General features: G+C 37.1%; 37 protein-coding genes, 1 pseudogene and 3 riboswitches. Of the genes and pseudogenes, 26 read left to right on the top strand and 12 right to left on the bottom strand.

What is annotated here, in order from left to right; genetic code table 11:
* The 4 genes from ABH966_RS24320 to ABH966_RS24305 all read right to left on the bottom strand — a co-directional run.
* The coding region (locus tag ABH966_RS24320; protein WP_370082991.1) for a hypothetical protein at positions 1-1,108 on the bottom strand (1,108 nt) is incomplete at its 3' end.
* Between the two features lie 214 nt (positions 1,109-1,322).
* Positions 1,323-1,544: a hypothetical protein gene (locus tag ABH966_RS24315; RefSeq protein ID WP_370082989.1), complete on the bottom strand. Its 222-nt coding sequence runs from the start codon at positions 1,542-1,544 to the stop codon at positions 1,323-1,325.
* Positions 1,545-2,262: 718 nt separating this feature from the next.
* A complete protein-coding gene (locus ABH966_RS24310) occupies positions 2,263-2,550 on the bottom strand; it encodes a DUF2653 family protein (RefSeq protein ID WP_370082988.1) in 288 nt (95 codons plus the stop codon).
* Positions 2,538-3,002 carry a hypothetical protein gene (locus tag ABH966_RS24305; RefSeq protein WP_370082986.1) on the bottom strand — a complete coding sequence of 155 codons (465 nt, stop codon included), beginning with the start codon at positions 3,000-3,002 and terminating at the stop codon, positions 2,538-2,540. The genes ABH966_RS24310 and ABH966_RS24305 overlap by 13 nt, the downstream gene beginning before the upstream one ends.
* Positions 3,003-3,299: 297 nt before the next feature.
* Here ABH966_RS24305 and ABH966_RS24300 point away from each other — a divergent pair, with 297 nt between their 5' ends.
* From ABH966_RS24300 to ABH966_RS24250, 11 genes are all read left to right on the top strand, one after another.
* Entirely contained in the window at positions 3,300-4,313 is a 1,014-nt protein-coding gene (locus ABH966_RS24300) for a YdcF family protein (RefSeq protein WP_370082984.1), read from the top strand.
* Positions 4,314-4,372: 59 nt separating this feature from the next.
* Positions 4,373-5,659 carry an SEL1-like repeat protein gene (locus ABH966_RS24295; RefSeq protein ID WP_370082982.1) on the top strand — a complete coding sequence of 429 codons (1,287 nt, stop codon included), beginning with the start codon at positions 4,373-4,375 and terminating at the stop codon, positions 5,657-5,659.
* 556 nt (positions 5,660-6,215) lie between these two features.
* Positions 6,216-7,505: a protoglobin domain-containing protein gene (locus ABH966_RS24290; RefSeq protein WP_370082980.1), complete on the top strand. Its 1,290-nt coding sequence runs from the start codon at positions 6,216-6,218 to the stop codon at positions 7,503-7,505.
* A gap of 272 nt (positions 7,506-7,777) precedes the next feature.
* Entirely contained in the window at positions 7,778-9,166 is a 1,389-nt protein-coding gene (locus tag ABH966_RS24285; RefSeq protein WP_370082978.1) for a protoporphyrinogen oxidase, read from the top strand.
* A 125-nt stretch (positions 9,167-9,291) separates the two neighbouring features.
* Positions 9,292-9,390, top strand: a riboswitch (SAM riboswitch).
* A 92-nt stretch (positions 9,391-9,482) separates the two neighbouring features.
* Positions 9,483-11,330, top strand: a complete 1,848-nt coding sequence (locus tag ABH966_RS24280; protein ID WP_370082976.1) for a bifunctional homocysteine S-methyltransferase/methylenetetrahydrofolate reductase — start codon at positions 9,483-9,485, stop codon at positions 11,328-11,330.
* Entirely contained in the window at positions 11,323-14,754 is a 3,432-nt protein-coding gene (metH, locus tag ABH966_RS24275; RefSeq protein WP_370082974.1) for a methionine synthase, read from the top strand. The genes ABH966_RS24280 and metH overlap by 8 nt, the downstream gene beginning before the upstream one ends.
* A gap of 74 nt (positions 14,755-14,828) precedes the next feature.
* Entirely contained in the window at positions 14,829-15,329 is a 501-nt protein-coding gene (locus ABH966_RS24270) for a GNAT family N-acetyltransferase (RefSeq protein WP_370082997.1), read from the top strand.
* Between the two features lie 461 nt (positions 15,330-15,790).
* Positions 15,791-16,822, top strand: coding sequence for a Delta(5) desaturase DesA (gene desA, locus ABH966_RS24265; protein WP_370082972.1), 1,032 nt, complete (start codon positions 15,791-15,793; stop codon positions 16,820-16,822).
* 460 nt (positions 16,823-17,282) lie between these two features.
* Positions 17,283-18,428 (top strand): sensor histidine kinase, encoded by a 1,146-nt coding sequence (locus ABH966_RS24260; protein ID WP_427448457.1) that lies wholly within the window; start codon positions 17,283-17,285, stop codon positions 18,426-18,428.
* Between the two features lie 16 nt (positions 18,429-18,444).
* Entirely contained in the window at positions 18,445-19,056 is a 612-nt protein-coding gene (locus tag ABH966_RS24255) for a response regulator (protein WP_370082970.1), read from the top strand.
* 195 nt (positions 19,057-19,251) lie between these two features.
* Positions 19,252-19,806 carry a methyltransferase gene (locus tag ABH966_RS24250; RefSeq protein WP_370082968.1) on the top strand — a complete coding sequence of 185 codons (555 nt, stop codon included), beginning with the start codon at positions 19,252-19,254 and terminating at the stop codon, positions 19,804-19,806.
* Between the two features lie 128 nt (positions 19,807-19,934).
* On the opposite strand, the gene ABH966_RS24245 is transcribed toward ABH966_RS24250, so the two are convergent.
* From ABH966_RS24245 to ABH966_RS24235, 3 genes are all read right to left on the bottom strand, one after another.
* The gene (locus tag ABH966_RS24245) at positions 19,935-20,909 is read right to left on the bottom strand and encodes a proline dehydrogenase family protein (protein ID WP_370082966.1); all 975 of its coding nucleotides are present in this window, start codon (positions 20,907-20,909) and stop codon (positions 19,935-19,937) included.
* Between the two features lie 80 nt (positions 20,910-20,989).
* Entirely contained in the window at positions 20,990-21,742 is a 753-nt protein-coding gene (locus tag ABH966_RS24240) for an ABC transporter permease (protein ID WP_370082964.1), read from the bottom strand.
* Positions 21,739-22,470, bottom strand: coding sequence for an ABC transporter ATP-binding protein (locus tag ABH966_RS24235; protein WP_370082963.1), 732 nt, complete (start codon positions 22,468-22,470; stop codon positions 21,739-21,741). The genes ABH966_RS24240 and ABH966_RS24235 overlap by 4 nt, the downstream gene beginning before the upstream one ends.
* Positions 22,471-22,580: 110 nt before the next feature.
* Between ABH966_RS24235 and ABH966_RS24230 the strand changes: the two genes are divergently transcribed.
* On the top strand, positions 22,581-23,081 hold the full coding sequence (locus tag ABH966_RS24230) for a methylated-DNA--[protein]-cysteine S-methyltransferase (RefSeq protein WP_370082961.1): 501 nt from the start codon (positions 22,581-22,583) through the stop codon (positions 23,079-23,081).
* A 93-nt stretch (positions 23,082-23,174) separates the two neighbouring features.
* On the opposite strand, the gene ABH966_RS24225 is transcribed toward ABH966_RS24230, so the two are convergent.
* Positions 23,175-24,470, bottom strand: a complete 1,296-nt coding sequence (locus tag ABH966_RS24225; RefSeq protein WP_370082960.1) for an ammonium transporter — start codon at positions 24,468-24,470, stop codon at positions 23,175-23,177.
* Positions 24,471-24,483: 13 nt separating this feature from the next.
* Positions 24,484-24,825, bottom strand: coding sequence for a P-II family nitrogen regulator (locus ABH966_RS24220; protein WP_370082959.1), 342 nt, complete (start codon positions 24,823-24,825; stop codon positions 24,484-24,486).
* Positions 24,826-25,137: 312 nt separating this feature from the next.
* On the opposite strand from ABH966_RS24220, the gene ABH966_RS24215 reads away from it, so the two are divergent.
* The 12 genes from ABH966_RS24215 (at position 25,138) to guaA (ending at position 39,140) form a co-directional block, all read left to right on the top strand.
* Complete coding sequence (locus tag ABH966_RS24215) at positions 25,138-26,598, top strand: nicotinate phosphoribosyltransferase (RefSeq protein WP_370082958.1); 1,461 nt, start codon at positions 25,138-25,140, stop codon at positions 26,596-26,598.
* Positions 26,599-26,620: 22 nt separating this feature from the next.
* The gene (nadE, locus tag ABH966_RS24210) at positions 26,621-27,445 is read left to right on the top strand and encodes an ammonia-dependent NAD(+) synthetase (RefSeq protein ID WP_370082957.1); all 825 of its coding nucleotides are present in this window, start codon (positions 26,621-26,623) and stop codon (positions 27,443-27,445) included.
* A gap of 528 nt (positions 27,446-27,973) precedes the next feature.
* A complete protein-coding gene (locus ABH966_RS24205) occupies positions 27,974-28,294 on the top strand; it encodes an NAD synthetase (RefSeq protein ID WP_370082956.1) in 321 nt (106 codons plus the stop codon).
* 556 nt (positions 28,295-28,850) lie between these two features.
* A complete protein-coding gene (locus tag ABH966_RS24200) occupies positions 28,851-29,489 on the top strand; it encodes a nitrous oxide reductase accessory protein NosL (RefSeq protein ID WP_370082954.1) in 639 nt (212 codons plus the stop codon).
* A gap of 60 nt (positions 29,490-29,549) precedes the next feature.
* The gene (locus tag ABH966_RS24195; RefSeq protein WP_370082952.1) at positions 29,550-30,821 is read left to right on the top strand and encodes a right-handed parallel beta-helix repeat-containing protein; all 1,272 of its coding nucleotides are present in this window, start codon (positions 29,550-29,552) and stop codon (positions 30,819-30,821) included.
* Positions 30,818-31,270, top strand: coding sequence for a nitrous oxide reductase accessory protein NosL (locus tag ABH966_RS24190; RefSeq protein WP_370082950.1), 453 nt, complete (start codon positions 30,818-30,820; stop codon positions 31,268-31,270). The genes ABH966_RS24195 and ABH966_RS24190 overlap by 4 nt, the downstream gene beginning before the upstream one ends.
* Positions 31,270-32,079 carry an ABC transporter permease gene (locus ABH966_RS24185; RefSeq protein WP_370082993.1) on the top strand — a complete coding sequence of 270 codons (810 nt, stop codon included), beginning with the start codon at positions 31,270-31,272 and terminating at the stop codon, positions 32,077-32,079. The genes ABH966_RS24190 and ABH966_RS24185 overlap by 1 nt, the downstream gene beginning before the upstream one ends.
* Complete coding sequence (locus tag ABH966_RS24180; RefSeq protein WP_370082948.1) at positions 32,076-32,756, top strand: ABC transporter ATP-binding protein; 681 nt, start codon at positions 32,076-32,078, stop codon at positions 32,754-32,756. Before ABH966_RS24185 ends, ABH966_RS24180 begins: the two co-directional genes overlap by 4 nt.
* Positions 32,757-32,996: 240 nt before the next feature.
* Entirely contained in the window at positions 32,997-33,941 is a 945-nt protein-coding gene (locus tag ABH966_RS24175) for an AAA family ATPase (protein WP_370082946.1), read from the top strand.
* Entirely contained in the window at positions 33,938-35,119 is a 1,182-nt protein-coding gene (locus tag ABH966_RS24170) for a DUF58 domain-containing protein (RefSeq protein ID WP_370082944.1), read from the top strand. Before ABH966_RS24175 ends, ABH966_RS24170 begins: the two co-directional genes overlap by 4 nt.
* Positions 35,116-37,302, top strand: a complete 2,187-nt coding sequence (locus ABH966_RS24165) for a transglutaminase TgpA family protein (protein WP_370082942.1) — start codon at positions 35,116-35,118, stop codon at positions 37,300-37,302. Before ABH966_RS24170 ends, ABH966_RS24165 begins: the two co-directional genes overlap by 4 nt.
* A 35-nt stretch (positions 37,303-37,337) precedes the next feature.
* A riboswitch (purine riboswitch) is annotated at positions 37,338-37,439 on the top strand.
* 111 nt (positions 37,440-37,550) lie between these two features.
* Positions 37,551-39,140 (top strand): glutamine-hydrolyzing GMP synthase, encoded by a 1,590-nt coding sequence (guaA, locus tag ABH966_RS24160; RefSeq protein ID WP_370082940.1) that lies wholly within the window; start codon positions 37,551-37,553, stop codon positions 39,138-39,140.
* 47 nt (positions 39,141-39,187) lie between these two features.
* Here guaA and ABH966_RS24155 read toward each other — a convergent pair whose 3' ends face one another.
* From ABH966_RS24155 to ABH966_RS24145, 3 genes are read right to left on the bottom strand one after another with little or no spacing between them, the layout of a single operon-like run.
* A complete protein-coding gene (locus tag ABH966_RS24155) occupies positions 39,188-39,730 on the bottom strand; it encodes a DUF7010 family protein (protein ID WP_370082938.1) in 543 nt (180 codons plus the stop codon).
* 10 nt (positions 39,731-39,740) lie between these two features.
* Positions 39,741-40,157 (bottom strand): hypothetical protein, encoded by a 417-nt coding sequence (locus ABH966_RS24150; protein WP_370082936.1) that lies wholly within the window; start codon positions 40,155-40,157, stop codon positions 39,741-39,743.
* Entirely contained in the window at positions 40,154-40,594 is a 441-nt protein-coding gene (locus ABH966_RS24145) for a LytTR family DNA-binding domain-containing protein (RefSeq protein ID WP_370082934.1), read from the bottom strand. Before ABH966_RS24145 ends, ABH966_RS24150 begins: the two co-directional genes overlap by 4 nt.
* A 383-nt stretch (positions 40,595-40,977) precedes the next feature.
* On the opposite strand from ABH966_RS24145, the pseudogene ABH966_RS24140 reads away from it, so the two are divergent.
* Positions 40,978-41,645, top strand: a pseudogene (locus tag ABH966_RS24140) (MOSC domain-containing protein).
* Positions 41,646-42,075: 430 nt separating this feature from the next.
* A riboswitch (purine riboswitch) is annotated at positions 42,076-42,177 on the top strand.
* A 135-nt stretch (positions 42,178-42,312) separates the two neighbouring features.
* Positions 42,313-43,617 (top strand): NCS2 family permease, encoded by a 1,305-nt coding sequence (locus ABH966_RS24135; protein WP_370082932.1) that lies wholly within the window; start codon positions 42,313-42,315, stop codon positions 43,615-43,617.
* Positions 43,618-44,337 lie beyond the last annotated feature (720 nt).

The following is a 44,337-nucleotide window of genomic DNA, read 5'->3' as shown; positions in this document are numbered from 1 at the left end:
TGCCCTGTATATTTGTTTTGGTTTCTTTTGTACGTTTTGCCAATCCTTTAAAATGCATGGTTTCGATGTACACCTCATCGCCAAGAGACAAGATTTTATTTGCTAACGCACCATGTTTTTCTTTGATGTAGCAAGCTTTCTTTCTATATATTTCTTTTATTTGTTTTTTTGTTTTTTGATAGTTTTTACTATATGTCCAACGGAGTTTGACGGCATGTTTTATAGTACCATCCTTTTTGAAATTGTTAGGATTGGTACTTCTACGACTTCTATCTAACTTGCGTAATAAACGTCTTTTTTGTTTCTCCAATAAGAGTACTTCTGGAGCAAGTTGTTGCATGAAAACTGTTTCTTCTGAAACAACCGCAATGGTAGAAGGACCAATGTCAATACCTACTCGTTTTTGTTTTTGATAGGAATGCCGAAAGGCTCCTGTAGATGGAATTCTCTTTGCAGGAGGAATCCCATCCATCACTAGTTGTACGTAAAAAGTATGTTTTCCACGAATCACTTTTTTGACTAGACGACAATATTTAATGGTATGAAGAGCAAGGGATTCTTCTACAAATAAATCTTGTTTGCGAATACGAACAGGAAGGGTTAATCCATTCCAATAGACAATATTCTCTTTAAATCGAATGCCTGCTTTATTAGATTTCCCTTCTACAGAATGAAGCATTCCGTAACGTTTAAAGTGTGCTTTGCTCCCTTTAAATAGAACATCTTGAACCGCTCTCCAGACAGTAGAGGCGATTTTCTGAGAAGTATTGCTATCTATATGTTTTTTATAGTTATGTTGATGCTTTTTAATATACGCATGCAGTTGATATTCACTTAATCCAAAAGATTTACGAATGTTATCTAATTCTTTTGCAGTCTGCTTCAACTCTTTTGAATCATTCGATTTTTTCGCTTTTTGGTAGCAACGTAATTGTTTTCGATAGTGTTTTGATTCTTGCATTAAAGTATATTGTTTTACTGCATAAGACAAAGTTGTATTATAGAGTGTACGGGAAATTTCAAAACGTTTTAATAGAATATCCTTTTGCCATTTATCTATAAGTAACTTGAGTTCTATAATAAAACAATCTTTCTTCCCTTTCGTCATTACCCGTCACTCCTTTATTTTTTGATTATTCACAATATACAATATAAACATATGTTCTATAAAGAAAAAAGCACTTCATTCCTCCCACCTTTGAAGAAGTGGGCTTCCTGAAGCTCAATTCTGTGATAATTCCTCGCTTTTGGTACATGAATCAAATGTTTGTCTAATTTAAACTCTCATTGTATTTATAGGTAGTTGTTTAAACACGGGATAATCATTTCCTGGTAACTTTAATAGCTGTTGTTTCTCGTGCTGCCAAAAGATCTTCAATTGGTTTGTTTCTTCGATAGTGAATTCTGTTTCGGTCTTCTACCATCTTATTCGCGAGTTGTTCTGTTAAATCATTCAAGTCTTTAATGACAGGTGGCACACCCTCAGCTTGTTTAAAGAGCAGCTTTATGCCACTTAAAAAGCATTCCTGATTTTCAGATGGCATTGATACAATTGGCTTCAGACATTGCTAGAATCCTTTCATTCCTCCACTGTTGAAGATTCGACACCCTTACAGTAGAGGGACTTGGGGTGGCAGGCAAGTCTTTTTTTTGCATTAAAAAAGTGCGAGACTTTGTACAAATACGTTGCACAAGTCTGCACTTTTATTTTGCAATAAACAGGCTTTTTTTAAATCATCTTCAAAATTAACACATAACACAATCTAATTTATTTTTTGTTTATCTCTGCCTCTAATGATAATTTTAGATCGTTGTCCATCAATTTTACTTTGAATTTCCTCTGAACTCAGGAATTCATTGATAATCGGGGGTCCTACCAACAAAAAGCGAAAAACATACGCTAAGCAAATTTCGACATAAAGAAAGCAGATTTTTTATACACTGATTGAAGAGGGAGTTTACCAGCCATATACTCATCCATAAATTCATTTTTAAAGGCGTCAGTATAGGTATAGGTAATAGCTCTTTCGCTAACACGTTGTACATTAGGATTCTTTTGAAGTATTTTTATCTCTTTTGTTGAAAATGTTATCGTACTAATATTGTCAACTTATCCCTGTATCTTGAATTCCAAGTATATAAAAAATACCTGTAGATAAAACACTCTTTTTCAAGTGTCCTAACTACAGGTACCATATTAATTGAGCGCACTCAATTTGACTGTTTGAAGCTAGTTATGTCCCAGCCTCATTCTTTACTTATTTACGATAGTCTAGCAATAATACCTTCCTCATCGTCCAGAACGAGTTCGATGCCTGTTGAAAATGGATCACCATGTAGGACATCTTTAATCCATACACGTAGTGCGCCAATCATTGCTGCTGTATCGAATATCTCGATTTGACCATTAGTTTCAACTTCTGCACCGAAGCCTGTGTCATCATCGTATGTTAGTTCTACAAGTACATCCTCAGGGCGAATGTTTTTATAGTAGGCCTGAGATAAGCAAATTGCATTTATAATATCTTGCTCATTAATTATTTGTGCCATTGTGCTTCCTCTTTACGTTTTTTATCTTTAAACATATTAACGATTTTTACAACTAGCATTATGATAACCATGATGGCTGCAACGTTAATTAATAAGCCTAAAATATTACCAAGCATACCCATACCACTGAAAAGACTTCCGAATAATAAACCAGCTAAGCCACCAAGCATTAAGCCTTTCATAAGGCCGCCTGAGAAGAAGCCGCCTTTCTTAGCTGTTGAATCCGTTTTGTTTGTGCTTTTATTTGTTGTTGTATTATTTTGATCTTTAGATTTATCCTGAGATTTTTGGAAATTTGAGCTATTATTATTATTATTATTGTTTGAGAAGCCTTTTTTACCGGACTTATAGGATTTAGCTTCTGCAGTTGGTGTATCTGAGATGAACAATGTTGCACCTACAGATGCAAACATAAGTGTCGCTGCAAAAAGAGCGGCAAGGATTTTTTTCATTACTTGTATTCCTCCAATATAATTTTTAGTTTTGTCTAAACTAGTTCTTAATAGTAATTTTACATGAACTTTCTCGATAAATAAAATAAACGCTTCGATCAATTTAGGGATATCAACAAATTTGAACAAGAAGTGTCAGTGCTCATCACCAAATTTTAGACATGCACTACTTATAATGTATGCTGTATATTGTTGATTGCAGTGGAGGTTGGGCGCTGAGCCCAGTCGGAATGGAAACCAATACAGCGTTATAAGGATAGCATTAAAAATTGTATATAAAAAGAAAGGAGTGAGACGATGATTTCAACATTATTACTATTAATTTCGATTTTTTTACTATTATATATAACGGAAAAAAGACGTTTTCTCAATGCAGTAGTTCTTGGCCTTTTAGGAGTGTATATTTTAAGTACAATAATTAGTCATCCTATATTTCTCCCGAATGAGCAGGGGATTGTGTCGAAGATGGGTATAGTTATTATACTAGGAAGTTTCCCGAGTATGATGTTTATTTTATCGATCGCTACGTTTTTTAATAGTAAAGTTTTACTTGAAAAAGAAGGCCGTAAAGTCCGTAATCTATTGTTAGCTGTTTTTGGCTTGAGCTTTTTTATTATGATGATTTGGTATGTATTTGTAATTTTTATGAATATCGAACATGAAATTTGGCAAATTCTTTTCTTCTATGCGTTTTTGGTTTTTGGCTATACAATGTTTTTATATACAAGCATAATGGCCTACGCGACTCTATATCATTTTACGCCGATCCTGTATGAGCCTAACTATATTATTGCGCTAGGATCAGGACTAATTGGAGATAAAGTGCCACCACTTTTAGCTAGCCGTTTAGATGAGGCAGTAAAGCAATTTCAAAAATATGGAGAACGACCTACCATTATCGTCTCAGGTGGGCAGGGGCATGATGAAAAAGTATCAGAAGCATATGCCATGAAAAAATATATAGTTGACGAACATCAAATACCAGCTAAAAAAGTATTAATGGAAGATCAATCTATAAATACTGAACAAAATATGGCATTCTCTAAAAAAATTATGGATAAGCATGCTCAAGGAAAGAAATATCGATCCATATTCGTAACGAATAATTTTCATGTTTTTCGTGCAAGTATTTATGCAAAAAAGGCGAAGCTTGATGCACAAGGTGTTGGTTCGAAGACTGCCTTTTATTATGTACCTAATGCATTTACTCGCGAATTTATCGGATTATTAGAAATGTATAAATGGATGAATGTCACTGTATTTTTGTTTATTACATTGTTCATTGGATTAATCTTGAGAGCATATGTGTAACCAATTTAGAACTGTCTTCCATATAATAGTGGCAAGATAGCGTGCAAGGGGGGAAATGAATGTATGGGCAATTTTTAGCAAAAAAAAATAAAGAGCGAATTGTATCTCTGCAAAAGCTCACGCAAACACAAGATACATGGTTTGCGCAAAACATAAATTTAATAACAGTCGAACAAGTACAATTAGCAACCTTGCACAAAATACTATATCAAGTTGTGCAAGGACTGTTGAAAAAGAATCAACAACGACACTTACAAATTATACATCCAGAACAGACGAAGTCAGTACAGGAGAATGTGCTAACGCTTTTAGCTGAATATGATGATTTACTGCGTGATGCAATTCCACTCCCTATCTATATTTTTATTTGGCAAATTTCTTCACTGGAGAGGTTATCCAATTGCAACGAAGTTGTAGATGATGTACTTGATATATTGGAATGGTATTTTATTCACCAAAATGAACAGGTTGAGGCGTTTGAAGAAGAAGATCTAGATCATGAGGAAATCATTGACTTATACAAAGATGCCATTGAGGAACAGGATGCTGATGCACAATTTCAGCTTGGAGAATATTATAGTGCAGTTGACGGCGAATATTTCCGACCAGAAAAGTCAATAAAGTGGTTTGAGTTAGCAGCGTCACAAGGAAATGCCGATGCACAGTATGCACTTGGTAATTTTTATTTTGAAGGTCTAGGTGTTCAAGAAGACTATAATAGAGCTTTTATATTGTATGAGGCTGCAGCAAATCAAGGGCATCCAGATGCTGCGAATAATTTAGCAGATATGTATTTTAACGGTGAGGGAGTACCAGAAAATTTGGTACTTGCGAAGAAGTGGTTCGACTTCGCTGCACAACAAGGTGTGGCAGAGGCTATGTTTACCCTCGGAATTATTTACGAGCAGGGATTAGGAATCGACAAAAATGAGGAGCAAGCATGTAGCTACTATAGAGGATCTGCTGAAGCAGGCTATGTTGAAGCGCAATACAGGCTTGGAGGAATCTATTTAGAGGGACGGTTAGGGCAAACGAAAGATGTGAACCGTGGATTATATTGGTATGAAAAAGCTGCAGAGCAATATCATGTCGATACCTTTTATGATTTAGGCTTCATTTGGAGCCAAGGGTTAACAGGTATACGCAATATTGAAAAGGGTATTCATTGGTTTAAACAGGCTGCTCTTCAAGGAGATTCGGAAGCTAAATTACAATTAGGGCACATTTACAATAAAGGAGAAGGAATAGCTAGAAATATTAAAGAGGCTATAAAGTGGTATGGACTTGCAGCAGAAGCAGGAAGTGAGGAGGCTGCAATTTTACTGCAAGAATTGAAAGGAAAGTAAGTATTTTTATTAAAAAATAATAGGTATTTAGATTTGATTATCAACATTTTGTATACAGGTCTTAGGTTCTTATTTAAGGGTGTTTTGTAGGTGTATATCACTACAAATGGCTGATTGTAAAAATATTAATATAACAAATCGGTAATTATTTCAAACTAAAACAAGGAAAAAATAAGGATAAAAAAATAGAGATGATGTAAATTGGCTACCCAAAAGTATTGTGGTAGCTTTTTTACTGCTTTAGATAATAGGTTAGATAACAGGGACTTTTTATATAATTTAAGGAAAAAAATGTATACCCGAAAATTGACAGCTATTTATAAAATGTATAATGTATATGAGTGATTTTGAAAGAGTAGTTAGAAGCAATAGCTAGTAATAAGATTGCAATTTTTAGCTGATTGTAGCCCGTAGCAGGAATCAGCGTCATAAGTGATGTGATGGCTTATCACTAAAAGTTGGGGATGAAATCTTCCTAATCTTTTATATTTTTGGTAGACGAAATTAAATTTTTCTCAGCTTTTCAAAAGTACACAGCATGAAAGAGGGTAAATGTGTGATCTTTCAAAAACAGAGAAAGACAACGGCGTTAGATTTAAAGCAATACATTGTAAAAATGGATTTAGCGAATTGCCATTCAATAAAAAAGCAAATTGATTTGCTCAAATTGACAAAGAGGGATTTACAATATTTAAAAGCCTTTCAACCTTTTGTAGAAGGCAGTATTGATAATATTGTTAATCGATTTTATGAAATGATTGGAACTGAACGTAGTTTAGTAGATATTATTAATAAACATAGTTCAGTGGAGAAGCTGAAAATTACATTACGACGTCATATTATTGAAATGTTTAATGGTACGATTGATGATGAATTTTATCAAAGACGAATAAAAATTGCTAAAGTGCATGTCCATATTGGGCTTAAAACACAATGGTATATTTGTGCGTTCCAAGATTTAACAGCGTCATTTATTGACTTGGTTGAAGAACATGTTAATCATCCAGTGGATCAGCTTAATACAATTCGAGCCATCTCAAAAATTTCTAATTTTGAGCAACAATTGGTTTTAGAGGCGTTTGAGCACACAATTGAGCAAATTCATGAAAAAATGGAACGTAGAAAAGAAGCGATAGAGCAAGAAATCGTAGAGTCTTCGGAAGGTCTTGCCACAATATCTCATGAAACGAACAATTCATTTCATCGCTTAAGTGGACAATCAGAGGAAATTAAACAACTAGCGAAAAAATCACTTCAAGTGTCGACTTTGGCTGAGAGTCAGGCATTAGAAGGTCGTGAACGATTAAAGAGTCAATCGCAAAATATGAGTAATATTATTTATTCGCTTGATGATATAGCGGAAAATATTGCACAGTTGACAGATATGTCAAAGGAAATGGAATCGATTATGAACGTTGTGACAAATATTGCTAATCAAACGAACTTGTTGGCTTTAAATGCGGCAATAGAAGCGGCTCGTGCTGGAGAAGCGGGCAAAGGCTTTAGTGTTGTTGCAGATGAAGTGAGAAAACTATCGATTCAAACAAAGGAATCTGTCACATCGGTAGCGACGTTACTACATAAAACGAATGAGCGGACAGATAAACTTGTTCAGTCGCTTAGTAATATTCAAGAAGAGGTAGCGTCTGGTGAGGGAAATATGGTTCAAACGGAAGGACAATTTACTAACATATTAGAAGCAATGACCGAGGCTAAAGACCAGAATGGTCAGATGGAAAAAGAAGTACAAGCAATAGTAGACGTACTAAGTGAATTAGGTATTGCCTTTAATGAAGTGAAAAACTCAGCTGGAAAACTAGCTAGCTTTGCACAAAATTTAAATTAATGAAGAGAAAAGCAAAAGGTAAAGAAAATTGTTGTTTCCTATTAAGGCTCTACACACTTTAAGGCACAAATAACACTATATTAATTGTTTATATATAATTTCCGTTATGGAGATAAAAGCCTCTAGCGAATATATGCTATTTGAATATAAAAAAATGGAGCTGTCCAATGTGCTGGATAGCTCCATTTTTGCTAAATTTGTAAAGGGTTTAACGTAATTTTTGATAAAAAAAGTTTATACTAAATAAAGAACTAAAAATAGGGGCGGTTAATATGAAAACAGTTGTTGTATTAGGTGGCGGAATTACGGGATTGTGTACGATGCATTATTTACAACGCCAAGTTCAGGAGAAAAACTTAGATGTAAAACTTGTACTTGTTGAAAAAAATACATACCTTGGTGGCAAGCTTCACTCTGCATATGAACAAGGCTTCATCATGGAAACTGGAGCAGATTCTATTGTAGCGCGTCATAAAGGTGTCATGGAGTTAGTAGAGGAACTAAACTTTGAACAAAATCTTGTGTACAACGAAACAGGTATTTCGTATATTTACACAAATAATGAGCTACATGCTATCCCAGCAGACTCAACGTTCGGTATTCCTATGAGCCTACAATCTCTCGAGGAAAGCACGCTTGTATCTGAGGAAGGTAAAAAAGAAGCGTTAAAGGATTTAACAATGCCGAATGAAAGGTTTACAAAAGAAAGCTCGATTGGGGAATTTTTAACGTATTATTTAGGTGAGGAGCTTGTTCAAAACCAAATAGCGCCGGTACTTGCAGGTGTATATTCTGGAGATTTAAATCAACTTTCAATTGCTTCGACTTTACCGTATTTAATCGATTACAAAAACGATTACGGTAGTATTATTAAAGGTTTTGATGCAAACAGGAAACAATTTGTGAAAGCCTCCAACAAAAAATTTATTTCATTTAAAAATGGTTTATCGTCACTAATTGATCGACTTGAAGAAACATTAACGGATGTAGAAATTATAAAAGGGATTGCCACTACTAGTGTTAAAAAGCAGGAGAATCTATACTCTGTTACGTTAGCAAACGGTAAAATGATTGAAGCAAATCATGTTGTATTGGCACTGCCAAATGAAGCGGTACAAAGCTTATTACAGGATGAATCGTTGAACGGCTATTTTAAACAATTTAATACTGCATCCGCCATTACGATTTATTTAGGATTTGATGTTCCCGATAATAGATTGCCAGCAGATGGAACAGGCTATATTGTGTCACATAATTCGGATGTTATTTGTAATGCAGCAACGTGGACAAGCCGCAAGTGGAAACATACCTCTGCAGAAGGGAAATTACTTGTACGACTTTTTTATAAGAGCATTAACCCTGAGTATGAGAGATTGCGTATGATGACAGATGAAGAGTTAGCAGCAGTTGCTCTTGAGGATGTAAGAAAAAGCTTGGGGATTGAGGAAAAACCAACTGTTGTTGACGTGACAAAATGGATCGACCAGATGCCGAAGTACGACTTGGCACATCGTGAAGCGTTGCAAGGTCTCTTACAAGAGCTCGAGAAAAACTATCCAAATTTATCAATAGCGGGATGCTCATATTTTGGAGTAGGCATAGGTGCATGTATTCAAAACGGTAAAAAAATTGGTGAAGAACTTGTAGAAAAACTATCGTAATTGTTTGATATAAATCAAAATATTATAAATTTCGTAAAAATTATCCTTTGTTCAGTGAAATAGTCTTGACTCAATCGTTCGTAAACGATATGATTCTTTTAATTATTTAAAAAATTCATACTAAATTCTTATCAAGAGAAGCAGAGGGACTGGCCCTATGAAGCTTCAGCAACCAACTTAATGTCAGGTGCTAAATCCAGAAGACCGTGTGTCGAAGATGAGAAGGAAAACAATTACGAAATGACGTAAAAGCCTTCTTTTTTTATGAAAGAAGGCTTTTTTTTATTTTAAAGATTAGGGAAGAGAGGTTAGTTTTATGGAATTGCTTGAAAGGTTAAAAACGCAAGTTCTAACAGCAGATGGTGCAATTGGTACAGTTTTATACGGCTACGGCTTGGAGTACTGTCATGAGGAAATGAATGTACAGAGACCTGAATTAATTGAAAAGATTCATAGAGAATATATTGCAGCTGGTGCTGATATTATTCAGACGAATACTTACGGAGCTAATGCCATAAAATTAGCCCGCTATGGGTTAGAATCTCGTGTACAGCAGTTTAATGAAGCTGCTATAACGATTGCAAAACGAGCAGCGGCAGATGGTGGACAATTTGTTTTAGGTACAATTGGAGGAATCCGTGGTATTCGTAAAAGTGACGCAACGTTAGAAGAAATTTTAGCAACCGTTGATGAGCAGGCAACAGTTTTACTGGCAGGAAATCCAGATGGTCTTTTACTTGAAACTTATTATGACTTTGAAGAGCTAACGGCGACTTTAACAATGCTGCGAGCTAAAACGAAATTACCGATTATCGCTCAAGTTTCTATGCACGAACCCGGAATTTTGCAAAATGGAATGAGCTTAAATAACGCCTTATATAAACTTGAAGCGTTAGGTGCAGATATCGTAGGAGTTAACTGTCGCTTAGGCCCTCACCATACTATACAAGCATTTGAAGGAGTAGAGCTTCCTGAGAAGGCATTTATGTCAGCGTATCCGAACGCCTCTCTTCTTGATTTGGAGGATGGGCGTGTCGTTTATGAGTCGGAGGCAGATTATTTTGGTCGAGCAGCTGTAGCGCTTCGTGATCAGGGGGTACGTTTAATTGGTGGCTGTTGTGGAACGACACCAAAGCATATTGCTGCAGTGAAAAAGTACTTAGAGGAGCTATCCCCGGTCGAGGAAAAGTATGCAAAACCAGAAAAAGTAGAGGTTGTCCGTGAGGCAGAGCCAGCAAATTATGAGCCATTACATGAAAAAGTAAAACGTGAACGCTCGGTTATTGTGGAGTTAGATACGCCAAGACATTTAGAAATTGAAGGCTTTATTGAAGGTGCAAAAAAAATATATGAGGCGGGCGCAGATGTAGTCATGATGGCCGATAACTCTCTTGCTTCTCCAAGGATTAGTAATGTCGCAATGGGTGCCTTACTGAAAGAAACACACGGGGTACGCCCGTTAACCCATATAACATGCCGAGATCGTAATTTAATTGGTCTTCAATCACATTTAATGGGATTAAATGCACTAGGGATTCATGATATTTTAGCAGTTACTGGAGATCCGACAAAGGTAGGCGATTTCCCAGGAGCAACTAGCGTTTATGACGTATCTTCAATGGAGCTGATCCAATTAATAAAACAATTAAATGAAGGTGTATCGTTCTCAGGGAAACCGCTTCGTAAAAAGGCAAATTTCTCTGTAGCGGCTGCATTTAATCCTAATGTACGTGTACTAGATCGCGCTGTCTCTCGATTAGAAAAGAAAATTGAACATGGGGCAGATTATTTTATTTCACAGCCTGTTTATACAAAGGAAAAAATCGTGGGAATTTACGAGGCGACAAAGCATTTAGAAACACCAATTTATATAGGCATTATGCCAGTAACGAGCTATAAAAGTGCGGAGTTCTTACATCATGAAGTGCCAGGCATCAAACTATCTGATGATGCATTAGCACGTATGAGGGCTTGTGGCGATGATAAGGAACGCGCAACACTAGAAGGAATTGCAATTGCTAAAGAATTAGTAGAAGTAGCAGCGGAATATTTCAATGGTATTTACCTCATCACACCATTTTTACGCTATGATATGACGCTAGAATTAATGAAATTTATTGAGCAATTGGATGAACAGAAAAAAGGGGTAAGTATAAATGGCTAAGCACATGATTGAAGAGCAACTAGAGAAACGAATATTAATTCTTGATGGCGCAATGGGAACAATGCTACAAAATGAAAATTTATCAGCAGAGGATTTTGGCGGCGAGGAATATGATGGCTGTAATGAAAATCTCGTGCTAACTAGACCAGATGTGCTTGAAAAAATTCATGGAAAATATTTAGAGGCTGGAGCAGATATTATTTGTACAAATACATTTGGAAGTACTCCACTTGTATTAAATGAATATGATCTTGGTGCGAAAGCGGAAGAGATTAATAAACGCGCTGTAGAAATTGCACGCAAAGTAGTGGATGAGTTTTCAACATCCGACTGGCCACGTTTTGTAGCGGGGGCTATGGGACCAACTACAAAAACCTTATCGGTTACAGGTGGTATTACATTTGATGAGTTAGAGGAAAACTTCTATGTTCAGGCAAAGGCATTAATCGAAGCCGGGGCGGACGTTCTGTTGCTAGAAACTAGTCAGGATATGCTAAATGTTAAGGCAGGAACATTGGGGGTATCTCGTGCCTTTGAAGCAACGGGAAAAGAGCTACCTGTGATGATATCGGGAACAATTGAACCGATGGGAACGACACTGGCTGGTCAAACAATTGATGCTTTTTACATTTCCATCGAGCATATTAAACCATTATCAGTTGGTTTAAACTGTGCGACTGGACCAGAGTTTATGACTGATCATATTCGTTCATTAGCAGAGCTTTCAACAGGCTATATTAGCTGTTACCCGAATGCGGGCTTACCAGATGAGGAAGGCTGCTATCATGAGTCACCTGATTCATTGTCACAAAAGCTAAAAGGCTTTGCAGAAAAGGGCTGGCTAAATATTGTCGGAGGTTGCTGCGGTACAACGCCAGCACATATTGCGGCTATCCGAGAGGTGCTAAAGGACGAAAAGCCTCGCCAATTACCAGATGCAACCCATGGTCATGTAGTATCAGGGATAGAGCCATTGGTGTATGACGACTCTATGCGTCCATTATTTATTGGAGAACGGACAAATGTCATCGGCTCTCGTAAGTTTAAAAATTTAATTATTGATGGGAAGTTTGAGGAAGCGGCAGAAATCGCGCGTGCTCAGGTGAAAAATGGAGCACATGTTATCGATATTTGTTTAGCAAATCCTGACCGCGATGAACTAGCGGATATTCGTGGCTTTATGCAGGAGGTTGTAAAAAAAGTAAAAGTACCTCTTGTGATTGACTCGACAGATGAAAAAGTAATTGAGGAAGCACTTAAGTTTTCTCAAGGGAAAGCTATCATTAATTCTATTAACTTAGAGGATGGTGAGGAGCGTTTTGACGCAGTTTTACCGCTAGTGAAAAAATATGGGGCCTCTTTAGTAGTGGGGACAATTGATGAGCAAGGCATGGCGGTTGATCGACATCGCAAGCTAGAGATTGCTGAACGTTCCTATAAATTGTTAACAGAAAAATGGGGTATTGCTCCTGAAGATATTATTTTTGACCCATTAATGTTCCCAGTAGGTACAGGAGATGAGCAGTATATTGGCTCGGCGCTTGAAACAGTAGAAGGAATTCGCCTTATTAAGGAGAAAATGCCACGTACATTAACGGTGCTTGGTGTAAGTAATATTTCATTCGGATTACCACCAGTAGGTCGTGAAGTATTGAATGCCGTGTATTTATATCACTGTACACAGGCTGGTTTAGATTATGCAATTGTGAATACGGAGAAGCTAGAACGTTATGCATCTATTCCTGAGGCAGAGATTAAGCTAGCAAATGATTTACTCTTTCATACAAATGATGAGACATTAGCCGTCTTCACGGATTTCTATCGCGATAAAAAGAAGGAAAAAACAGAGGAAGATATCCCTAAAACAGTAGAAGGTCGCTTAGCTTACTATATTTTAGAAGGTACAAAGGAAGGGCTTATTGAGGATTTAGAGGCTGCTCGTGAAATTTTCGAAACGCCGCTTGCTATTATTAATGGACCTTTAATGGATGGAATGGCAGAGGTTGGCCGCTTATTTAACGATAATCAGCTCATCGTAGCAGAGGTATTACAATCAGCAGGGGTTATGAAAGCAGCAGTAGCACATTTAGAGCAATTTATGGAGAAAGATGAAGAGAGTGCTGGCAAGGGGAAGATGGTTCTTGCAACTGTAAAAGGCGATGTGCATGATATTGGGAAAAACCTTGTCGATATTATTTTAAGTAATAATGGCTTTAAGGTCATTGATCTGGGTATCAAAGTAACACCTTCCCAATTAATAGAAGCGATTCGCAAGGAGAAGCCAGATTTCATCGGGCTTTCAGGCTTACTTGTAAAATCAGCACAGCAAATGGTTATTACAGCTCAGGATTTTAAAGAAGCGGGAATTGACGTACCTATTTTAGTAGGGGGAGCGGCATTATCCCGTCGCTTTACTGAAACAAAAATTGCTGGCGAATATAATGGACCTGTCATTTATTCAAAGGATGCGATGCAAGGATTAGAGCAGGCAAATCGGCTAATGGGGACAGATACACGTGCAGATTTCTTAGCTGAAATTAAGGAATCTCGTGAAAAACGCTTAGAGGCAGACGAAAAAAGAGCGGCTCGCCCTACAAAAGAAGTAACAGTAAAGCCTGTACGTACAATAAAGGAATCGTCTGTCTTTCTACCAGCAGATGTGCGACGCCATGTAAAGAGAGGATATGCTGTTTCGCATTTATATCCATATGTTAATATGCGGACATTACTAGGACATCACCTAGGCTTAAAAGGTCAAGTACAGCAATTACTTGATGCTGGCGATGCAAGAGCAACGGAGTTAAAAGAGTTAGTCGACGATTATTTACAAAGGGACCTATTGAAACCATCAGGTATGTATCAGTTTTTCCCTGCACAAGCCGATGGGGATGATGTAGTCGTTTATGATCCAGCAGATAGCAAAACAGAAATTGAACGATTTACCTTCCCACGTCAACAAGTTGAACCGTTTTTATGTCTTGCAGATTTCCTGAAAACAGTTGAAAGCGGTGAAATGGACTATATTGCCTTAATGGTGGTAACAGCTGGCCAAGGGGTTATGACGAAGGCTCGTCAGCTAAAAGAGGAAGGGAAATTCCTTGAAAGTCATGCATTACAATCTACAGCCCTTGAGCTTGCGGAAGGCTTTGCAGAGCGTATGCACCAAGAAATTCGTGATCAATGGGGCTTCCCAGATGCAACAGATTTTACAATGCGTGATCGTTTCGCGGCAAAATATCAAGGACAGCGCTTCTCATTCGGCTATCCAGCATGTCCGAACTTGGAGGATCAAGAGAAATTGTTTGGCTTATTAAAACCAGAGGACATTGGTGTTCACTTAACGGAAGGCTTTATGATGGAGCCGGAAGCTTCTGTTTCAGCAATTGTCTTTGCACATCCAGATGCTCGATATTTTAATGTGTAATGCTAGAAAAAAGTGGTATAACTTTATGTAATGAGGTTAAAGCCTCGGCATAATTGAAGTAGGACGTGAGCATGATGATTCGATTGATGGAAGAGAAAGATTTACCTGGTGTTTTAGATATTTACAATGACATTATTTTAACGAGCAAAGCCGTTTATCGATATGAAACACAATCGTTAGAAGAAAAAAGACAATGGTTCACGGAGCAGCAAACATTCGGAAATCCACTGCTAGTGTTTGATGTAAATGGCACAGTAGCCGGCTTTGCAACATATAGTCAGTTCCGTCCATATCCAGGTTATAAGCACACAATGGAGCACTCTGTATATGTGCATAAGGATCATTACCAAAAGGGGATAGCGTCACAATTAATGCAAGAGCTAATTCGAACTGCCAAAGAGCAAGGTGTGAAAACACTCGTAGCGGGCATTGATGGTGAAAACATCGGAAGCATTAAAATACATGAAAAACTAGGCTTTGAATACGCGGGTACAATAAAGAATGCAGGCTATAAATTTGGACAGTGGCTAGATCTTGTATTTTATCAGCTACAGTTAACCGGACCAAAAGTATAGAAGGGTATGACATGTCATATTCTTTCATATTGAGGGCAAACTCTAGTTTATTTGCATAAAGCTGAATAATAATTGACCCCGACATTCAGCATTTTGAGAGGAGTATCGTATTTTAATAAATAGTTTTATTCTTTTGGATTAGCTTGTCTACTTATGTTAATGATGAGGAGTTGTTGATTTTTCACGGAGAGTGGCGACTCCTGCGGGATTAGCTTGCGCTGAAAGCCCCGCAGGAACGAAGTGACGAGGAGATTGAAGCCAAGCCCGCGGAAAGCGCCAACTCGGAGTGAAAATCAACCTTAGTTTATTGATACAAATTATTTAATGTTTATTCTTTTGACGAAAAGATAAAGGGTATGACAAATGTCATATCCTTTTTATGATGTTTGCTTCTGTTGCATGATTATACTCTTGTTTTATGATGAGGTCATAAGAAAAAATGAAACGAGGGAGTAAAAACAATGGCAACAGATCGAGAAAAAACAAAAAAACTGCGCCAGGACGTAGCGCCATTTGCGAAGTCTGACACAGCTAAAAGTATCTTTCAAATGGTAAATACAATTGTACCTTTAATCGCCCTATGGGTAGCTGGTTATATGTTAGTAGATGTTTCACCATGGTTGACAGCTGGCTTAAGTGTAATTTCTGCTGCATTTGTCGTACGAACTTTTATTATTTTCCATGATTGTACACACGGTTCATTTTTCAAAAGTAAAAAAGCAAACGACTGGGTTGGTTTTGTAACTGGGGTGTTAACATCATTCCCATATGAAAAATGGAAACGTGAGCATACAATTCACCACGCAACTAGCTCGAACTTAGATAAGCGTGGTATCGGTGATATTGATATGATGACAGTGGAAGAATTTTTACAAGCATCTAAAGGGCAACGTGTATGGTATCGTTTTTACCGTAATCCATTCGTAATGTTTGGCTTAGGTCCGCTATTTATGGTGTTAATTTTAAACCGTCGTAATCGAAATGACGCTAAACAGAAAGAACGTTTTAACACTTATCTAACAAATGTAGTCATCACGGGAATCTGTGTTGCCTTAATTTACTTTATGGGGTGGCAAGCATTTTTATTAGTGCATGTAGTAACATTGTTTGTTGCTGCTTCTCTTGGCATTTGGTTATTTTTTATCCAACATACGTATGAAGATTCTTATTTTGAGCATGACTCAGAGTGGGATTATGTAAAGGCCGCTGTTGAAGGTAGCTCGTATTATAAATTACCAAAGCTATTACAATGGGTTACAGGCAATATTGGCTTCCACCATGTACATCATTTAGCACCACGTGTACCGAACTATAATCTTGAAAAGGCGCATAATGACATACCGCCATTACACACTGCAACGACTATTACGTTACGTACAAGCCTAGAATCATTACGCTATAAGTTATACGATGAAGATCAAGGCAAGTTTGTAACCTTTAAAGAAGTTAATGAAATAATCAAACGAAAAGCAAGAAGCAGTATTGCTGCTTAGTAGAATTTTTTCAGCCATCTCTTCGAAGGGATGGCTGTTTTACGTAAATAAAACATATATTGAGGATGAAGCAATTACTGTGCTCATTATCAAAAGTTGTGGATTACATTTTTAATACGTAGCTTGTATATCAGTTGATTGGAGTGGAGGCTTGGCGACTCCTTGGGGATTAGCGGATAGAGGAACGAAGGCTAAAACCATCACGTCCTGTGATAACGCCTTCGTGACCAACCTCGTGTTGGCCCGAGACCCTGGAGCGAGCAACGCGAGTGAAGCGGCTCATCGGACGCCCCCAGGAAAGCGCCTAGCCGGAACGGAAATCCAACATCACGTTATGATAATGAGCCCATTACTACGGGGAATGTTATTATGTGGATAATGCATTAATAACCATGTGCAAGGCATAAAATTAATTTTCTTGTTATAATAAGGGAAAAGTAGGAAAGAGCGTGAGATTATAATGAGGAAATGGCACAGTATTATTCCGAATAGTCCAATGCTCAGTATATATTTATGGATTATTTTCTGTTTCCTACCGTTTTTCTTCATTTTTAGAAAATCATCGTATATAGAAATATCAGTAGGTATTACATTTTTAATGCTATATTTTATTTTCTATCGGTTTTCCATGAATTCGAAAAACGGTCTTGTTTACATGTGGATTAGCTTTGAAATGGTCATTAATATCGTTATGACCATATTATATGGCTATGTGTATTTATCGATTTTCACAGCTTTCTTCATTGGAAATATTCGTAAACCTGTTGGCTTCTATATTATGTATGGACTACATATTGGCTTTACGGTTATCTCTACGGGTGTTGGCTTTTTCGTTGAGCTACACTTGTTTTTATCACAACTACCATTTGTTGTTTTAACGATTCTAGCGATTGTGCTACTTCCACTAACGATTTATGCAAAAAATAAACGCGAAAATTTAGAGGGGCAGCTTGAGACTGCTAATGAACGAATAGCTGAGTTAATTGTTTTTGAGGAACGCCAACGTATTGCACGGGATTTACATGATACTCTCGGCCAAAAGTTATCGATGATAGGCTTAAAAAGCGACTTAGCTTCAAGATTAATTGAACGTGATCCACAACAAGCTCTAACAGAGATTAAGGATATTCGTCAAACGGCAAGTATCGCATTAAAAGAGGTACGTGAATTAGTATCGGATATGCGAACAGCTAGGTTTGAGGACGAGCTTATGCGTATTTCTCAAATATTAAAGGCTGCTGAAATGGAGTTTGTATTTGAAGGTGATAAAGATACTTTACAAGTTCCGCCACTTGTGGAGAATGTATTATCCATGTGCTTAAAAGAGGCAGTTAATAATGTTGTTAAGCATAGTGGTGCTACAAAATGTGAAATTGCTTTCCATCAAAATTTTAAGGAAGTATATTTAGTTGTTCGTGATAATGGGCAAGGAATCACCAAAAAGCAAGCTTGGAAAACGGGTAACGGTTTAAAGGGAATGCGAGAACGGTTAGAGTTTATAAACGGTTCTTTTAAAATCGAGAGTGAAGTAGGCACTACATTAACAGTGTCGATTCCAGTGGCGATTACGCATCAGAAGGTCAAAGGAAATCTGAAGAACATATAGAAAAGAGGATTGCGACATGATACGAATTGTAATTGCTGAAGATCAGGGTATGCTACTAGGCGCACTGCGTTCATTACTTAGTATGGAGGATGATATGGAGGTCGTTGGATTAGCAAAAAATGGTGAAGAAGCATTGGCGCTTGTTGAAGAGCATCAGCCTGATATTTGTATTATGGATATTGAAATGCCTGTGAAAACAGGATTGGATGCTGCCGAGGAACTGCATTGCACAGGTTCTGATTGTAAAGTGATTATATTAACGACATTTGCAAGGCCGGGTTATTTTGAACGTGCAAGAAAATCTAGCGTTCGTGGCTATTTACTAAAGGATAGTCCGATAGAAGAATTGGTCAGTGCCATTCGTACAATTATGGACGGCAAAAGAATATATGCGCCTGAACTCGTTGATTTTGTCTATGAGGATGATAGTGAAAATCCTTTAACTGACCGAGAGAGCCAAGTACTGACACTTGTTGCAGAAGGAAAGACGACAAAAGAAATTGCTGCAGAATTATTTTTATCGGCAGGGACTGTCCGCAACTACATTTCCACTATTTTAGAAAAATTAAATGTTGGGAATCGTATAGAAGCCATTGCACGCTTTAAAGAAAAAGGATGGAATAAATAAATAGCTTAAGAACCTATCATGAATATCCTTATACCTAAGAAAGTGTTTGGAATAAAAATAGACAAAAGGCATTGAATTATTTAAATTCAGTGCCTTTTGTCATTTAAAAAATATATTAGCATATTGTATATTTAGACTACTAATGATAAAATTTAGAAAACAGTAATCATTTTAATGGGAAGGATGGAAATAATTATGAACAAAATTATGAAAGTAACTTCAACAGCATTATTAGCAACAACATTTGTCGTTACTAGCGCATATCCTTCAGCCGTTTTTGCTGCAAGCAACGATATGGTTGATCCAGTAGTTGAGACAGAGACATCTATCCCATTACAAAGTAATATGGATCTAGCTGTTCAGGCGGCATTAGTCGGTCCTGAAATTAAAAAATTAAATGTACTAGGTCATGAATTTAATGTAAAACCAGCTTCTATTTCGAAAAAGAATGATCTAACAGTTGTAAATGGGCAAATATCCCATCACTTAAGCTGGCGTCCGGATGATCAATTGTACTACCGTATTGATATAGAAAATGGAGAAGTAAAGCAAGTAGAGATTAAAATTGACCGTGGAGGTTGGACAAGTTTATCTGCTCCATTTCTTGCTACATTAGCAGAGAAGAATGATATCCCGGTTACGCTTGAAATGATACAAGAACTTGGGCAAAAATTAGGTAGTTTTATTGATGGTAAATGGGAATATGCAGCAGAAGCAATTGTTTCAACTATTGCTTTACATGTTGAATAATATAAAACTTTAATCAGTGGGGGGCTTTTTTCATCCCCACTGATTATTTTTATGACACGCAGAGTTTGAAAATCCACAACTAAAGCCAGAAGCATATTTAATTAAGCTTCTGGCTTCTTTATGTGACCTTATTTTTTGCGTTTTGTTAAACGTCCAAGAACGAATGCACCTGCTGCTACAGCAAGGACTGTGTTCGTTTTTTTCGTAAATACTTGTTTAGTAACAAGATTAAGATTTTGAGGACGCTCCGCTAAACGGCGCATAAAGTAGCCGTACCAATCTTCGCCGAATGGTACATATACACAGAAGTTATAGCCTTCTTTTGCAAGCTCTTTTTGCATATCTGTACGGAAGCCGTAAAGCATTTGGAATTCGAATTTATCAAGTGGAATATTATTGTCAGCTACAAAACGTTTTACGTGCGCAATAACATTATGGTCATGTGTTGCGATAGACGTAAACTTACCATGTAGTAAATGATATTCGATTAACTCGATGAAATTTAAATCAATATCTAATTTATCTTGGAAAGCAACCTCTGCAGGCTCTTTATAAGCACCTTTTACGATACGAAGGCGATAGTCGTTGAATTTTTCGATATCGTCCTTAGCACGGTAAAAGTAAGATTGGATAACAGTACCTACATTATTAAATGTTTTGGATAGCTCTTGGACCATATCAAAGGATGTTTGTAAACGACCATAGTCTTCCATGTCAAAGTTAACGAATATATCATATGCTGCTGCTTTTTCTACAATCTCATATAAATTATCGTAGCAAAAATCAACATCAATATCTAAACCTAATTGAGATGGCTTTAACGAAATATGTGCATCAACGCCGTTTTCATGAATAGCCTCAATAACAGCAAGGATTTGCTCTTTAGCTTTTGTTGCTTCTTCTTCAGTTGAAACAAATTCCCCTAAATTATCTACTGTGCAAGAGATTTTATGTGCGTTAAGCTCTTTGATGCTCGCAATCGTTTCTTCAATATTTGTACCAGCTACTACACTTTGTGCTCCTAATTTTAGTCCGTATTTTTTTGCAGCACTATTTAATAGTTGGTTTTCAGATAAATGGATGAAAAAATCGCGTAATAACATGGTCATTCTCCTCACTGCATTTCTTTTTTTTCTATATTATAGCACAATTTAGAAAATAAATATTGTTTTTACTATAACAATTATTTCACTTCAAGTAGTTGCATGCGCTCATTAAAAAGTGCAGGATAGCTTAAAAAACCTATCATAATGCTTGATAATGTCGCTGCTGTTAGCAGGGCGAAAATGATTAATAGTTGGAATTGCACCGCTTGAATAGGATCTGCTCCGCCGATTATTTGGCCACTCATCATACCTGGTAATTGAACAAGACCAATTGTTTTTTGGCTTTCTATTGTAGGAATCATACTGGCCTTTATCGCATTCATTAGCTGTCGATGAATAGCCTGTTTTGGTGTGCCGCCAAGCGATAACATTAACTCAATTTCGTTCTGATGACTTGCAATTTCCGATGTAAAACGGTTTAAAAATAGAACCGATAATACCATTGAATTACCGATCATCATGCCGCTAATTGGAATAATATACTGTGCTGTTGCAGGTACAATATCAAAACCAAGCAATACTCCTTGCGTAACAAATTCTACTACAATAAGAGTTAGCGCTATTTTCCATGTAATACCTTTAATACCTTTCCCTTTTTTACGAGCATTTAGTGTTGCTACTATAACCATTAAAGAAACCATAAGGAAAATATAAATATAGCTTTGAGCATCAAAGACAAATTTTAAAATGTAACCGACAGCAAGTAGTTGAATAATAGAACGAATAGTAGCGATGAGTGTATCTTTTTCAAGTCCTAGCTTTAAAGTTTTTGACAATAGAAGAGGAATTAAAACAAAAATTAACGTTAAGGAAAGAGAAGTATACGTCATACATTCACCCCCTGTACAAATTCAGCGACACGTGGATTTTTAGGTGCGTTAAGTAAGGAGCTTTTTCCTGTTTCAATTAGTTCTCCGTCCATCATGACCCAAGTATAGTGTCCGATTGTCAGCGCTTGCTGTAAATTATGAGTGATCCAAATGATTGTGACGTTAAACTTTTTATTAATTGTAGTAATAAGTGTCTCAATTTCCTTCACGGATTGACGGTCTAGTGCAGATGTGATTTCATCTAGCAATAAAATGGAGGACTGATTAATAAGTGTTCTTGCAATAGAGACTTTTTGTCGTTGTCCACCTGATAATTTATTCGTAGGGCGTTGTAAAAAGCTTTGATCTAGTCCAACGTCTTGTAAATATTGGATAGCTTCTTGCTCTGTAAGCTTTGCTCCTTGTAACGAACGAGGGAGTGCAAGATTGTCAAATACAGTTCCTTCTATCATAGGGGCCGCTTGAAGAGCCATACTCACATACCTTCTTAAAGCGGTTGGCTCGTAAGTAGAAATGTTTTGATTATCAATTAATATTTGACCATCTGTAGGAGATAATAGTCCATTGCACAATTTGAGTAGAGTTGTTTTGCCAGCACCTGAAGGGCCGACTAATGTGGTGATTTTTCCTTTTGGGAATGAACCAGTAAGCGATTTTAATATCATTTTGTCATTCGATGAAAAGGTGACCTGTTTAAAGTGAATGGCAGGCTCATATGAAGTATTCATAAAGTTAAAACTCCTTTATACTAATAGGTAAAATAACTGTAGCATGAAACAAAGGGAAGCTAAAGTCATTTACAGGCAGTGTGTAGTAATTAAGTAAAGGGGGATAGAGAATGGATGTATTATATGTAGATACATTAACATATGCACAAGGTGATATGTATATCGTTGCTTCAGATGAAGGTCTTGTGTATATAGGGACACCGAATGCATCATTTGAAGAGGTAGAAGTGTGGGCAAAAAAGCCATTTAAAGGCTATCGCTTTGAAGAGAATAAAGAAAAGTTACAGCGATATGTTAAGCAATTAAAGGCTTATTTTAATAAAGAGCTTACAGAATTTGATGTGCCAGTACATGTCAAAGGGACACAATTTCAACTAGCAGTATGGAATGCATTGAAGGAGCTACCATATGGTACAACGACAACGTACTCAGACATTGCACACCGAATTGGTAATCCGAAAGCAGTAAGAGCTGTAGGCAGTGCAATCGGTGCCAACCCGATATTAGCAATTATTCCTTGTCATCGTGTAATTGGAAAAGATGGTAAGCTAACAGGCTTTCGTAGTGGACTAGCTATGAAAGAATTTTTACTGGAGCTAGAAAGAGCTTAAAACAAGAATCTGCATAACCTGTTGGGAAACAGCTCGCCAAAGGGATTGCAGATTCTTGTTTTTTGTATTAAAGAAACAGAAGTTTATTGAACACTATATATGTTCCTCGTGGACATTGTTATTTGTTTTACCGAAATGAGTTAAACGTTGGGCAAATGTTTCTCCTCGTACGGCAGAGCCTTTGAAGATATCCTGAAACTCATAAGCCGGAGCACCATGTTCGGTGACATCTAGGCCAGTGACTTCTTCTTCAGCAGAAACACGTAATGGTACAAATGCTTTTATAATAAGTAAACCAGTTGCTACTGAAATGCTAACCCAGGCAATTGTAGCAATAACCCCTACGGCTTGCACTCCTAATAGGCCAAAACCTCCCCCGTAAAATAATCCTTGACCACCAATATCAAACAAACCAACTGCTAGAGTACCCCAAATACCACAGATACCATGGACAGCGATCGCACCAACAGGATCATCGACTTTTAATTTCCATTCAATAAAGCGGACACCCTCGACCAATAATGGAGCAGCAATTAATCCGATACTGATTGAACCGACAATACTAACATTAGCGGCACCAGCGGTAATACTTACAAGCCCTGCTAAAGCACCGTTTAATGTGAGTGAGCCATCGATATGGCCATATCGAAATTTAGTATAAAGGGCAGTAACCACAACTCCTGCAGCAGCAGCGAAAAATGTATTTGCGATTACGCTAGGAACAAGTTTAGGGTCAGCGGCTAATGTTGAAGCGCCATTGAAGCCAAACCAACCAAACCAAAGTAAAAAAACGCCTAAAGCTCCTAATGGAATACTATGTCCTGTAATAACGTTAACACGACCGTTTTCATATTTACCGAGACGAGGACCGACCATTACCGCAGCTACAAATGCCGCAACTGCACCTGTTAAATGAACAACGGTAGATCCAGCAAAATCGATAAAACCAAGATTTGTTAACCAACCTTGGCCACTCCAAACCCAATGACCAACAACAGGATAAACAAATGATGACATAAGAATAATAACTCCGATATAAGCAAAAATATTAGTACGTTCTGCTACTGCTCCTGATAAAATCGTTGCTCCAGTTGCTGCAAACATCGTTTGGAAAATAAAGAAGGAAAGATCATTTACACCATTTAAGGCAAAGCCACTTGAACCGAAGATGCCACCAGCCGTATCACCAAACATAATAGCGTAACCACAAAGAAAATAGACAATACCGCCAAGTGAAATAGTTAGGAAGTTTTTCATAATAATATTGACTGCGTTTTTTGAGCGTGTAAAGCCAGCTTCAACCATCGCAAATCCTGCATGCATAAAGAAGACTAAAATTGTACCGAGCATCATCCAAACTAAATTTATAGATAATGTTATTTCATCCATATATATCGCCCCCTTATTCTACTGCAATTGATCCGACTTCTTTTGTGCGGATACGAATTGCTTGTTCTACTGGATAAATGAATATTTTACCATCACCGACCTTGCCGGTTACTGCCTTACGTAACAAAACATCAACAATAGGATCTACTTTTTCATCATCAACAATCATTTCTAATTTCAACTTCGGTAAAAATTCAATTTCGTAGGTATTTCCGCGAAATAAACCTGTACGCCCTAATTGACGACCGCAGCCAGCAATTTCTGTAATACTGAGCCCTGCGATACCTTCCTGTGCAAGTCCGTCTCTGACAGCGCCGAAAACTTCGGGGCGGATGATTGCTTCTATTTTTTTCATCAATATCAGCTCCTTGAGTAAATTTAATTTACATGTTAAAACGCTATGAAAAACTGCGCAATATTTTTCTGAATGTTCATGTTATGTTTTATCACAGGGTATATTTCGTCTTTCGTAATAGTTTGCTGAAAAGGTTTTTAAAAGGGGAATGAAAGCGGTACTAAAAAATGTGTCTAAAATATGTACGATTCGAAATTTTCTGATTATTCATGTGAGGAAATCTAACATTAAAGTAGGATGATGTAATACGCAAGAATTTGGGTATATAGTGTATACTAGGACTAATTATCAAAGCGGAAGAAGGGGTTTCTTGTGAGATCAAACTATGCAGATGATAGCTTAGCGCTACACACGGACTTGTACCAAATCAATATGGCAGAATCATATTGGGCTGATGGTATACATAATAGAAAAGCAGTTTTCGAACTATATTTTAGAAAATTACCTTTTGGCAATGGTTATGCAATTTTTGCGGGGTTAGAGAGAATTCTTGAATATTTACGTGATTTTCGTTTTACTGATTCGGACATAACGTATTTACGTAAAGAGGTTGGTTATAAAGAGGATTTTATCGAGTATATAAAAAATATTCGCTTTACAGGGGATATGTATTCTATGGTGGAAGGAGAAACTGTTTTCGCTAATGAACCAATTATTCGCATTGAAGCGCCTTTAGTGGAGGCGCAACTAATTGAAACCGCATTACTTAACATTGTGAATTACCAAACTTTGATTGCAACAAAGGCTAGTCGTATTAAACAAATTATAAAAAATGAAGTGGCGATGGAGTTCGGCACACGACGTGCTCAGGAGATGGACGCAGCAATTTGGGGAACGCGTGCGGCGTTTATTGGTGGTTTTGCTTCAACTAGTAATGTTCGAGCAGGTAAACTCTTTAATATACCAGTATCAGGTACACATGCACATGCACTTGTACAGGCCTATAAAAATGATTATGATGCTTTTCATTCCTATGCAAAACGTCATCGTGATTGCGTATTCCTTGTAGATACTTACAATACGTTAAAATCGGGTGTGCCAACAGCGATTCAAGTGGCTAAAGAGCTTGGTGACAAAATTAATTTTATTGGAATTCGTTTAGACAGTGGGGATATAGCTTTCTTGTCAAAAGAAGCGCGTCGTATGTTAGATGAGGCAGGCTTCCAGAACGCTAAAATTATCGTATCAAATGACTTAGATGAATACACGATCTTAAACTTAAAAGCTCAAGGTGCAAAAGTTGATGCGTGGGGAATTGGTACAAAGCTCATTACTGCATATGACCAACCAGCTTTAGGGGCTGTTTATAAAATGGTCGCTATTGAAAATAACGATGGGCAATTAGAAGATACGATAAAAATTTCAGCGAATGCTGAAAAGGTAACGACGCCAGGTCTTAAAAATGTATATCGCATTATTGATAGAAAGAATGGTAAGGCCGAGGGAGATTACATTACGATGCAAGATGAAAATCCTCAATCAGAGAAAAAAATTAAAATGTTCCACCCTGTTCATACATTCGTATCAAAATTTGTAACAAACTTTGAAGCTAAGGATTTACATCATCATGTGATTAAAAATGGAGAAATACATTATCAAAATCCTACTTTGGAAGAAATGCGTGATTATGCAGCTAATAATTTAGAATTGTTATGGGATGAATATAAACGTGCCATGAATCCTGAGGAATACCCAGTCGATTTAAGCCAAAAATGCTGGAATAATAAAATGCGTAATATTGAAGAAGTAAGTGAAATGGTCAATCGATTGTAAAGCGTAAGGAGTGAAGGACAAAATGACATTACAGCAAGAAATCATTAAGGAATTACGTGTGTTACCTACTATTAATGAACAGGAAGAGATTCGCAAATCCATTGATTTTTTAAAGGAATATGCGCGTCGCTATAGCTTTGTAAAGGGATTTGTTCTTGGGATATCAGGTGGTCAAGACTCCACGTTAACTGGAAAATTAACGCAGCTTGCAGTTGATGAATTAAATGCCGAGGTGGGAGAAGCGAAGTACTCATTTTGGGCTGTTCGTTTACCATATGGTGTGCAAGTGGATGAAAAGGATTGTCAGGATGCGATTGACTATATAAAACCTACGAAGACTTATGCGGTCAACATTAAAGATGCAGTCGATGCAAGTGTTAGAGCATTAACGAATGCAGGTATTGAACTAAGCGATTTTTCCAAAGGGAACGAAAAGGCACGTGAGCGAATGAAGGTGCAGTATTCTATTGCTGCTATGAATAATGCTGTTGTGCTAGGGACCGATCATGCTGCGGAGGCAATTACAGGTTTTTACACAAAATTTGGGGATGGTGGTGCGGATTTAATGCCAATCTTCCGTCTCAACAAGCGTCAGGGTAAGCAGTTACTAGCTGCGCTTGATTGCCCGGAGCATTTATATTTAAAGGTACCAACTGCGGATTTAGAGGAAGATCGACCTTCATTACCAGATGAAGTAGCTCTTGGTTTAACGTATGACCAAATTGATGATTATTTGGAGGGGAAGGAAATCCCTGAAGATGCTCGTAAAACATTAGAAGGGCACTATTTACGTTCACAGCACAAACGTCATATGCCAATTACAATATTTGATGATTTTTGGAAGTGATATTTATAAGGTTCATCACTTAAAGATAAATGATAATTATTGAAAAATATCCCATTGCATATAAGTTGATTGGAGTGGAGGCTAGGCGACTCCTTGGGGATCAGCAATAGAGGAACGAAGGCTAAAATCATCACGTCCTGTGATAACGCCTTCGTGACCAGCATCGTGCTGGCCCGAGACCCTGGAGCGAGCAGATAGGGGAACGAAGGCTAAAAGCATCACATCCTGTGATAACGCCTTCGTGACCAACATCGTGTTGGCCCAAGCGGCTCATCGTACGCCCCCAGGAAGCTTTGCTCTGTGCGAAAGCGAAGCGTCAGCAACAAAGCGCCCAGCCGGAACGGAAATCAACCCCACGCTATGAGTAATATTTAGGAAAAGAGTTATGAGAAAAAGTGGAAAATATTTTTTCTTATAGCTCTTTTCTATTTTTTTTAAGCAATTTGGTTCTGTATTATTAAGTTCAAGCATATAATGTCGATATATATACCTACAAAGTTGATAAAAAGTAAAGGAGGGTAATTATATATGAGGACTTCTAGAGTAAGTTCGACGACTAGTAGTATATTTCGTAACGAACAACAGTATTTACATGCTGGGGATTTAAGTCATAATTTTGGACAAAATCCGAAACGACAGTTTAAAAATAGTCTGCAAAAGAATAAAGATAAAAAGAATATCGGTAAAACTAGACAAATTCAGCAGCAACGTCCTAATAATATAGCAGCTAGTTATGTGGACAGTGCTTACAATTTACAAATACGCAATGAATTAAATGAAACTGCCGTTAAGTTAAGTCTTGTCAGCAAGCAAAAGAAGCTTCTCAATAGTTACCGTTCTTCTATATAACATCGTAAATCAAACTCTCTACATCATTCTGGATGTAGAGAGTTTTTTTAGACTTTAAATGAGTATGATTTCCGTTTCAAGCTATACCTTTTCCTGTAGACCAAGAAATCATTTGTTGTTTCGCTTCGTTAGCACTACGCTTCGCACAAAAAACATCTTGTTGCTGTGGCTTCGTTAGCACTACGCTTTCGCGAAAAAAACATCTGTTGGCCCGAGACCCTGGAGCGAGCAACGCGAGTGAAGCGGCTCATCGGACGCCCCCAGGAAGCTCTGCTCTGCGCGAAAGCGAAGCGTCAGCGGCAAAGCGCCCAGTCGGAACGGAAATCAACCCCTTGTTGTGCCGAAGAGCTATTAATAGGACCTTAATTAATCCTGAATATAAGTTGTAGAAAATGGAAATAATATATTTTTTATTCAAAATATTTGAAGTCAAGATGTTCAATGAATATTCAAGGTAATTTTTCCAATACTTCACAGCGATTTTTAACTTATTTCACAACTTACCTGTAAAGTATGTAATAGAAACAGAAAAAACGAAATAATGGGGGAAGCAATTGTGAAAAAAATATGGTTACCTGCATTTGCAGCATTACTTTTACTCGCGGCGTGTGGTACAGAAAAAGATCAAGTTAAGAAAGAAGAGTCTAAGCAAGATGTTACAACAAGTGAAGCAGAAGCAAAGGATAAAACTACACAAGTCGCTTCTTTAGTGGATCCGCGTTTACAAGAACCAAAAGAAGGTACAATGTGTGAAATGTGTAATATGAAAGTGTATTTGAAAGACGAAGATATGGGTGAATTCTCTACTCAAGCAATAAAAGAGGATGGGACAATTGCCTTTTATGATGACATAGGTTGTTTAGTAAATGCCGAGGTTGCAAATAATGAAAAGAACGAAAAATTTGTACGTGATCATATCACAAAAGATTGGGTAAAGGTTGAAGATGCAACGATCGTTAAAACCGACCTAAAATCTCCGATGAATTGGGGATATATTTATTTCAAAGATAAAGCTGATGCAGACAAATATATCGCTGACAATCCAACTGCACATGTAGAGGAATTACAAAAAATTAAAGACGATGCATTAGAGCGTCGTAATAAGAAAATGAAAGAAAAAGCTGAAAAAGAAGCCAAAGGTGAATCTGATTCTATGCATATGGAAGAAAAGAAACCTGATGGTCATGGTCATTAATCGAATGGACTAGGGGAAATTCCTCTAGTCTTTTCGTGCTGAACTGGGAGGTAAGGATTGGTGAAAAAAATAGGGTTTGCCTTATTATTTTTTCTATTTATGAGTCAGACAGTGCACGCCGATTTTAATGTACAGGAAGCCATTAATGTAGCAAAGCCTGGGGAGGTCGTTCATATTCCTGCTGGTCGTTACCAAGGTAATTTTATTGTGACAAAACCGATAACACTACAAGGTGAAGAGGGAACGGAACTTATCGGCGAAAGAGGCAACCCTACACTCCGAATTGAAAACACTGCTAATGTCACTGTGGAAAATATAACGTTATCAGGGAAAAATAAAGCGATTGTAGCCAGTACTGTAGATGGACTTGAGTTACGTAAGTTACAAATTAAAGATGTTCATACAGGTGTCCATATACAACTTTCCAAAAATGTACACATACATGATATCAATGTGACTGGTATCGAAGGTCATTATTCCAAAAAAGGTAATGGGGTGGCTATTTATAAGAGTGAGGACATTACCATCGAAGGCAATACTGTTGAGCAAGTGCAGGACGGAATTTATGTAGAAGAGGTAAAGCATATTGTTGTTCAACGTAATAAGGTGACGAGCAGTCGTTACGGTACACACTTTATGTATACGAGTGATGTTGAAGCACTTTTCAATACATATGCTCAGAATGTGACTGGCCTTATGATTATGATGACAACAGATATATTCCTTGAGAATAATATAGTAGCTAATCATTTTGATTTTAATGGCTACGGTATGCTGCTGTATGATGTACAGCAAGCCAAAATTAAACATAACACGATTAAAAATAACCGAACTGGTGTGGCAATGCAGAAAAGTTCAAATATCCGAATTGAAACAAATGATTTTCAGATGAACCAAACAGCCATTGAAGGTACAAAGGTAAGTGACGACACAATGGCTAGTAGTAATAACTTTACAGGTAACATTTTAACTGCGCGCTCCGATAAGCAAGGCTTTCGACTAGTAAATAATTATTATGATGATTACTCAGGGATTGACTTAAAAGACAATGGTATCGGTGATATTCCATATGTGGCTGTGTCGAGCTTTGGTCAATGGATGGTACGCCAGCCTGTTTACCAATATTTCGTGGCATCTCCGAGCGTCATTTTATTGACATCGCTGGATCAGCAAATTAATAAAACTGAAAAGAATATGCTTGTTGATAATACTCCCAAATTGGCGATGAAGCATGTGAACGAGAAGGCCAAGATGAATGTGGTGCAAATGCTAGTAGGTTTATTCTTGACATTAAGTAGTTTATGGCTATGGAAAAGAGGAATAACAGAATGAAAAAATGGATGATGATTGTAATGCTATGTTGCGGTGCTTTGATGGGCTGTAGTGAAAAAACATATGAGCCTCGTGAAATAGTTAGTGAAACCGATGTTTGTAAAATTTGCAATATGAGTATAGTTCACAATGCATATGCTGGTCAGATTGCGTTGAAGAATGGTGATTATGAAATTTTTGATGATATCGGCTGTCTAATGGAATATATAGAAGCGAATGGGGAAGCTGAGATTGGAGCAGCCTTTATTAAAGATGCAGCAAAAAATGAATGGATTGACGTTTTTAACGCTGTGTATGTATACAACAAGGATTATTGGACTCCGATGAATTATGGGGTAGTTGCGCTTGATTCGAAGGAAGCGGCACAGGAGTGGATGACTAAAGAGGGAGAAGGTCAGCTGCTAGCCTATAAGGATTTACATGACTTTAAATGGGGGATCCATAAGTGATGTATAGTATGTTTATTAAACTAGAATTAAAGCAAATGCTTAGAAGTCGTTGGATGCAACTTGTAGGCATACTTTTCACATTCGTTTTTACAGCTATCATTGTTATACAGCAAATGGCATTACCAGATGTAGAGGGTTTTACAAGACAGACAGCCTCGTTTTTAAATGTATTGTTGTTTTTATTGCCTCTGTTTATTTTAACAATCGGTAGTATGAGTATCGCAGGTGATGTGGAATCAGGCTGGTTTTCATTATTAAAGACATATCCGATGACGCGTACGCAGTATATTGCAGGAAAGTATATTGCCTCTGTGCTTGCCTTTTTATTAGTCGTTGTCGTGGCATTTGGCGTAATTTTAGCACTTGGTGGATTTCTTGGCGGAGTGCGTTTGCCAGTTATTTTCATTATTCTAACTTTGCTATGTATCTTCATTTTTGTGTCATTGGCTATTGCCGTAGGAGCTTTTGCAAAAACAAGATTATTTGCACTGTCGTTATCACTTGTCTTTTGGTCCATTTTTTTATTGCTAATTTCTTACGCTTTAATGGCTATTGGAACGATCGTGGCGGGGCATATTCTTCAAAAACTGACGATTATAGCGATACATATTAATCCTGTGGAGTGGCTGCGCTTTGGTTACTTTATTTTTACAGATCAGGCTAGTGTGCTCGGACCTGCATTTTATAAAGTAACGCAGTTTTATTCGTCACCACTAGGTTACGCAGTCTACGTAGCTGTGACATTGCTTTGGATAGTATGTCCGCTAGCTTACACTAGCTTGCTTTTAAAGAAAGGGGAAAGAAGATGATGCTTTTAGAAACAAAGAAGTTATCGAATATCTATGATAATAATAGAGGTCTTCATGAAGCCTCCTTTTCTTTACAGGCGGGGCGTATTCTAGCGCTTGTAGGAGGAAATGGTGCTGGAAAGAGTACTTTAATTCGCCTGCTAACTGGGCAAGAAAAGCAAAAATCTGGAGAAATAATATGGCATAAACCACAAGCTATTCGATATATGCCTGATGATGTGGACTTTCCGTCTATGTTAACAGCGGCAGAAATTTTGCAGCTACTTGCCTCTTTAAAGAAAATTAGCAAAAAGGAACAGGAAGATGTACTGAGACGCGTAGCTTTATGGGATGTTCGAAAACAAAAAGTGAAGCATTTCTCAAAGGGGATGCGTCAACGGCTTAATCTCGCTCAAAGTTTGCTTGGTGAGGGTTCTTTGCTTATTTTAGATGAGCCTACGAATGGTCTTGATCCTTTTTGGATTGCGGAGCTGAAAAAAATGATGCTAGAGGAAAAAGCAAGGGGCTGTACTGTAATTTTTTCTACGCATTTGCTTGCTTTTGCGGAGGAAGTAGCGGACGATGTGTTAGTTTTACATGAAGGAAATATCCTTTTTTCTGGTGAATTAGAGGAAATACTTTTACAAGAAAATTCATCTTCGTTAGAGAATTTATGGTTAAAAAAATTAAATCTGTAACATTTTGATAGGTAATGACGTTATACTAAAAGTTAGGTTTGTTTGAATTGTATTCAGACAAGCCTTCTTTTTCATGCTGAAGTATTATTATTTTTTTCGCTAAGTGCTCGAGCTATAGGGATGAGGCAATAGATGAATGTTTCATACTAATTGTGTTACTAAACATATTTCGTTATTCTTAAAGAAGTTGTCATGCAATTCAAATAATTGCTGGAATTGAAATAGGAGGTTTTTTGATTTATGAATTCACAAATACAAGGTGTATTAGAAAATATAGAAAAAGTAATGATAGGCAAAAGAGAGGTTGCAGAGCTCAGCATAGTAGCTTTGCTGGCAAGGGGGCATGTCTTGCTTGAGGACGTACCAGGTGTCGGTAAAACGATGATGGTGCGAGCGCTGGCAAAATCCTTTGATGCACAGTTTAAAAGGATTCAATTTACACCTGATTTATTACCGTCTGATGTTGTAGGAGTATCTATTTATAATCCAAAAACGTTGGAATTTGAGTTTCGACCTGGTCCGATTATGGGGGATGTCATTTTAGCTGATGAAATTAACCGTACGTCTCCAAAAACACAATCTGCTTTACTTGAGGGGATGGAGGAAGCATCTGTCACGATTGATGGTAAAACCTTAACAATCAATCAACCATTTTTCGTTATGGCCACTCAAAATCCAATTGAGCATGAAGGAACATATCCGTTACCAGAAGCACAGCTGGATCGTTTCTTACTGAAAATAAAAATGGGCTATCCTTCAAGAGGTCAAGAAGTAGAAATACTTCGTCGTGCTGAACATGGTAAACCAATTGAAAAAATTGAAGCGGTGCTAACAGCTGCGCAATTAAATGAATTGCAGGAGCTTGTACAGGGTGTGTATGTTGAAGATTCGGTCAAAAACTATATGGTCGAACTAGCGACTCAAACAAGGGAAAATAGCTATATATATTTAGGCGTAAGTCCTCGCGCAACGATTGCTTTAATGAAAGCTTCACAAGCTTATGCATTTATAAAAGGGCGTAGCTATGTTACACCTGATGATGTTCAATATTTAGTACCATTTGTTTTTAGCCATCGTCTAGTATTAAAACCAGATGCCCGTTACGATAACGTTACGGCAGAGGAAATTATTGAGCGAATTATTGCGAAAACACCTGTGCCGACAAAGAGGTTTGCTGAGCAATGAAGAAATGGCGAGCTTTAATGGAAAAAAGTAAACATTTCTTATTAGTATCTTTGTTAATGATCATAACGTTTTGTTATGCCATGTTCCAAGGTGGGTTTGTCAGCTGGTTTGTGTTTTTTACAGTTAGTCCGTTTTTGTTATACGCATTTATTTTCTTACTGGTGAAAGAAGATATTTTACTAGTGGAACGCAAAATTGAGCCATCCCATGTAGAGAGTGGACAATCTGCTAAGGTTACCATTACGGTGGAACGAAAAACACGCTTTCCGTTTGCTTATATGATGATGGAGGAACTTGTGAACAGTGAAGCCCTTGTTCAATCGAGGGTGCAAGGAACGAATAGCATTAAGTTCGTTGGCTTCGGGAAAAAATTTAGCTGGGATTACGTGTTGGAAAATATGTCCCGTGGCGAGCATCGTTACTTAGGTGTTAATATTGTTTTCTGTGATTTTTTTGGCTGGGCAAAAAAGAAAGTTGCGGCAGAAAAGGAACAAGTCATTTTAGTTTACCCGAGAGTACGTGAGATGAAGTATGCCGCGCTTCAAACAAAATTTGATGTTGGTACAATGATGTCACCTTATTCAATTGTTAAGGATACATCCATGGCTGTTGGCTTACGTGAGTATGTTCCAGGTGACCGTTTTTCGTGGATTCACTGGAAATCATTTGCGAAAACACAAACATTGCAATCTAAGGAATTTGAAGATCGTCAATCGCAGGAGTTAATGTTGGTACTTCATGCTGGAAAATCTCCGTTATTTGAAGAAAAAATTGAGCTTGTAGCTTCGATGCTACAAACAATTGTCGGAGAACGTGGAGATATTTCATTTGTTTCAGCTGGTTCGAAAACGAAGGTCTTTCCGATTATCCAAGGTAATAAGCAGCTAGATCAAGTAATGCATCATTTAGCTGCTATAAAACCTGCTGAAACGGTCAAATTTCAATTACGAGAGCAGCAAGTGTTTAAGCATGTTGCAACATTACTATATGTTACGAGTGAAGTATCAGATGAATTACTTTATTCTCTAGCCAATATGGTGAAAAGCTGTATTTGTTTTGTAGTAGCAGAGCAGCCACCTATGCAATCAGAGTTGGCGAAGCGTTATAGGCAAATTAAAGTTGTACATGTAAATCCAACAGATTATTACCATCTGTTCACGGAGGTGATGAAGCCGTGAAAAAATCACTAGGAAATTTTATAGAATTAGCAATAGCATACGTAATAATTTTTCTGATTTTACGTGAATGGCTTATTCCTGTAATGCAGCTGACAAATACAGGCTTGGTTCATTTGTTTTTAGTGTTTATCGGTCTAGCATTGATACTCAGCTTATTTCAAATACATCCATTATTATCGGGATTAGTGAAATTTAGTTATATTACTTGGTTTATAGTGTTTGTTTATAGTGAAAGTCCCTTTTTTTCAGGACAGACAATACCATTTCTAATGCATGAATGGAAATGGAATATGACGACCATTCTTTCGGGCGATTTTGGACAAGTATCGGATACATTTAGAACGGTGCTATTCCTTGCGCTTATTTGGATGTTAATATACCTAATTCATCACTGGATAACTGTGCGGAAAAATATATTCTATTTCTTCGCGTTAACGGTATTCTTTATTGCCACACTAGATACGTTTAGTGACTATGATGGAAAGGTAGCAATTGTTAAAGTACTTGTACTTGGATTAATAATGACAGGCTTGCTTTTTGTTAAAAGCTTATGGCTTCAAACAGATGCACCGAGCAATGTAATAGGAAAGTGGAAACTGGTTATTCCGATGATCGTTTCGGTAATGCTTGTTAGTTCAGTGGCATTCTTTTTACCTAAGACAGGACCGACCTGGGCTGATCCAGTGCCTTTTATTAAAGGGGTTGCAGGGCAAGGGGGCTATGGAACAGGTGCAAAAACAGTTGGTTACAGCGAGGATGATAGCCGATTAGGAGGACCGTTTCAAGGTGATAATACACTAATTTTTACTGCAACTTCTCGTGATCGCCATTATTGGCGTATAGATACAAAGGATACTTATACTTCGAAGGGCTGGATTCTTTCGGAGGGGAACTTTGGTAAAAATGTTTACCAAACTAATAGCCCTATCCAAACTTCGTTACAAGTTGGATCTCGAGAAAAAGAACGTCAAATTCAAATAGACATTGCTACTCCAATGCCATTTTTATTGCAAACGTATGGCATGATATCTGTTACTGCCCAAGATTCACCGCTGTTTATTCAGGATGAACACACTGAAAAAATAGCAATAGAACAACAGAATGGTGAATCGAAATTGTTATCTAACTATACGATTTCTTATAGTGAGCCAGAATATAGCATGAAGCAGCTTCAAATGTCTAAAGCATCCACGGTAGAAACATTAGATCCTTCCTTTAACCGTTTTTTACAATTGCCAAATACACTTCCGCCACGTGTCGTGAATTTAGCGAAAAAAATCACACACGATAAGGCTTCAGTATATGATCAAATAAAAGCAGTTGAAAGTTATTTTTCATCTCATGGCTTTAGATACGATAAAAAAGAAGTAGCAATTCCGGCTGAGGGTCAAGATTATGTTGATCAGTTTTTATTTGATACTAAAATTGGCTACTGTGATAATTTCTCAACATCAATGGTTGTCCTCCTACGTTCGGCGGGGATACCCGCACGTTGGGTGAAAGGCTTTGCACCAGGCAAGCCAGGTCGAATAACAGATGGTTTACAGGAGTATCAAATTACAAATGATAATGCACACTCATGGGTCGAAGCATATGTACCTGGAACAGGCTGGATGGAGTTTGAACCGACAATTGGATTTTCTAGAAATATCAATATCAATTATGATATTGAGCAAGACACTCCTCAGCAGGAGCAAGTACTGCAACCAGAAAAAAAACAAGAGCAACCAAAGAAGGAAGAGCAAGAGCCGAAGAAAGAAAAAGCTAGCTCAACGTCGTTTAGTTTTGATTCTGTTTGGACATGGATGAAAAAGCTTACTTATGTATGGATTGCTCTAGGCATTTTGATGATCATCGGTGGCATTGCTTTGTTTATGCAACGTAAAACGTGGATACCTAAAATGCAAGTACGAGCATTTCGTAATAAAGAAGCGGACTGGACAAATTTTGATGCTTCATATCATGTTTTAACGAAGCAATTATCTCGTATTGGATTACGCCGAAAAGATGGCGAAACATTACGTGCATTTGCTACAAGAGTAGATGAGTCGCTAGAGACGGAAGAGATGCAAAAACTGACTGCTGTATATGAACAACATATTTATGGCAAAGATAAACAAGAGGTTGATTTTATGAAACTGAAAGAAAGTTGGGAAAATTTAATCAATCGCACTATCAGTTGATTTTGATGGGTACAAAGAGTAAAATGAAAAAAATTATATATGATGAGGATTGCTTTCATATAAGTTCGATAATAAGGTTCGGATGTTTCTACGAAATCACCGTAAATGATTTCTCTATGAAGGTGAATGTTTTGGTTAGGTGAGAAGGTTAGTAAATCACTTTTCTTTGCTACGCATTCGCCTTTATAAATTAGAGCTTATGAACGCGTAGGAAGTTTTTACTTTCATACGCGTTTTTCTTTGAACATATGAAAAGTCCTTTAAAAATAGTAGAAGAGGTGGAAATATTGTCAGCAAACCCTTTATTAGAGCAAGAAAAAATCGTCGTTCTTGATTTCGGTAGCCAATTTAACCAATTGATTACGCGTCGTATCCGTGAGTTTGGTGTTTTCAGTGAGTTACATCCTCATACGATTACAGCAGAAGAAATTAAAGGTATGAACGCAACAGGTATTATTTTTTCAGGTGGTCCAAACTCAGTTTATGATGAAAATGCCTTCCATGTAGACCCAGCTATTTTCGAATTAGGCTTACCAATCCTAGGTATTTGCTATGGTATGCAATTAATGGCACATACGCAAGGTGGTAAAGTTGAAGGTGCTGAAACACGTGAATATGGTAAAGCGGAAATTAAAGTAACAGCTTCAAACAAGTTATTCGGTAACTTACCAACTGAACAAATCGTTTGGATGAGCCACGGTGACCATGTAACTGAAGTTCCTGCTGGTTTTGAAGTAATCGCAACAAGTGCTGCTTGCCCGGTCTCTGCAATGGCAAATGTTGAACGTAAACTATATGCAGTACAATTCCACCCGGAAGTACGTCACTCTGTATACGGTAACGACTTATTACGTCAGTTCGTCTTCGACATTTGTGGAGCAAAAGGCGATTGGTCAATGGCTAACTTCATTGAACTTGAAATCGCAAAAATCCGCGAAATAGTAGGCGACAAAAAAGTATTATGTGCACTTTCTGGCGGTGTAGACTCATCAGTTGTTGCTGTTCTAATTCATAAAGCAATTGGCGACCAACTAACTTGTATGTTCGTTGACCACAACTTAAACCGTAAAGGTGAAGTTGAGCAAGTTATGAAAACATTCACAGAAGACTTCGACATGAATCTTATTAAAATTGATGCACGTCAACGTTTCATGGATAAACTTGCAGGCGTTTCTGACCCAGAACAAAAACGTAAAATTATCGGTAACGAATTTATTTACGTATTCGATGAAGAAGCAGCTAAACTTGAAGGAATGGACTTCCTAGCACAAGGTACGCTTTACACAGATATCATTGAATCTGGAACATCAACTGCACAAACTATTAAATCTCACCATAATGTTGGTGGTCTTCCAGAAGACATGCAATTCAAATTAATTGAGCCACTTAACACATTATTTAAAGACGAAGTGCGCGCACTAGGATTAGAGCTTGGCCTTGACGAAAAAATCGTTTGGCGTCAACCATTCCCAGGTCCAGGTCTAGGTATCCGTGTACTTGGTGAAGTAACAGAAGAAAAACTAGAAATCGTACGTGAATCTGATTTCATCTTACGTGAAGAAATCGCAAAAGCTGGTCTTGATCGCGACATCTGGCAATACTTCACGGTATTACCTGACATCCGTTCAGTTGGCGTAATGGGCGATGCGCGTACGTATGACTACGCAATCGGTATCCGTGCGGTAACATCTATCGACGGTATGACTTCTGATTGGGCACGCATTCCTTGGGATGTATTAGAGAAAATCTCTGTTCGCCTAGTAAACGAAGTAAAACACGTTAACCGCGTGCTGTACGATATTACATCTAAGCCACCTGCAACTATTGAGTGGGAATAATCCCCTCATTTGATTTCGAATAAAAAGCTAGTCTGATTTTTTTTAGACTAGCTTTTTATTTCTTTTTTTAGCATTAAAAATAAGAAAAGTACACCAATTTCTACGATAAGAGGGACAAAAATAATATTTAAATGGAAGAAAATTACACTTGTCAAAATAGCTATACAAATAAATATTGAACTATATCGATAATTTTTTGATTGATAAAAGAATGAATACGGTAATAAATGTGCACCGTAAATAATTGCATATACAGGTAAGACCCACATAGGTGCTTTAAGTAATAGAAGAATACAAATAATTAAATATAAAATTTGATTGTTTGTTGCAATCAATAGTCCATTAATCAATGGATTTTCTTTATAAAATAAATCAACATTTAATATTTTGGCACAAAGAATTGAAACAGGAAACAGCAATGCACCACAAGATAAAATACCAATATTTTTTATCATTAAATCTAAAGGTAGCAACGCGATTATTGTGATAACTCCCCAAATAAATATTGAGGCCATTATAAAAGGAAGCCCCTTCTTTTGTTTCTGAGCAATATCGTTTAATAGTACTTGTAAGCTAGTATTGAGGTTCATTTCAGTCTCCTTAATTTTCAAGCGATCTATTCAAACTATCCGCTATTTTTTTATTTTCATATTTTGAGAAAAAATAAAATCCGATGATATGACCAATCAACGTTATCAATAAAATTAGCAATAAATAAGGTTTGATAATTGCAAATGCTTTCAGTGAAAAAAGATATACACTTCCTAAGCAACAGAAGAAATTCAAAAAAGTACTAATAGTAATTTTAGATGTTACTTTTAATGTTGAGTAATTCCACAAATATGGATAAGCTATACCAAAAACAATCCCCATCAGAACACTAATACCAATTAAATTCCAAATGTAAAGAAAGTTGACTGTTTCTTCGTGAAGATTAAAAATAGTAATTAAGAAAACAATCCAAATCAACCCCAAAAATGAAACGTATAAAAAGCTATTTTTTAAGTCTTTTATCATATCAATTTCTCCTTAATAGATTTTGCATAATGTCTACTGACAATATACTTATTTTGTTGTTTTGTAATAACTTCCAATCTAGCATGACTTCCCGAAGCAAATGAGCGTATTTGCTTCAAATTCAAAATCATTGAATTATTGATTCTAACCAATCCGAAAGACTCCAAGTAAGATAATTCTTTTAAAATCTTATTCAACAATAGCTCTGTACCATCTATTAAAAAGACTTTGCTAAAATGACCAGATGCTTCAATTACTTCGATGTCATTGAGTTCAATCATAACCTGCCGATTTGTTTTGAAATCTGTTGCGCTTAATGTTATAGATTGAAAAAAATGCTGCTCAATTGTAGAAAGCAATTCTTTATTCGATGGATTACTGATAATCTCAATTTCAGAAGATGATTGATTGTTTTTCCAAATGTAGTTGAATTTCATGTGGATCTCCTTTCTGTTTTAATCGTAGCAACACTTCTCAGAACTTACGATGATTTTTCGTTTTGTTGCAAAAAAAATAGGCTTTGTTACAGATTTTCCAAACAGGAAAGCCCAATCCTTCAGGTGTGGGATGAGTGTGAGGTCGGATATGGAGTGCCGAAAGGTTTGTGGTGCTTCAAGTATCCGAAAATTCCACTCTTTTTTGTATATGAGTGTATGTTTTTATGGAATTAGGGATTGGGAAAGTAGAGGATGTTAAGCTGCAATATATTACAGACCTTGAAATTCTTTCTTTAAGGATAATACTTTCGAAGCGTTAGGTATAGTAAACTAATGAATATAAATAGGACTCTATGTAGTTGTTTAGTTTAGGGGGGACAGAAATGGAAAAAAATATAGCGATGATTCACACACTTGCTATTGGTATGCCGAAAGAGTTGCATTATAGTAATGGGCGCTCAATGATTACAGGGATTGAAAAAAAAAAGTACAAGAAGTATATTTGTCCGTTCGTGGATTTGAGGGGGACGATGTAGCAGATAAAAAACATCATGGCGGTCCTGACCGTGCCGTTTGTTTATATCCTGCGGAGCATTACATACAATGGGAACAGGAACTTGGTAAACCGTTGCCGACAGCAGCATTCGGTGAAAACTTAACAGTAACGAATATGTTGGAAGCGGAAATTTGCATTGGTGATATTTATAAAATAGGTGATGCTGTCATCCAAGTTACCCAAGGACGTGTACCTTGTAGTACGATTGATAAATATACTGAGGCGAACATATTACTCAAACGTTTAATTGAAACAGGTTATACAGGCTTCCTTGCTCGTGTACTGAAAGAAGGGACAATCTGTGCAGATTCAAAAATTGAATTAGTGAAAAAGCACCCTGAACGAATTTCAATTTTACATTGCAACGAAGTGTATTTTAAAAACAAAGATGCACTTGCGATGAAACGTATACAAGCAGTTGATGCATTAGCGGAAGATTGGAAACAAAAATTAGCAAAAAGAATTCAGCTTTTGCAAAGTAAAGTGATGAATTAAATATATGTAGATCAAGGGAGTTTTCTTGTAATTGATGTAATCAATTATGCCTCGGCATAATTGCGTGCGGAATCAGCTTTGTGTTTAGGCATGCATATGTTTTTTGTGCGAAAGCGCAGTGTTAACGTAGCGACAGCAACACGAAGTTGGTCACTCAGTCGTGTGTTGTTACTGACGCTACAGAAAGTAATTGTAGCTGACGCTTCGCTTTCGCTACAGAAAATAATTGCTGAAAGAAGTTAAAATCCTCTAGAATTCGAATGGATCCTAGGGGATTTTTTTATTTAAAACGTTCAGTACTGACCTGTTTATGCAACGATTTTTTAAAATGTGAACATTAAATAATGATTTTACACGAACTTTCGTGTATTTTTTATAAAAAATGTTCGGAAATAGGGTTGAAATCTGAAAAGTGAAATGATATATTACGATTGTAAATTAAATATGTCGTCGTATAATGTCGGGGATAAGGCCCGTGAGTTTCTACCAAGTTACCGTAAATAACTTGACTACGATTTTAGTTATATATACCAATGTATAGACACTAATTGATTTCACGCTATAGTAATGGTGATGAAATGTATCGTAGACATGCGACTAGTAGAGTAGTCAGCGTGTTTTTTTTGTTTTCGATATTGAAGACGACCATACGGAGGATTTCTTTAAAATGAAAAAGTATTTCATGTTCGATGAATTAGGAACTAATTATCGCCGCGAAATAATAGGTGGTATTACTACATTCCTTGCTATGGCTTACATTTTAGCTGTTAACCCTGGTATGTTAGAAAATGCAGGAATGGATAAAGGTGCTGTATTCGTAGCTACAGCATTAGCAGCTGCAGTCGGTTCTCTAATTATGGGTATTTTCGCTAAATTCCCAATTTCACTTGCTCCTGGTATGGGCTTAAACGCATTCTTCGCTTTCACTGTAGTTGGAGCGTACGGTATTCCATGGCAGACTGGTTTAACAGGTGTTTTTTTCTCAGGTGTTATCTTTATCATTCTTTCGTTAACAGGTATTCGTGAAACAGTAATTAATGCAATTCCAGTACAACTTAAATATGCAGTTTCAGCAGGTATTGGTTTATTTATAACATTTGTTGGCTTACAAGGAGCGGGCATTATAACAGATAGCAAAGCTACATTGGTGACTTTAGGAACATTCACTGGTCCAACTTTACTAGCTGTATTCGGGATTGTTCTTTCAATTATTCTTATTATTAAACTACGTAGTATTGGTATTTTCTTAGGGATGGTTATAACAGCAATTGTTGGTATGATTACAGGTGTCATTGAGCCTCCTACAGCATTTGTTTCAGCAATTCCGAGTGTAGATTCTACATTTATGGTAGCTCTAGATCCAATTCGTCATGACTTTAGTTCTTTATTAAACGTTAAATTTTTAGTAGTTGTCTTAACATTCTTGTTTGTAGATTTCTTTGATACAGCAGGTACTTTAATGGCAGTTGCAACACAAGCAGGATTAGTAAAAGATAATAAATTACCACGTGCAAGTCGTGCATTGATGGCTGATGCTCTTGCGACAACAATTGGTTCTCTATTTGGTACATCAACAACTACAGCGTATGTAGAGTCAACTTCAGGTGTAGCAGCAGGTGCTCGTTCAGGTTTCTCTGCTGTAGTAACGGCAATACTATTCCTAGTAGCATTATTCTTCTCACCGTTACTTGCTGTGGTAACTCCAGCAGTAACAGCACCAGCTCTAGTTATTGTAGGTGTTCTGATGGTATCTTCATTACGTTTAATTGATTGGGATAAATTCGAGATTGCTGTACCAGCTTTCTTTACAGTAATCATGATGCCTCTTGGTTACTCAATTGCTACAGGTATCGCAATAGGCTTTGTCTTCTATCCAATAACAATGCTTTTAGCGGGTCGCAAAAAAGAAATTCACCCTATGATGTACGGATTATTCTTTGTCTTCCTTGCATACTTTATATGGGTACGCTAAGTATAAATACACAATAGAAATATAAAAAGCACCTACAATTGTTAGAAATGAAACTAACAATTGTAGGTGCTTTTCTTATAAAAACTATAAAAATATAAAACAATTTTATTGATAAAAAATCTTCATCAATTTCTGCAGTAGAAAAGGGAAGTCGCTAATATGAGAAATCAGGAGGAATTTAAATAAGCGTTTATAGTGTTAATTTAGAACTTATAACATTCATGTGTAGTAGATTTATATACTATAGAAGAAACTCCCTTTAGCTCCTTTCAGTGGGTGTTTGTACACCCGCTGAAATAGAGGAACTCGGTCTAAGAACGCCGCGTACTGAGGCAATTTAACTGTGCGAAAGCGAAGCGACAACAACAACAACACGCGACTGAGTAACCAACATCACGTTGGCCTAAAGCCTCCGACCGATTCCGGACGCAATTATGCAGAGGTATAATTGATTTATTTAAAATAGTTTTACTTTAATAATTCACTTGCAAACTTAATATTAAGGTGATATATTTATAAACGTTGTTACGAAAGAAACAACAACAACTAAAAAATACTAACACAAATAGTTGACATAGAGTTAACGACATGTTAAAGTATAGAAAGTCACTTAAATGTGACAAACAAATGAACCTTGAAAACTGAACAAGCAAAACGTAATCAATAAAGTTTTTAGTAGCTAACCTTGAGTTGGTGAACGAAACAAAATTTTGGACATCA

The sequence above is a fragment of the Lysinibacillus sp. RC46 genome, from assembly GCF_041262385.1.
Classification (GTDB): domain Bacteria; phylum Bacillota; class Bacilli; order Bacillales_A; family Planococcaceae; genus Lysinibacillus.
This window is presented reverse-complemented; position numbering and strand designations above follow the sequence as displayed.

What these genes read in the sequence shown, in the direction of transcription:
- ABH966_RS24315 (WP_370082989.1), bottom strand. Translation starts at nt 1,544, where the DNA reads ATGCCATCTGAAAATCAGGAATGCTTTTTAAGTGGCATAAAGCTGCTC.
- ABH966_RS24310 (WP_370082988.1), bottom strand. Translation starts at nt 2,550, where the DNA reads ATGGCACAAATAATTAATGAGCAAGATATTATAAATGCAATTTGCTTA.
- ABH966_RS24305 (WP_370082986.1), bottom strand. Translation starts at nt 3,002, where the DNA reads ATGAAAAAAATCCTTGCCGCTCTTTTTGCAGCGACACTTATGTTTGCA.
- ABH966_RS24300 (WP_370082984.1), top strand. Translation starts at nt 3,300, where the DNA reads ATGATTTCAACATTATTACTATTAATTTCGATTTTTTTACTATTATAT.
- ABH966_RS24295 (WP_370082982.1), top strand. Translation starts at nt 4,373, where the DNA reads ATGTATGGGCAATTTTTAGCAAAAAAAAATAAAGAGCGAATTGTATCT.
- ABH966_RS24285 (WP_370082978.1), top strand. Translation starts at nt 7,778, where the DNA reads ATGAAAACAGTTGTTGTATTAGGTGGCGGAATTACGGGATTGTGTACG.
- ABH966_RS24280 (WP_370082976.1), top strand. Translation starts at nt 9,483, where the DNA reads ATGGAATTGCTTGAAAGGTTAAAAACGCAAGTTCTAACAGCAGATGGT.
- metH (WP_370082974.1), top strand. Translation starts at nt 11,323, where the DNA reads ATGGCTAAGCACATGATTGAAGAGCAACTAGAGAAACGAATATTAATT.
- ABH966_RS24270 (WP_370082997.1), top strand. Translation starts at nt 14,829, where the DNA reads ATGATTCGATTGATGGAAGAGAAAGATTTACCTGGTGTTTTAGATATT.
- desA (WP_370082972.1), top strand. Translation starts at nt 15,791, where the DNA reads ATGGCAACAGATCGAGAAAAAACAAAAAAACTGCGCCAGGACGTAGCG.
- ABH966_RS24260 (WP_427448457.1), top strand. Translation starts at nt 17,283, where the DNA reads ATGAGGAAATGGCACAGTATTATTCCGAATAGTCCAATGCTCAGTATA.
- ABH966_RS24255 (WP_370082970.1), top strand. Translation starts at nt 18,445, where the DNA reads ATGATACGAATTGTAATTGCTGAAGATCAGGGTATGCTACTAGGCGCA.
- ABH966_RS24250 (WP_370082968.1), top strand. Translation starts at nt 19,252, where the DNA reads ATGAACAAAATTATGAAAGTAACTTCAACAGCATTATTAGCAACAACA.
- ABH966_RS24245 (WP_370082966.1), bottom strand. Translation starts at nt 20,909, where the DNA reads ATGTTATTACGCGATTTTTTCATCCATTTATCTGAAAACCAACTATTA.
- ABH966_RS24240 (WP_370082964.1), bottom strand. Translation starts at nt 21,742, where the DNA reads ATGACGTATACTTCTCTTTCCTTAACGTTAATTTTTGTTTTAATTCCT.
- ABH966_RS24235 (WP_370082963.1), bottom strand. Translation starts at nt 22,470, where the DNA reads ATGAATACTTCATATGAGCCTGCCATTCACTTTAAACAGGTCACCTTT.
- ABH966_RS24230 (WP_370082961.1), top strand. Translation starts at nt 22,581, where the DNA reads ATGGATGTATTATATGTAGATACATTAACATATGCACAAGGTGATATG.
- ABH966_RS24225 (WP_370082960.1), bottom strand. Translation starts at nt 24,470, where the DNA reads ATGGATGAAATAACATTATCTATAAATTTAGTTTGGATGATGCTCGGT.
- ABH966_RS24220 (WP_370082959.1), bottom strand. Translation starts at nt 24,825, where the DNA reads ATGAAAAAAATAGAAGCAATCATCCGCCCCGAAGTTTTCGGCGCTGTC.
- nadE (WP_370082957.1), top strand. Translation starts at nt 26,621, where the DNA reads ATGACATTACAGCAAGAAATCATTAAGGAATTACGTGTGTTACCTACT.
- ABH966_RS24205 (WP_370082956.1), top strand. Translation starts at nt 27,974, where the DNA reads ATGAGGACTTCTAGAGTAAGTTCGACGACTAGTAGTATATTTCGTAAC.
- ABH966_RS24190 (WP_370082950.1), top strand. Translation starts at nt 30,818, where the DNA reads ATGAAAAAATGGATGATGATTGTAATGCTATGTTGCGGTGCTTTGATG.
- ABH966_RS24185 (WP_370082993.1), top strand. Translation starts at nt 31,270, where the DNA reads ATGTATAGTATGTTTATTAAACTAGAATTAAAGCAAATGCTTAGAAGT.
- ABH966_RS24180 (WP_370082948.1), top strand. Translation starts at nt 32,076, where the DNA reads ATGATGCTTTTAGAAACAAAGAAGTTATCGAATATCTATGATAATAAT.
- ABH966_RS24175 (WP_370082946.1), top strand. Translation starts at nt 32,997, where the DNA reads ATGAATTCACAAATACAAGGTGTATTAGAAAATATAGAAAAAGTAATG.
- ABH966_RS24170 (WP_370082944.1), top strand. Translation starts at nt 33,938, where the DNA reads ATGAAGAAATGGCGAGCTTTAATGGAAAAAAGTAAACATTTCTTATTA.
- guaA (WP_370082940.1), top strand. Translation starts at nt 37,551, where the DNA reads ATGAAAAGTCCTTTAAAAATAGTAGAAGAGGTGGAAATATTGTCAGCA.
- ABH966_RS24155 (WP_370082938.1), bottom strand. Translation starts at nt 39,730, where the DNA reads ATGAACCTCAATACTAGCTTACAAGTACTATTAAACGATATTGCTCAG.
- ABH966_RS24150 (WP_370082936.1), bottom strand. Translation starts at nt 40,157, where the DNA reads ATGATAAAAGACTTAAAAAATAGCTTTTTATACGTTTCATTTTTGGGG.
- ABH966_RS24145 (WP_370082934.1), bottom strand. Translation starts at nt 40,594, where the DNA reads ATGAAATTCAACTACATTTGGAAAAACAATCAATCATCTTCTGAAATT.
- ABH966_RS24135 (WP_370082932.1), top strand. Translation starts at nt 42,313, where the DNA reads ATGAAAAAGTATTTCATGTTCGATGAATTAGGAACTAATTATCGCCGC.